44 protein-coding genes and 2 pseudogenes (1 of these 46 running past the window's edge) are annotated in these 48,018 nt (G+C 64.8%); 20 read left to right on the top strand and 26 right to left on the bottom strand.

Translation table 11 applies throughout. From position 1 onward, the window contains the following. Nucleotides 1-235: 235 nt before the first annotated feature. Nucleotides 236-372 (top strand): annotated as a pseudogene (locus AB3X96_RS24140) (IS3 family transposase); the annotation flags it as partial. On the opposite strand, the gene AB3X96_RS24135 reads toward AB3X96_RS24140, so the two are convergent. Then, nucleotides 367-1,380 carry a LysR family transcriptional regulator gene (locus AB3X96_RS24135; RefSeq protein ID WP_368591704.1) on the bottom strand — a complete coding sequence of 338 codons (1,014 nt, stop codon included), beginning with the start codon at nt 1,378-1,380 and terminating at the stop codon, nt 367-369. The pseudogene AB3X96_RS24140 and the gene AB3X96_RS24135 sit on opposite strands and share 6 nt — an antisense overlap. 199 nt (nt 1,381-1,579) lie before the next feature. Here AB3X96_RS24135 and AB3X96_RS24130 point away from each other — a divergent pair, with 199 nt between their 5' ends. The 3 genes from AB3X96_RS24130 to AB3X96_RS24120 all read left to right on the top strand — a co-directional run bounded on the left by AB3X96_RS24130 (nt 1,580) and on the right by AB3X96_RS24120 (nt 5,832). Further along, a complete protein-coding gene (locus tag AB3X96_RS24130; protein ID WP_368591703.1) occupies nt 1,580-3,799 on the top strand; it encodes an FUSC family protein in 2,220 nt (739 codons plus the stop codon). 138 nt (nt 3,800-3,937) lie between these two features. Continuing rightward, nucleotides 3,938-4,156, top strand: a complete 219-nt coding sequence (locus AB3X96_RS24125; RefSeq protein WP_368591702.1) for a hypothetical protein — start codon at nt 3,938-3,940, stop codon at nt 4,154-4,156. A gap of 176 nt (nt 4,157-4,332) precedes the next feature. Next, on the top strand, nt 4,333-5,832 hold the full coding sequence (locus tag AB3X96_RS24120) for an acetyl-CoA hydrolase/transferase family protein (RefSeq protein ID WP_368591717.1): 1,500 nt from the start codon (nt 4,333-4,335) through the stop codon (nt 5,830-5,832). Between the two features lie 112 nt (nt 5,833-5,944). Here the strand turns inward: AB3X96_RS24120 and AB3X96_RS24115 are convergent, their stop codons facing one another. The 3 genes from AB3X96_RS24115 to AB3X96_RS24105 form a co-directional block, all read right to left on the bottom strand. Next, entirely contained in the window at nt 5,945-6,199 is a 255-nt protein-coding gene (locus AB3X96_RS24115; protein ID WP_176105653.1) for a GlsB/YeaQ/YmgE family stress response membrane protein, read from the bottom strand. Nucleotides 6,200-6,361: 162 nt separating this feature from the next. Beyond that, on the bottom strand, nt 6,362-7,069 hold the full coding sequence (locus tag AB3X96_RS24110; RefSeq protein ID WP_368591701.1) for an MgtC/SapB family protein: 708 nt from the start codon (nt 7,067-7,069) through the stop codon (nt 6,362-6,364). Nucleotides 7,070-7,543: 474 nt separating this feature from the next. Next, nucleotides 7,544-8,707: a metallophosphoesterase gene (locus tag AB3X96_RS24105; RefSeq protein WP_368591700.1), complete on the bottom strand. Its 1,164-nt coding sequence runs from the start codon at nt 8,705-8,707 to the stop codon at nt 7,544-7,546. Between the two features lie 429 nt (nt 8,708-9,136). Between AB3X96_RS24105 and AB3X96_RS24100 the strand changes: the two genes are divergently transcribed. Further along, complete coding sequence (locus AB3X96_RS24100; RefSeq protein WP_368591699.1) at nt 9,137-9,484, top strand: hypothetical protein; 348 nt, start codon at nt 9,137-9,139, stop codon at nt 9,482-9,484. Between the two features lie 59 nt (nt 9,485-9,543). Here the strand turns inward: AB3X96_RS24100 and AB3X96_RS24095 are convergent. Next, a pseudogene (locus AB3X96_RS24095) lies at nt 9,544-10,014 on the bottom strand (malonic semialdehyde reductase); the annotation flags it as partial. Nucleotides 10,015-10,088: 74 nt separating this feature from the next. Between AB3X96_RS24095 and AB3X96_RS24090 the strand changes: the two are divergent. The 8 genes from AB3X96_RS24090 to AB3X96_RS24055 all read left to right on the top strand — a co-directional run bounded on the left by AB3X96_RS24090 (nt 10,089) and on the right by AB3X96_RS24055 (nt 20,049). Next, nucleotides 10,089-10,691 (top strand): alpha-ketoglutarate-dependent dioxygenase AlkB, encoded by a 603-nt coding sequence (locus AB3X96_RS24090; RefSeq protein WP_368591698.1) that lies wholly within the window; start codon nt 10,089-10,091, stop codon nt 10,689-10,691. Nucleotides 10,692-10,872: 181 nt separating this feature from the next. After that, nucleotides 10,873-11,859, top strand: coding sequence for an ABC transporter substrate-binding protein (locus tag AB3X96_RS24085; RefSeq protein WP_176105659.1), 987 nt, complete (start codon nt 10,873-10,875; stop codon nt 11,857-11,859). 254 nt (nt 11,860-12,113) lie between these two features. Beyond that, nucleotides 12,114-13,754 (top strand): sugar ABC transporter ATP-binding protein, encoded by a 1,641-nt coding sequence (locus tag AB3X96_RS24080; protein WP_368591697.1) that lies wholly within the window; start codon nt 12,114-12,116, stop codon nt 13,752-13,754. Then, complete coding sequence (locus AB3X96_RS24075; protein WP_176105661.1) at nt 13,751-14,794, top strand: ABC transporter permease; 1,044 nt, start codon at nt 13,751-13,753, stop codon at nt 14,792-14,794. Before AB3X96_RS24080 ends, AB3X96_RS24075 begins: the two co-directional genes overlap by 4 nt. Continuing rightward, on the top strand, nt 14,791-15,891 hold the full coding sequence (gene yjfF / locus AB3X96_RS24070; protein ID WP_176105662.1) for a galactofuranose ABC transporter, permease protein YjfF: 1,101 nt from the start codon (nt 14,791-14,793) through the stop codon (nt 15,889-15,891). Before AB3X96_RS24075 ends, yjfF begins: the two co-directional genes overlap by 4 nt. Nucleotides 15,892-16,061: 170 nt before the next feature. After that, nucleotides 16,062-16,220: a hypothetical protein gene (locus tag AB3X96_RS24065; RefSeq protein ID WP_368591696.1), complete on the top strand. Its 159-nt coding sequence runs from the start codon at nt 16,062-16,064 to the stop codon at nt 16,218-16,220. A 79-nt stretch (nt 16,221-16,299) separates the two neighbouring features. Further along, nucleotides 16,300-17,214 (top strand): polyphosphate kinase 2 family protein, encoded by a 915-nt coding sequence (locus tag AB3X96_RS24060; protein WP_368591716.1) that lies wholly within the window; start codon nt 16,300-16,302, stop codon nt 17,212-17,214. Nucleotides 17,215-17,292: 78 nt separating this feature from the next. Next, a complete protein-coding gene (locus AB3X96_RS24055) occupies nt 17,293-20,049 on the top strand; it encodes an HAD-IC family P-type ATPase (protein WP_368591695.1) in 2,757 nt (918 codons plus the stop codon). A gap of 20 nt (nt 20,050-20,069) precedes the next feature. On the opposite strand, the gene AB3X96_RS24050 is transcribed toward AB3X96_RS24055, so the two are convergent. The 9 genes from AB3X96_RS24050 to AB3X96_RS24010 all read right to left on the bottom strand — a co-directional run bounded on the left by AB3X96_RS24050 (nt 20,070) and on the right by AB3X96_RS24010 (nt 28,617). After that, nucleotides 20,070-20,879, bottom strand: a complete 810-nt coding sequence (locus AB3X96_RS24050; RefSeq protein WP_368591694.1) for a class I SAM-dependent methyltransferase — start codon at nt 20,877-20,879, stop codon at nt 20,070-20,072. A gap of 605 nt (nt 20,880-21,484) precedes the next feature. Further along, nucleotides 21,485-22,420, bottom strand: a complete 936-nt coding sequence (locus tag AB3X96_RS24045; protein ID WP_368591693.1) for a malonate decarboxylase subunit epsilon — start codon at nt 22,418-22,420, stop codon at nt 21,485-21,487. Next, the gene (locus AB3X96_RS24040; protein ID WP_368591715.1) at nt 22,420-23,118 is read right to left on the bottom strand and encodes a malonate decarboxylase holo-ACP synthase; all 699 of its coding nucleotides are present in this window, start codon (nt 23,116-23,118) and stop codon (nt 22,420-22,422) included. The genes AB3X96_RS24045 and AB3X96_RS24040 overlap by 1 nt, the downstream gene beginning before the upstream one ends. Further along, nucleotides 23,118-23,933 (bottom strand): biotin-independent malonate decarboxylase subunit gamma, encoded by an 816-nt coding sequence (gene mdcE, locus AB3X96_RS24035; RefSeq protein ID WP_368591692.1) that lies wholly within the window; start codon nt 23,931-23,933, stop codon nt 23,118-23,120. Before mdcE ends, AB3X96_RS24040 begins: the two co-directional genes overlap by 1 nt. Continuing rightward, entirely contained in the window at nt 23,930-24,814 is an 885-nt protein-coding gene (locus tag AB3X96_RS24030) for a biotin-independent malonate decarboxylase subunit beta (protein ID WP_368591691.1), read from the bottom strand. Before AB3X96_RS24030 ends, mdcE begins: the two co-directional genes overlap by 4 nt. Then, the gene (locus AB3X96_RS24025; RefSeq protein WP_176105670.1) at nt 24,811-25,131 is read right to left on the bottom strand and encodes a malonate decarboxylase subunit delta; all 321 of its coding nucleotides are present in this window, start codon (nt 25,129-25,131) and stop codon (nt 24,811-24,813) included. Before AB3X96_RS24025 ends, AB3X96_RS24030 begins: the two co-directional genes overlap by 4 nt. A gap of 5 nt (nt 25,132-25,136) precedes the next feature. Beyond that, the gene (locus AB3X96_RS24020) at nt 25,137-26,105 is read right to left on the bottom strand and encodes a triphosphoribosyl-dephospho-CoA synthase (protein ID WP_368591690.1); all 969 of its coding nucleotides are present in this window, start codon (nt 26,103-26,105) and stop codon (nt 25,137-25,139) included. 2 nt (nt 26,106-26,107) lie between these two features. Continuing rightward, on the bottom strand, nt 26,108-27,778 hold the full coding sequence (mdcA, locus tag AB3X96_RS24015; protein WP_368591714.1) for a malonate decarboxylase subunit alpha: 1,671 nt from the start codon (nt 27,776-27,778) through the stop codon (nt 26,108-26,110). 68 nt (nt 27,779-27,846) lie between these two features. Beyond that, the gene (locus tag AB3X96_RS24010) at nt 27,847-28,617 is read right to left on the bottom strand and encodes a GntR family transcriptional regulator (protein ID WP_368591689.1); all 771 of its coding nucleotides are present in this window, start codon (nt 28,615-28,617) and stop codon (nt 27,847-27,849) included. Nucleotides 28,618-28,823: 206 nt separating this feature from the next. On the opposite strand from AB3X96_RS24010, the gene AB3X96_RS24005 reads away from it, so the two are divergent. After that, nucleotides 28,824-30,122 (top strand): MFS transporter, encoded by a 1,299-nt coding sequence (locus AB3X96_RS24005; RefSeq protein ID WP_368591688.1) that lies wholly within the window; start codon nt 28,824-28,826, stop codon nt 30,120-30,122. A gap of 31 nt (nt 30,123-30,153) precedes the next feature. Here AB3X96_RS24005 and AB3X96_RS24000 read toward each other — a convergent pair whose 3' ends face one another. Then, nucleotides 30,154-31,086: a DMT family transporter gene (locus AB3X96_RS24000; protein ID WP_368591687.1), complete on the bottom strand. Its 933-nt coding sequence runs from the start codon at nt 31,084-31,086 to the stop codon at nt 30,154-30,156. 102 nt (nt 31,087-31,188) lie between these two features. Here AB3X96_RS24000 and AB3X96_RS23995 point away from each other — a divergent pair, with 102 nt between their 5' ends. Beyond that, the gene (locus tag AB3X96_RS23995) at nt 31,189-32,046 is read left to right on the top strand and encodes a LysR family transcriptional regulator (RefSeq protein ID WP_368591686.1); all 858 of its coding nucleotides are present in this window, start codon (nt 31,189-31,191) and stop codon (nt 32,044-32,046) included. Between the two features lie 25 nt (nt 32,047-32,071). Here the strand turns inward: AB3X96_RS23995 and AB3X96_RS23990 are convergent, their stop codons facing one another. The 6 genes from AB3X96_RS23990 to AB3X96_RS23965 all read right to left on the bottom strand — a co-directional run bounded on the left by AB3X96_RS23990 (nt 32,072) and on the right by AB3X96_RS23965 (nt 40,033). After that, nucleotides 32,072-33,127, bottom strand: a complete 1,056-nt coding sequence (locus AB3X96_RS23990) for an ABC transporter ATP-binding protein (RefSeq protein ID WP_368591685.1) — start codon at nt 33,125-33,127, stop codon at nt 32,072-32,074. Between the two features lie 56 nt (nt 33,128-33,183). Then, complete coding sequence (locus AB3X96_RS23985; RefSeq protein WP_368591684.1) at nt 33,184-34,788, bottom strand: ABC transporter permease; 1,605 nt, start codon at nt 34,786-34,788, stop codon at nt 33,184-33,186. Further along, nucleotides 34,789-35,820 carry an iron ABC transporter substrate-binding protein gene (locus AB3X96_RS23980; protein ID WP_368591683.1) on the bottom strand — a complete coding sequence of 344 codons (1,032 nt, stop codon included), beginning with the start codon at nt 35,818-35,820 and terminating at the stop codon, nt 34,789-34,791. 71 nt (nt 35,821-35,891) lie between these two features. Next, nucleotides 35,892-37,196, bottom strand: a complete 1,305-nt coding sequence (efeB, locus tag AB3X96_RS23975; RefSeq protein WP_368591682.1) for an iron uptake transporter deferrochelatase/peroxidase subunit — start codon at nt 37,194-37,196, stop codon at nt 35,892-35,894. 37 nt (nt 37,197-37,233) lie between these two features. Beyond that, nucleotides 37,234-38,328: a hypothetical protein gene (locus tag AB3X96_RS23970; RefSeq protein WP_368591713.1), complete on the bottom strand. Its 1,095-nt coding sequence runs from the start codon at nt 38,326-38,328 to the stop codon at nt 37,234-37,236. A gap of 181 nt (nt 38,329-38,509) precedes the next feature. Beyond that, complete coding sequence (locus AB3X96_RS23965) at nt 38,510-40,033, bottom strand: carbohydrate porin (RefSeq protein ID WP_368591681.1); 1,524 nt, start codon at nt 40,031-40,033, stop codon at nt 38,510-38,512. A 280-nt stretch (nt 40,034-40,313) separates the two neighbouring features. Here AB3X96_RS23965 and AB3X96_RS23960 point away from each other — a divergent pair, with 280 nt between their 5' ends. The 4 genes from AB3X96_RS23960 (at nt 40,314) to hutC (AB3X96_RS23945) (ending at nt 43,510) form a co-directional block, all read left to right on the top strand. Continuing rightward, a complete protein-coding gene (locus AB3X96_RS23960) occupies nt 40,314-40,991 on the top strand; it encodes a hypothetical protein (protein WP_176123170.1) in 678 nt (225 codons plus the stop codon). 86 nt (nt 40,992-41,077) lie between these two features. Continuing rightward, the gene (locus AB3X96_RS23955) at nt 41,078-41,914 is read left to right on the top strand and encodes an arylamine N-acetyltransferase (protein ID WP_368591680.1); all 837 of its coding nucleotides are present in this window, start codon (nt 41,078-41,080) and stop codon (nt 41,912-41,914) included. A gap of 23 nt (nt 41,915-41,937) precedes the next feature. Next, nucleotides 41,938-42,618 (top strand): isoprenylcysteine carboxylmethyltransferase family protein, encoded by a 681-nt coding sequence (locus AB3X96_RS23950; protein WP_176105683.1) that lies wholly within the window; start codon nt 41,938-41,940, stop codon nt 42,616-42,618. Nucleotides 42,619-42,730: 112 nt separating this feature from the next. Further along, a complete protein-coding gene (gene hutC / locus AB3X96_RS23945; RefSeq protein ID WP_368591679.1) occupies nt 42,731-43,510 on the top strand; it encodes a histidine utilization repressor in 780 nt (259 codons plus the stop codon). A 20-nt stretch (nt 43,511-43,530) separates the two neighbouring features. Here the strand turns inward: hutC (AB3X96_RS23945) and hutC (AB3X96_RS23940) are convergent, their stop codons facing one another. From hutC (AB3X96_RS23940) to AB3X96_RS23920, 5 genes are read right to left on the bottom strand one after another with little or no spacing between them, the layout of a single operon-like run. Further along, nucleotides 43,531-44,343, bottom strand: a complete 813-nt coding sequence (gene hutC, locus AB3X96_RS23940) for a histidine utilization repressor (protein ID WP_368591678.1) — start codon at nt 44,341-44,343, stop codon at nt 43,531-43,533. Next, a complete protein-coding gene (locus AB3X96_RS23935) occupies nt 44,340-45,227 on the bottom strand; it encodes an amino acid ABC transporter ATP-binding protein (protein ID WP_281374980.1) in 888 nt (295 codons plus the stop codon). Before AB3X96_RS23935 ends, hutC (AB3X96_RS23940) begins: the two co-directional genes overlap by 4 nt. A 14-nt stretch (nt 45,228-45,241) precedes the next feature. Next, nucleotides 45,242-45,904 (bottom strand): amino acid ABC transporter permease, encoded by a 663-nt coding sequence (locus tag AB3X96_RS23930; protein ID WP_368585298.1) that lies wholly within the window; start codon nt 45,902-45,904, stop codon nt 45,242-45,244. Nucleotides 45,905-45,932: 28 nt separating this feature from the next. Beyond that, nucleotides 45,933-46,583: an amino acid ABC transporter permease gene (locus AB3X96_RS23925; RefSeq protein WP_368591677.1), complete on the bottom strand. Its 651-nt coding sequence runs from the start codon at nt 46,581-46,583 to the stop codon at nt 45,933-45,935. A gap of 50 nt (nt 46,584-46,633) precedes the next feature. Continuing rightward, nucleotides 46,634-47,461, bottom strand: a complete 828-nt coding sequence (locus tag AB3X96_RS23920) for a transporter substrate-binding domain-containing protein (protein ID WP_176105688.1) — start codon at nt 47,459-47,461, stop codon at nt 46,634-46,636. A gap of 238 nt (nt 47,462-47,699) precedes the next feature. Between AB3X96_RS23920 and AB3X96_RS23915 the strand changes: the two genes are divergently transcribed. Beyond that, nucleotides 47,700-48,018 carry the start of an isopenicillin N synthase family dioxygenase gene (locus AB3X96_RS23915; protein ID WP_368591676.1) on the top strand. 656 nt of this gene lie beyond the right edge of the window, so 319 of the gene's 975 nt are visible here — the first part of the coding sequence; it begins with the start codon at nt 47,700-47,702; the stop codon falls past the right edge of the window.

Raw genomic sequence — 48,018 nt, 5'->3', positions numbered from 1 at the left:
TTCCCATCCCGAACAGGACCGTGAAACGACTCCACGCCGATGATAGTGCGGATTGCCCGTGTGAAAGTAGGTAATCGTCAGGCTCCCCCAAAGCCAGAAACCCCACCGCCCAGCGGTGGGGTTTTTGCGTTTACGCGGCCGAAATCAAAAGCAAGATGCTCGACCGAGGGCAAACAATACGCGTGGCCGGACGGCGTTGCCGGCCACTGGCGAAAGTAGCCCGTTTATCGACGGCAACTACGTCGCGCATATGGCCAAACCTGACGCGCCAACCGCGCTCTCGTGTATTGAACACTTCAATGAGCGCCACCCGCGTAAAGCCCTGAAATCCGCTCGCCGCGCGAGTCCAGGCGTGCTGCAGCGAGTTCATAAACCTAACGGTGTCCGCATGTCCTGAATGACAGGGACGACAACTCCACCCATCTGCACTGAGTCATCTACGCATCCCATTTGCGCCACCTCGGCAAGCAACGCTTCGTCGCGCGCAATCACCTTGGGCAGATGCGAGCGCAAGAATTCGACCCACGTGCGCGTCTTCGCATCGATGAATTTGCGCGACGGATAGAGCGCATAAACGGTCGTCTTCTGCAGCGTATATTCTGGCAACACGCGAACCAGCGTGCCATCGCGCAACCCGGAAATGGCCGCGTAGAGTGGCACCATGCCGATGCCCATTCCTTCGCGGATCGCCACGATCAGTGATTCCGCGATGTTCACATGCACGGGTCCGTCGACTTCCATCAACTCACTGCCGTTCGGGCCGTCGAGCGTCCATTCATGTGGCGGAAACGCCGGCGTATGAAGGATCAGACATTCGTGATGCGCAAGGTCAGCCGGTTCTTGCGGCGCGCCGTGCGCGCGCGCGTAAGCCGGCGATGCGCACAGGATGCTGAACGTCGTCCCCAGCGAAAACGATATGAGGTCCGAATTCGGCAGCATCGACGCGCCGATCACGGCCACATCGGCGCTGCCCTCGAACAGATCGGGCATGCGCTGTGACAGCGTCAACTCGACAGTCACTTCAGGATATAGCTCGCGATAACGCGAAATAGCCGGCAGGAGGTAGTGCTGGCCGATGCTCGCAAAGCTATGCATGCGCAGCGCGCCGGTTGGTCGCTCGTGTGCGCAACTGGCTTCTTCTTCCGCGATATCGACATCCGCGAGAATCTGCTGCGATCGCTTCAGATAGCGCTCGCCGGCGGTGGTCAACGCAAGCCGACGAGTCGATCGATTCAGCAGGCGCGTGCGCAGGTGTGCTTCAAGTTCCGAGACCGCGCGAGACATCACGCCGGTCGTTGAATTGAGCGATTGCGCGGCCGCGGTGAAGCTGCCGGCTTCAACCACGCGCACGAACACTCGCATATTTTGTAGCGTGTCCATCAAACCTTCTGTTTCATGACCAGGATCGTATTTTCCGTCAGTCCCGGGGGACTATTGTTGTCTGTTTTGGAACAGATGTTCTGCACTCGTCGTCTTAATGCGTGCAACGGGGACTCCTACAATCGGCGCCTCGCCTGTCGGTGTCAGCGATTCTGCCCGGAGGCTCTCTCAGCGACCACGTGGGGTGCACTGTTTTCAGATGAAACCCGATCATGCGATCGAACCGTCGTCGGATTTCTTCGGTCCGCGCGGTGTCATGCGGCGACGACTCGGTCGAGCCAAACTCAATCGGGTCTTGCGTGACTGGGCCAGCAGCGACGGTCTGACCTGGCTTCATCTGCTGAAGACGGTAACCGCCGGGCTGCTGGCGCTGGGCATCGCGATGCTCCTCGATTTGCAGCAGCCGCGCATTGCGATGACGACGGTCTTTGTGTTGATGCAACCGTTCAGCGGCATGGTGCTCGCGAAGAGCTTCTACCGGATTCTCGGAACGGCGGTAGGGACCGCGGCCGCGCTCGTGCTCGGCGGGCTGTTCGCCCAGCAGCCCGAACTGTACATGCTCGGCATGATCGCGTGGGTGAGCGCCTGTATTGCTGCGGCGGTCCGGTATCGGCATTTCAGATGGTACGGTTTCGTGCTCGCCGGTTACACCGCCGCGCTGATCGGCATTCCGAACGTGACGACGCCCGAGGGACTGTTCCTCGCAGCACTCGCGCGCGCGGCGGAAGTGGCGGTTGGCATCGTGTGTTCGAGCGCGGTCAGCGCATTGCTGCTGCCGCAACGCTCGAGCCTGGCGCTACGACGTAACCTTCAGATCAGGTGCGCGGATTTTACTGCCTTTGCTGCCGATGTGCTCGCACGCGGGCTCGAGCGCCATCAGTTCGAACGGCGGTTCGCGGATTTCGTCGACGAAATCGCTGGCTTCGAAGCAACGCGTACGTTCGTCGGATTCGAAGACCCGGCGATGCGCTCGCGCAGTGCGCATCTGGCGCGCCTGAATAGCGAATTCATGGATGCATGCGCGCGTCTGCATGCGCTGAATCAGTTGCTCAAACGGTTGCGCGCGAGCGGCGCAGTGTCGATACTCGCGGCCATCGGTCCATACCTCGACGAACTCGGAGCCTTGTTCGAAGCACAAGCACCAGTTGAAGCAGGCGTCGAAGCCTCGCACGCAGCAGCCGATCTGCGCCTCTTTCGGGCAAGCCTGCCACGCCGGGTACGCGAAACGAGGCGGCCCCTCGAAGCCGCGTCCGCGGAATCGCTTGCGGACTTCGACACGGCAGCCGAATTGCTGTATCGATTCGTGGGCGAATGGATGAATTATTCGCAAACCTATGCAAGCTTGTGGCGCAAATCAGAAAGTCGGCAGCAAAGCCTGCGACGCGGCTCGAGCCCAAAAAAGAGCGACTGCACGAGCAGACCGATCAGCCACACAAACCACTTCGCCGTATTGTTCACGTTTCTGCGCTCGGCTGTCGTCATCGGGATTGCCGGCGCGTTCTGGATCGCGACCAACTGGCCGAGCGGCGGCCTCGCCGTGATCGGCGCAACGCTGGTCTGTGCGTTGACGTCCACCGCGCCGAGGGCTACCAGGATGGCCATGCAGATGGCGATCGGCGCGGTGCTCGCGACGCTGACCGGCTACGTGTTCATGTGCTACGTGTATCCCAACATCGATGGTTTCCCGCTGCTTTGCGCGGCACTCGCGCCGGTGCTCGCACTCGGCGCATTCATCGCGACACGGCGCGGCGCAGCGGGGTTTGGCATCGGCTTTTCGGTGTTCTTCTGTCTGCTGGCCGGACCGGATAACGTCGCCACCTACGTGCCTGATCTGCTGATCAACAACGGCATCGCGCTGACCGCGTCGATGCTGCTCGCGGCTGTTGCATTCGCGGTGGTCTTTCCCGCCGATATGCGCTGGCTGATCGACCGGATCATGGGCGACCTGCGGGCGCAAACGGTATCGGCATGCAAGGAGGCTCTGCCGGGACTGAACCGACGTTTCCAGGCGGGCACGCACGATCTGACTTCACAACTGCGCGTGCTGCTGACGCACCGTTCGCGACGACGGCGTGACGCACTTCGCTGGATGCTCGCGACGATCGAAGTAGGTCACGCCGTCATCGATCTGCGCAACGAAGCCGCGCGCGCGGATTATGCCGACATCCTTCAGCCGCGCTGGCGCAGCGTGATCGAACACACCTGCGACGATCTCGCCCTGCTTTTCGAACGCCCCAGTCGCGGTTCGCTCGAACGCGCACTCGTCGCCGTGCGCTCGGCCACGTGGCTCGCGCAAGACATGCTGCGGACCGTGCATGCCGAGCGCGACCGGCGTCACGATCTGCAGCGCATCCTGAGCTGTCTGCACTTCATTCGTAGCGCGTTGCTCGACAAGGACGCGCCGTTCAATCGTCGCTGACCAATGCTTCGTGGATTCTTCTGCCATATGGAAAGATCTCTTCCGGGCGGCCCCGTTAATCCGCGTTGATGACGGTCATATAGTGCCGTCACTGCCTCGCAGTAGGCGTCGCAGCAGTTGTAAGCCCTGGAGAATGAGATGAAAGTCTTGAAGTTGGTCCTGATCGCCTGTTCTTTGTCTACCGCTGCCGCCGCCTATGCACAGACGGCGCCGGTCGCGCCGGAGCAGCAGGTTGCGCAAGCGGATAGCCAGCGCGCCGATAAGGGTGCCGCGCGCAAGCATGCGGAAGCGCCGAAAGCGAAAGCCGACGAATGCGTTGGCCCGATGAGCTTCTGCAACATCTTCTTCGGCAGCTGAGTCCGGCTGCTTCACGCGCAACACCTGTCGCGGACCTGTCACGCGACCCAACACCTGCTCGCGACGCCGTCCGATCGAGACGCCGCAGCGGGTGCGGCTACCGCCTATTGAGCGAAGCACACCGCAGACGTGCGCACCAGTAGACGGAGCTGGCGACTATGGAGAGACTCCCTTTCATGTACGAAGACCGAATTCGCTGCACCGCCCTGCGCGGAAAAATCACCACGGCCGCCGACGCGGCGCTTCTGATTCACGACGGCATGCGCGTTGGCACAAGCGGTTTCACGCGCGCGGGCGACGCGAAAGCGGTGCCGGTCGCGCTTGCCGAGCGTGCGCGCCAGTTGGGCGAGCCGCTGCGCATCACGCTGATGACGGGCGCCTCGCTCGGTCATGACGTCGACCGCATGCTGACCGAAGCGCACGTGCTCGCGCGCCGTTTGCCGTTTCAGGTGGACAAGACGCTGCGCGACGCAATCAATCGAGGCGAAGTGATGTTCGTCGATCAGCATCTGTCCGAGACCGTCGAGATGCTGCGCGCGAACCAGCTCGGCAAACTCGATGTCGCGATCATCGAGGCCGCCGCGATCACGGAAAGCGGCGGTATCGTGCCGACAACTTCAGTCGGCAATTCGGCGAGCTTCGCGATTCTCGCGGACAAGGTCATCGTCGAGATCAATCTTGCGCAGCCACTCGAACTCGAAGGCCTGCACGACATCTGGATTCCGGGGCGCCGGCCGCATCGCGAGCCGCTGCCGATCGTGCGCGCGCAGGATCGCGTCGGCACACCCGCGATCGAGATTCCGCCGGAGAAAATCGCGGCGATCGTGATCACTGACATGGCCGACAGCCCGTCCACCGTGCTGCCCGCGGATCGCGAAACCGCGTTGATCGCCGGCCACTTGATCGAATTTTTCCAGCACGAAGTCACGCGTGGCCGCATGCCGAAGCAGTTGCCGCCGTTGCAGGCTGGCATCGGTACGATCGCCAACGCGGTGCTGGCGGGCTTCGTCGATTCGCCTTTCGATGTGTTCGAAATCTATTCAGAAGTCTTGCAGGATTCGACGTTCGATCTGATGGACGCCGGCAAGGTCGCGTTCGCGTCCGGCGCGTCGATCACGTTGTCGGCTGCACGGCAGGCGCAGGTGTTCGGCGATATCGAACGCTATCGCGACCGGCTCGTGCTGCGTCCGCAGGAAGTCAGCAACCATCCCGAGGTGATTCGGCGGCTCGGTCTGATCGCGCTCAATACTGCGCTCGAATTCGATATCTACGGTAACGTCAATTCGACGCATGTCGGCGGCACGCACATGATGAACGGCATCGGCGGCTCGGGCGACTTTGCGCGCAATGCGTCGTGCGCGGTGTTCGCGACCAAGTCGACCGCGAAGGACGACCGCATCTCGAGCATCGTGCCGATGGTGCCGCATTGCGACCACAACGAACACGACGTCGACGTCGTCGTCACCGAGCAAGGTCTCGCCGACCTGCGCGGCCTCGCACCACGCGAACGTGCGACGCTGATCATCGAGCATTGCGTACACCCGCGCTATCGCGAACTCTTGCGCGACTACTACCGCGATGCGTTGCGTTGGGGAGGGCAGACGCCGCATTGCCTCGATCAGGCGTTTGCATGGCATACGCGGCTGCGCGATACCGGCTCGATGCTGCCGGCCTGACCCGCAACGGCCGCAGCGCCCACAATCGCCGCGATAAAAGCAGCAGAAACAGGCAACAAAAAAGCGCCAGCGGCACGAGCCCGCTGGCGCTTGATGAAATCGAATGCTGTGCTCAGGAGCCTCGTCGCACGAGCCGGATAATAAACAGCAGAATGACCGCGCCGATCACCGCGGTGATGATCGAGGCGATCCAGCCGCTGCCGATCGAGATATGCAGCACGCCCGCGAGCCAACCGCCGATGAACGCCCCGATGATCCCGACGATGATGTCGACGATCAGGCCGAAGCCGCCACCCTTGACCAATACGCCCGCGAGCCAGCCAGCAATCGCGCCGATGATGAGCCATGCAATGATGCCGTGTTCCATATTCGAGACTCCCTGGTTGAGTGTGAACAAATCACGGTGACAGAGCTTAGTCGAAGGTTATGGGACGGTCCACGTTCGGGACGCGGAATTAACACTATCTGAATCTGCTGCAAGCTAAGTGTAGACGATGCGCGCGAACAGAGGAGACTTGTGCACAGCGCTTCACTCCGGTGTCGGTTCCGCTTCCCGCGCGGTCCAACTGACCCTGGAGACGCTCTTTTCCATGCTCAGGCGGCTCGCCATCTGTTCGAGCTTCGATTGATCCTTCGGATGCATCGTCAGCGTCGCCGTCACGCGAATGCGCGCCGGCTCGTCCTCGACATCCTCGCTGGTCAGGCTCTGGAAAGACAGCGGCGCCGAGTACATCGAGTTGGAAATCGCGGTGCGAATGTGGATCTCGTCGGCTTCGCGGCAGACGATCGTCAGCACATACTCGCGAACGAGGTCGGCGTTTGAAACCGGTGTCTGGTTGATCATCCGGCTCACTTCGCGCAGTACGGTGTTGGCCAGCAGCACGACCGCGGTGCCGGCGAACGCCGGTCCGTAATGTCCCGCGCCGCTCAATACGCCGACGGCCGCCGAGCACCACAGCGTCGCCGCGGTGTTGATCCCCTGGATCGAACCCTTGTCGCGCATGATGACGCCGCCGCCGAGAAAGCCGACGCCCGACACCACATAGGCCGCAATCTGCGTAATGCCGCTGACGCCGTTGCCGGTCAGCACGCCGAGCGTGACGAACAGGCACGCGCCGCTCGCCACGAGCGTGATCGTGCGCAGGCCGGCGGTGCGCTGGCGCATCTGTCGTTCGAGGCCGATTGCGACGCCGCAAGCAAAAGCGGTCAGAAGCCGCAGGAAGAATTCGAGTGTCATCGTTCAGAAAGGTTGGCGTGCGCGCTGTCGCAGTGTGAAGCCTACGCGTGAGAACACCAGATCGTCTACCTCGTGCACGGCAAGTGCATGCGGCGGGACGAAGTACCCGCGCACACAAGTGCAGCGGCCGGAGCGTGCGGTATCGGCATGGCATCGAGCCACGCCGTGCTTTACCGACAGTACGCGAATGACAATGAAATGAGAGCGACGTGCGCCATCGAGCCCGAGGGCAGGACGGCGACAGAAAAGACTGACGCGGAAATCCTGGGGCTCAGGCGAGCGGGCAAATCGATACTCGGCTCGTACAACTGCTACTGTCCAAGATCGTGATTCCGGTTAGAAGAATTGCGCGAATTTTAGGGGGCTGCGCAAAGATCAGTCAAGCCGCGAGCGGCACGGAGTGTGCATTTAGTGTTGCCCTAGCCTTAATGCTGAAAGGCTGCAATTAATTGCTCCGGACTGCGAATGTTGAGTTCAATCGGGTTCGGCCGGTACGAGTCTCAACCGTGTGATCTCCGAAGGGGCGCCGAGTCGTTTGGGCGGTCCCCAATAGCCCGTGCCGCGACTCGTATAAACCCATAGTCCGTCCAGACGCGCGAGGCCCGCCGTAAACGGCTGCTGCAGCCGCACGAAGAAATTCCACGGAAAGAACTGACCACCGTGCGTATGACCCGACAACTGCAGCGTGAAGCCGGCCGCCGCGGCCGCTTCGGCCGAGCGCGGCTGATGCGCGAGCAGCACCCTGATCAGCACGTCCCCCGGCGCGCCGGCGAGCGCCGCGACCGGGTCGCTGCGATGCGCGGGGTCGTGATGACCCGCCGAGTAATCGGTGACGCCGGCGATCACGGCGCGCGCGCCGTCATGATCGACGATCACGTGTTCGTTCAGCAGCACCCGCAAGCCGAGCCGGCGGAATTCAGCGATCCACGAGTTCGCGTCGGAGTAGTACTCGTGATTGCCGGTCACGAGAAACGCGCCGTGCCGCGCGGCGAGCCGCGACAGCGGCTGCGTATGCCGGCTCAACTGCGGCACGCTGCCGTCGACGACATCGCCCGTCACCGCGATCAGATCCGGCTCGAGCCGGTTCACCGCGTCGACGATCGCGTCGACATAGCGGCCCTTGATCGTCGGGCCGACGTGGATATCGCTGATCTGCACGATCGTGAAGCCGTCGAGCTCGGCAGGCAGATCGTCGATCGGTACTTCGATCGTGACGACACGCGCGCGACGGCGCGCGTTGACGAGGCCGATCAGCGTCGACAGCAGCGCGAGCAGCGGCACCGCCGCCGCCGAGCCGGTGCGCCAATGCGCGATCGTGAGCGTGTTCGGCCAGATCGCGTCGATCGTCAGCAGCGACGCCAGCATCAGATCGCGCGCGAACGTCAGTACCAGCAGCGACGAGAAGAAGCCCATCGCGAGCAGGCCAACCCACGCGAGCCGGTCGCCGAGCGGCTGGCGCTTGAAGCCGCGCGCCATCATGCCGACCGGGATCAGGTAGATCGACAGCAGGAGCCACAGCACGCACAGTCCGCGGCCGGCCGAGTCGATCGGCATGTCGGGAATCAGGCGCAATCCAACGTAGATATGCAGCAGGATGCCAATCAGGATGATGCGGACAAGAAACGATGAACGTCGCATAAAGAGGATCAGGACGGGAAGGAGGCCAAAGGGCCGGCATGACAGCGACAGCGCGGCGGCGATCCGTTGGCGGGCAGTGCTTGCGTGCGCGACGGTTAGCGAACGCGGCGAATCATTCTACCGACATGTTGGGTCCCTTGCCGTGGCTGCAATATTCATGCTCCCGCACCGCACGAGACGCCCGCCGGCAGGCGCCGGGACGCGCCACGACAGCGCTTCGCCGGGGACAGGCGCATTCCGTGCTCAGCACATACTTACAAGGGCACGCGCGAAGCATTTGATGCCTATGCAAACGAATTAAATGGGCTTTGAATTGTATTCATGCGTGGAGTATGCTTGGAACCAAACAGCCTGTTGCCGGGGCAGCGCAGCGCGCTTCGGGCATGACTGGTTCTGTCGCCGGAGAAGATCGGCGGGGGGAGGCACACCATGAAGCTGCTCAAACCAGGCCACCTGTGGCATCACGCGGACGACGTGCATCATGCGCATCATGCGCATCATGTCGGACACGAGGGTAGCCATGTGATGCTGCCGCTCGTCGGCATTTCGCTGATGGCAATTGCGCTTTACATCGGCGTGCGCGGCATCGATTTCTCCGAACTCGGCAAAAGCGCGCTGTTCGACGTCGTGATGGTGTGTGTCGCGCTCGGCATCGCGGGCCTGTTCGGCGCGGTCGGCGCGTGGCTGCGCTCGAATGGCGACGAAGCCGATGAGGGCTTCTGCTTCGTCGGCGCGTTGATCGGCACCGTGGTGTTTTATATCGCGCTGCTAACCTGACGAGATTCGATTCAACGCGAGGCGCGACACCGGCCGCGTCATCCATCATCAACGCACCTTCACACTATCCGCGCCGCTTCGTCGAACGAAAAACGCGGGCTGCGAGGAAACAGCCTGGACGGATCGCCATAGCCAAGATTGATCAGGAAGTTCGACTTCACCGTCGTGCCCGCAAAGAACGCTTCGTCGACCTTGGCCTGATCGAAGCCCGACATCGGCCCGGTGTCGAGCCCGAGCGCACGCGCGGCGAGAATCAGATAGCCGCCTTGCAGCGTCGAATTGCGAAATGCCGTGTCCGCGATCAACCGCTCGTTACCGACGAACCAGCTGCGCGCATCGGCATGCGGAAACAGTTTCGGCAGCTGCTCGTAGAAGGCCATGTCCATGGCGACGATCACCGTGACGGGCGCGGCCATCGTTTTCTCGAGATTGCCGGCCGACAACGCCGGGCGCAGTTTCTCCTTGCCCTCCGGCGTCCTGACGAACACGAAGCGGCCCGGACTCGAATTGGCCGAGGTCGGGCCGAGCAGGTGAATCAGCGCGTGAGCCGTCGTGGCCATAATAGCCAAGGTACTGACTCGTCCGCTTGCATCCAGGCATTCCGATGAACACCGATCTTTTCAACGACCTGCCGACCCCCGACGTCGACTGGTATCCCGACTGGCTCGGACCGGCCGACGCCGAACGCCTGCTCGCCCGCCTGATCGACGAAGTGCAATGGCGCCAGGACATGATGGGCACGCCTGGCGGCCGTGTTGCACTGCCGCGTCTGACCGCCTGGCAGGGCGAGCCGGACGCGGTGTATGTCTACTCGGGCATCCGCAACGTGCCGCAGGCGTGGACGCCCGCCGTCGCTGAACTGAAGGCCGCCGCAGAGGCGACCAGCGGCGCGCGTTTTAACAGCGTGCTGCTAAATCGCTACCGCAGCGGCGCCGACAGCATGGGGTGGCATGCGGACCGCGAGCCCGAACTCGGCAAGCAACCGGTGATCGCGTCGGTGAGTCTCGGCGTCGCGCGCAGGTTCGATCTGCAACACAACCGCAGTGGCGTCGTGCAATCGTTCTCGCTGAAGGGCGGCAGCCTGCTCGTGATGAAGGGCGACACCCAGGCGCAGTGGCGTCATCGGGTGCCGAAGGAGCCGCGCGTGAGCGGCGAGCGCATCAATCTGACGTTTCGCTGGGTGACCCCGAGAGTCACGCCGACCTGAATCAGCGAGCGGCAATGCTCTGACCGGCGCGTTATACCAAAATTGGTATCGAGGGCGCGAATCATATGATTGGACGGTTAACGCGTCGCACAGTACGCTACATCACGATCCATGCGCCGTGAGGGCCACGAGGGCCGGGCTGACCGCTGGGTCGTCTACACAACAACGATTGGAGACTGTCATGGCGAATACACGACGTGCCGCGTGTCGCGCTCTGGGCGCGCTCGCGCTTTCCGCGAGTCTCGGAGTGCTAACGCTGGCCACGCCAGGCGCGCATGCCGAAGACAAGAAAATAACGCTCGGTTTTGCGCAAGTCGGTGCGGAAAGCGCATGGCGCACCGCGAATACCGAATCGGTGAAGTCGGCAGCGACGGAAGCCGGTATCAACCTCAAATTCTCCGACGGGCAGCAGAAGCAGGAAAACCAGATCAAGGCGATCCGCTCGTATATCGCGCAGAAGGTCGACGTAATCGCGTTCTCGCCGGTTGTCGAATCGGGCTGGGAACCGGTGCTGCTCGAAGCCAAGGCCGCGAAGATTCCGGTGATCCTGACCGACCGCAACATCGACGTAAAGGACCCGTCGCTGTACGTGACGATGATCGGCTCGGACTTCCTCGAAGAAGGACGACGCGGCGGCAAGTGGCTCGAGGAGAATTACAAGAACGATAAAGGTCCGATCAACATCGCCGAGCTGCAAGGCACGGTCGGCTCCGCGCCGGCGAATGACCGCCACTCGGGTCTGATCGAAGTGATCAAGAGCGATCCGAAGTTCAAGATCATCGCGTCGCAAAGCGGCGACTTCACGCTTGCCGGCGGCAAGCAGGTGATGGAAGCGTTCATCAAGACCTACGGCAACAAGATCAACGTTGTCTATGCTCATAACGACGACATGGCGCTCGGCGCGATCCAGGCGATGGAAGAAGCCGGCATGCATCCGGGCAAGGACGTCGTGGTGGTTTCGTTCGACGCGACCAAGGGCGGCTTCCAGGCGATGGCCGCCGGCAAGATCAACGTCGACGTCGAGTGCAGCCCGCTGCTCGGACCGCAGCTGATGACGGCGGTGAAAGACGTGGTGGCTGGCAAGCCGCTGCCGAAGCGCATCCTGACTCAGGAGACTGTCTTCCCGATGAGCGTCGCTGCGCAAACTTTGCCGTCGCGTAAGTACTGACGCGGCGCGCAACGTCGCCGCGGCATCGCTCGCGCGAGTGCCGCGGCGTGTGCGGTGTTCAGGCGCCCGGGCCGACGCGGCCCACGGCGCGAAGGAGATGTGCAGTACGGACGCATCGAACAGGTTTCTCCAGTGGTGCCTGACCGCCCGGGCTGCTTCCTTCTGCAGCGGGCGGTCTCTTTTCAGGAGCCTGCGTCCGCGGGAGCATGCCGCTGGGGCCTGCCGAACCATGCATAGCCGATCGAGCGAGGTCCATGACCCAATCCGCTACCGAACCGACTCAGCCGGACCAGCCGCAGCGCGGCACGTCGCCGGGTGCGCGAAGCCAACAGAATGACACGAGCGCGCGCGAACCGATCCTGGCGACCTCCGGCGTCAGCAAGACATTTCCGGGCGTGAAGGCGCTGCAACACGTCGACTTCCGCCTGTTTCCCGGCGAGGTCCATACGCTGATGGGCCAGAACGGCGCCGGCAAATCCACGTTGATCAACGTGCTCACCGGCGTGCTCGCACCCGATGCCGGCACGATCCGCCTCGGCGGCGAGGTGGTCGCGTTCGCGTCGCCGCAGGAAGCCGAGGCGGCCGGCGTGCGCACGCTGTACCAGGAAGTGAACCTGTGCCCGAATCTGTCGGTCGCGGAGAACATCTTCGCGGGCCGGCAGCCGCGCCGCTTCGGCGCGATCGACTGGCCTGACATCAAGCGGCGCGCGCAGGAAGCGCTCGCGCGCCTCGACGTGTCGCTCGACGTCACGCGCTCGCTCGACGCCTATCCGATCGCCGTGCAGCAGATGGTCGCGATCGCGCGAGCGTTGTCCGTCGATGCGCGCGTGCTGATTCTCGACGAGCCGACTTCGAGCCTCGACGACAGCGAAGTCGCGCAGCTTTTCAAAATCCTTCGCCATCTCAAGCAATCGGGCATCGCGATCCTGTTCGTCACGCATTTCATCGAGCAGACCTACGCGATCTCCGATCGCATCACGGTGATGCGCAACGGCGAGCGCGAAGGTGAATATCTGGCACGCGATCTGTCCGCGGATCAACTGGTCGCGAAGATGGTCGGCCACGAGCGCATGAGCGCGCGTCTGCGCGAAGCGGCGCACGAAGGTCAGGCCGCCGACGATCTGCAGGAGATCGCGCACGATCACCCGGAGCAAGCAACGGCCAAGCAGCCGTTCATCGAACTGCGCGGCGTCGGCCGTCGCGGCACGCTACAGCCGATCGATCTCGAAGTGCACGCCGGCAAGATACTCGGCCTCGCGGGACTGCTCGGCTCGGGGCGCACCGAAACCGCACGTCTGCTGTTCGGCGCGGATCGCGCGGACAGCGGCACGATCCTCGTCGAAGGGCGTCCCGTGCGGTTGCGCACGCCGCACGACGCGGTGCGCCACGGTATCGGCTATTGCGCGGAAGACCGCAAGAAGGAAGGCATCGTCGCCGAGCTGTCGATTCGTGAAAACATCATGCTCGCGTTGCAGGCGCGGCGCGGCTGGTGGCGCAAGATCAGCCGGCAACGCGCGCGCGAACTCGCCGATACGTGGATCGAGCGGCTCGGCATCAAGGCGTCCGACGCCGAGCAGCCGATCGCGCTCCTGTCCGGCGGCAACCAGCAGAAGGCGCTGCTCGCGCGCTGGCTGGCAACCGATCCGAAACTGCTGATCCTCGACGAGCCGACCCGCGGCATCGACGTCGCCGCGAAGTTCGACATCATGGACCGGCTGCTCGCGCTGTGCGCGAACGGCCTGTCCATCCTGTTCATCTCGTCGGAGATCAGCGAGGTGCTGCGCGTCAGCCATCGCGTCGCGGTGCTGCGCGATCGCCGCAAGATCGCCGAGGTGGCCGGCAAGGCATCGAACGAAGACAACATCTACCGACTCATCGCAGGGAGCGGCGAATGAAGCTATCGAACTGGTTCGCGCGCGACGGCGTCGAGCGGCCGCTGCTGTGGCCATGCGTGACGCTGCTGTTGCTGTGCGGACTGAACCTGCTGGTCAATCCGCATTTTCTCGCGCTGCGCACGCTCGACGGTCACCTGTTCGGCGCGCCGATCGACATTCTGAATCGCGCGGCGCCGCTGGTGCTGGTCGCGATCGGCATGACGCTCGTGATCGCGACGCGCGGCATCGACATCTCGGTCGGCGCGGTGGTCGCGATCGCGGGCGCCGCGGCCGCGACGATACTCGCGACTCAGGCCGTGCCGAGCGGTGCGCTGATCGTGCAGGCGCTCGTGGCCGCGCTCGTCGTCGGCATCTTGAGCGGCATGTGGAACGGGCTACTTGTCGCGTTCGTCGGCATGCAGCCGATCATCGCGACGCTGATTCTGATGGTCGCCGGCCGCGGCATCGCGCAACTGCTGACCGCCGGGCAGATCATCCCGATCGGCGCGCCCGGCTATCTGTTCGTCGGCGGCGGCTACTGGCTCGGCGTGCCGTGCTCGGTATGGATCGCGACCGTAGCCGTGCTGGCGACCGCCGCTTTGGTGGAGGGCACGGCGCTTGGCCTGTTCATTCGCGCGATCGGCGTGAACCCGGTTGCGACGCGGCTCGTCGGCTTGCGCTCGAAGGCGATCGTGTTCGCGGTGTATAGCTTCTCGGGCTTGACCGCGGCGCTGGCCGGCATCCTGATCAGCTCGAATGTGCGCAGCGCGGACGGCAACAACGCGGGCCTGCTGCTCGAACTCGACGCGATTCTCGCCGTGACGCTCGGCGGCACGTCGCTGCTCGGCGGCCGCTTCAGTTTCGCGGGCACCGTGCTCGGTGCGCTGATCATCCAGACGCTCACGTACACGACTTATTCGATCGGCGTGCCGCCGGAAGCGACGCTCGTCGTCAAGGCGGCCGTCGTGCTCGCGGTCAGCGTGATCCAGTCACCTGCGGCGCGCGCGCTCGCGGTGTCGTTCGGCGCGTCGCTCATCAAATCGCGCGGGGTGGCACGATGACGCGCTTTCTCGAAGCACTCGCCCGCGTGATCGATCCGCGCACGCTGCCGATCGCGGTGACGGTCCTGCTGTTCTGCGCGCTGTTCGGCTTTGGTTCGGTGATGTACACCGGCTTCTTCTCGTGGCAGGTGCTGCTCGATCTGCTCGTCGATAACGCGTTCCTGCTGATCGTCGCGATCGGCATGACGTTCGTGATCGTGTCGGGCGGCATCGATCTGTCGGTGGGCTCGATCGTCGCGCTGACGACGATCGTCGCAGCCGTGCTGTCCGAGCACATGCATGTGTCGGTGTGGCTGATTATTCCGATCGTGCTGTTGATGGGCACGGTGTTCGGCGCGGTGCAGGGCGCGCTGATTCACTACTTCCGCCTGCAGGCGTTCATCGTGACGCTGGCGGGGATGTTCTTCGCGCGTGGCCTGTGCTTTCTGATCACGACGCAGTCGATCACGATCACCGATCCGACGTTCAAGGCGATCTCCGCGTTCCGTCTCAATGTTGGCGTCGGTTCGGTATCGGCGAACGTGCTGATCGCGCTCGTGGCGCTGGCGGCCGCGATCTATGTCGCCCATTTCACGCGCTTCGGACGCAACGTATATGCGGTCGGCGGCAATCCGCGCTCGGCGCTGCTGATGGGGCTGCCGGTCGCGCGCACGCGGGTCGGCGTGTATGCGCTGAGCGGCTTCTGTTCGGCGCTCGGCGGCGCGGTGTTCACGTTCTATGTGCTGTCGGGTTATGGGCTGCAAGGGCAGGGTATGGAGCTGGATGCTATTGCAGCGACGGTGATCGGCGGCACGCTGCTGACCGGTGGCGTCGGTTATGTGGTCGGCTCGCTGTTTGGCGTCGGCATTCTCGGCACGATCCAGACGCTGATTACGTTCGACGGCACGCTCAGTTCGTGGTGGACGCGGATCGTGATCGGCGCGCTGCTGTGCGCGTTCTGTTTGCTGCAACGCTTGATCGAGCGGCATGCGAAGTCCGTGCGTCGGCCCGGTGGCACCAATGCGGTCACGACTACGGGGCATGGGCACGGGCATGACGAGCCGTCGACGACGGCGGCGTCATCGGATTCGCAGGTGTTGGGGCGCGCGCCGGGCTAGGGCGCGGTCTTCCAGCGCGTCATACGGCGGCGCCCCGTTCCTCGGGGCGCCGCTTTTCTATCAGTCGCTAACGACTCGATTCACTCGCGTCGCTGCCTTCGGTGCACGGCGATCGCGGCATCGTCCATGCCAGTCTGTCGTATTGGCGCAAGTGTGCCGGATTCGCGAGGATGCCGGTCCCCGACGAATCGCCCGGCCACCATTTCTCACCCGCGATGACCGCGCTCGAGGCAGCCGCCGACGGCGCTGGTGTCGTCGTCAGCTCGCCGTTTCCGTCGCGACGCCAGTGCGCAGCGACGTTGCCGATGAGCACGTTTCCGTTTGTGTGACCTATTATCAGAAAGAGTTGTGACCAGTACGACCGCGGTTGCGATGCAACTGATTGCAGATGTCGTGGGGAAACAAGCGATGGTTCGCACGGAAATACTCGACGCGCTGCGGGCATACACCGATCCGTTCCGCGTCACGAGCGGCAAAGATTTCTTCCTGAAGAATTTCGATCCCGGCGAGACGCTGGGACTCAAAATGCATAAGGGAGAGGCGCAGCAACTGCTCCAGCGCGGATCGAAATGGCTCGCGATGGAGCAGGAGATCCTCTACGCGCAGGATTCCTGGGCCGTGCTGCTGGTATTCCAGGCCATGGACGCCGCGGGAAAGGATGGGACGATCAAGCACGTGATGTCGCGCGTCAATCCGCAAGGGTGCGATGTCATCTCGTTCAAGCAGCCGTCGGATGAGGAACTCTCGCACGACTTCCTTTGGCGCTATTCGAGGAAAGTGCCTGAGCGCGGGCACATCGGTATTTTCAACCGCTCGTACTATGAAGAGGCGCTGGTGGTGCGCGTGCATCAGCATCTGCTGCGTGCGCAGAAGATTCCGCCGGTACGGGTCGGCAACAACATATGGGACGAACGGCTCGCCGACATCGCGCGCTTCGAAGACTATCTGACGCGCCAGGGCGTGGTCATAGTCAAGTTCTATCTGAACCTGTCGTACGGGGAGCAGAAGAAGCGGTTCATGGAACGCCTCGACAATCCCGACAAGAACTGGAAGTTTTCCGCATCCGACGTTCGCGAGCGTCGCTACTGGAACGACTATATGCAGGCCTATGAAGAGGCGATCCGCGCGACGGCCTCCGAAGCGGCTCCGTGGTACGTCGTGCCCGCCGACAACAAGCCTTTCACGCGCCTCATCGTCGCGGCGGCGATCGTCGAGGCCGTCGAGAAGCTCGACCTCGCATATCCGAAAGCGACGCCAGAGCAGATGAAGGATCTCGCCGCCGCGAGGGAGGAGCTCGACGCTGAAGCGGTGGACGAGACGTGACCCGATCAACCCGGGGACGATCCGGATCATTGAGAGCGGCCCCCTGACCCGAAATCACTGGAACCGGGAGACACGAGGATGAGCTCAGTTGAGAGTGCGACGCCGTGGCATGCGATACCGGCCGGTGACATCGAACGGCAGTTCAACGTCGATCCCGCGCAGGGCCTCGATGCCGCGGAAGCGGCCGGGCGGCTGGCCACCTATGGGCCGAACCGCCTGCCGCAGGGCAAGAAGAGAGGGCCGGTCGCACGCTTCCTGATGCAGTTCCACAACATTCTGATCTACGTGCTGCTCGTGGCCGGTTTCATCAAGTTCATGATGGGCCTGTGGCTCGATGGCACGGTCATTCTTGCCGTCGTGATTCTCAACTCGCTGCTCGGCTTCATTCAGGAAGGACGCGCCGAGAAGGCGCTCGATTCGATTCGCAACATGCTGTCCGCCGAGGCGCGCGTGATGCGTGGTGGAGCGGTTCGCCTGATCCCCGCCGATGAACTCGTTCCTGGCGACATCGTGCTACTGGAATCGGGCGACAAGATCCCGGCGGACATGCGTCTCGTCGACGCGAGGAATCTGCACACGGAAGAAGCGGCTCTCACGGGCGAATCCCTCCCGGCCGAGAAGAGCACCGCGCCGGTGCCCGCCAAAGCGACGGTCGGCGACCGCGAGAACATGGCGTTCTGCGGCACGATGGTCCTGTCGGGCCGGGCAACCGGTGTCGTGGTGACGACCGGCAGCCAGACGGAGCTCGGCCGGATCAACCAGATGCTCGCCGAAGTCAGCGCGCTCGAGACGCCGCTGCTGCGCCAGATCAAGAAATTCGGCTACGTCATCACGGCGGTTATCGCCGTTGTCAGCGTGCTGCTGTTCTCCTATGGGCATTGGCTCGGACACATGACGTTCGTCGAGCTGTTCCAGGCCATCGTGGGGATTGCGGTGTCGGTGATCCCGGAAGGCCTGCCGGCGCTCATCACCATCACGCTCGCCATCGGCGTGCAGCGGATGGCGCAGCGCAACGCCATCATTCGCCGCCTGCCGGCGGTCGAAACGCTGGGCGCCGTCTCGCGCATCTGCTCGGACAAGACGGGCACGCTGACCCTGATGGAGATGATGGTGACCTCCGCCGTGACGGCGGAAGCCGGCTATTCCGTTACCGGCGACGGCTACGCCAGCGAAGGACGGGTCAGCGCCGATGGCAAGCCGATCGGCGCCGCGCCGGACGTGCTGAAGCTGATGGGCCGTGTGTCGCTGTTGTGCAACGACGCCGAGCTCTTCGAGGAAGAAGGGAAATGGAAAGTGGAGGGTGACCCGACCGAGGGCGCGCTCTATCCGTTCGCTTCCAAGCTGGGCATGGACCGTCCCGCCGAGACCGCGGCCGCGCCGAGGATCAACGTGATTCCTTTCGAGTCCGAGCACAAGTTCATGGCGACGCTGAACCGCTCGGCCGACGGCGAGATGCTGCTGGTCAAGGGCGCGCCAGAGGTGATCATCGATCATTGCGACCGCCAGCAGACGGCGCAAGGCCCGGTGCCGCTCGATCGCGAGCATTTCGCAAGAGAGGGCGACCGGCTCGCCGCGCAAGGCGAGCGCGTGCTCGGGCTGGCGTGGCTGCCGGACCCGGGCCTGCGTACGGGGACTCTCGGGCCGCAGGACCTGCCGCGCACCCTCGTATTGCTCGGCCTCGTGGGTCTGATGGACCCGCCGCGCAAAGAGGCGATCGAGGCCGTGCGCGAATGCCACGGCGGGGGCATCCGCGTGACGATGATCACGGGCGACCACAAGATCACGGCGGCGGCAATCGCAAGAATGCTGGGCATCGGCGACGGCAAAACGGCCGTGTCCGGCGCCGAGATCGAAGCGATGAATGACGCGGCGCTGCAGGAATGCGTGCGCAGCGTCGACGTGTTCGCGCGCGCGAGTCCCGAGCACAAGCTGCGGCTCGTCAAGGCGATCCAGGCGAATCGGCAGATCGTCGCGATGACGGGCGACGGCGTCAACGATGCGCCCGCGCTGAAGAAGGCCGACATCGGCGTCGCGATGGGGATCAAGGGCACCGAGGTGACGAAAGAGGCGGCGGGGATGATCCTCGCCGACGACAATTTCGCGTCGATTTCCGCGGCTGTGAAGGAGGGGCGCACGGTCTACAACAACATCGAGAAGGCGATGCTGTTCATGCTGCCGACCAATATCGCGCAAGGCGCGGTGATCGCGGTGGCGATCCTGTTCGCCTTTACGCTGCCGATCACGGCGCCGCAGATCCTGTGGGTCAACATGGTGACTTCGGTCGCGCTCGGCCTGACCATTTCTTTCGAGCCGCACGAGGCCGACGTGATGCGCCGCTCGCCGCGCGCAATCGACCGGCCGATCGTCACGCGTTTCGGCATCTGGCGCATCCTGTTCGTCGGCGCGGCGCTCGTGCTCTATACGCTATCGACCTTCTTCTGGATGAAGTCGCACGGGGCGTCGGATGATCTGGCGCGCACGGCCGCGGTCAACGCGATTACGCTGGGCCAGGTGTTCTATCTGCTCAACATCCGGTATCTGCTCGATTCGTCACTGACCGTGCGCGCGCATATGGGCAATCGTCATCTGTGGTACGGGATCGCCGGGGTCGTGGTGTTGCAGCTTCTGTTCACCTACACGTTCCCGTTCCAGGCCGTTTTCCACACCGAGGCTTTGCCGTTGTCGGCGTGGGGGTGGCTCTTTGTTGGTGGCGTCCTGTTCTTCCTCGTGGTGGAGCTCGAGAAGCTCGTTTTCCGACTCACCCCCGCACTGCGAGGATTCGTGACTTCGCAACAGGAGGGCGGCGCGGCGTTGCGCAATGATCCTGCGGGGTAGGCCGCCTCAGCGGCCTACCGCTACATCTCATGAACGCGGCGGAGGATGAAAAACAGATTTGCCGAGACCGCATTGACGATCGGTATCCGCTCGAAAGGCCGGTTCAGCTTCATGCCGATATTGGCCAGTGCATTGAGCGCTCCGCCGCCCTTGATGCCTTTTGCGAACGTCGGAAAAACTTGATGATAGCCGCATTCTTCCAGTACGAATCCCGAACTGAGAAACAGGCGCTTCGCGTCGCTGAGGCTGTACAGTCGATTATGGCCCGTGTACTTCTTCATCACTCTGCAGGCGTTTTCTGTTGCCGATAAGCGGTTGGGTAAAAATGTGATTATCAGCAAACCGTTGTCTTTCAGCACGCGCCATAGCTCATCGATGCTCTTTTGTTCGCGAGCCACGTGCTCGAGTACACCGCTTCCAATCACTACATCGAATTGATTGTCTTCGTAGGGCAGCAGAAACTCATGATTGAGCGCAGCGAAAGATAACCCGGCGTACTGATGGAATTCCGCGAATTGCCCATCATTGCATAGGTCGCAGCCATAAATCTCGATGTCCCGGAAGAGCGTACGAAGCATGCACGAATCCGGGGCGTGACGGCATCCCCAGTCGAGCACTTTCATTCCACGCTTGATATACGGGGCATAAATTTCGAACGCGCGCACATGACGATCGAGACTAGCGTCGTTGGCAATGACCGATTGCACATAGTCCCGGTATTCACCATCGGCGCGATGCGCAAGGTAGTCCTCGCAAAGCTTGGCATAAGTCGTCCTGACCTGCTGCAATTCATTGCTCGGAATCGTTTCGGTGTCGATGGGTCTATGCATATCTCCCTCATATCGGTGCGAAGGCGGAGTTCTGCGCAACTCGTTTCCAGAATGCCGGCTGTTGCTACACGTGTGACATCAGATCGATAAATTCGCGGGAAGTTGATCAGTCTGAATTTGAACCTGCTGATTCAACTGCGTTGCGGTTCAGGTTTTGTGTAAGGCTCTGTGTAGCTGGACTATCGCTCGAGGGCGGTGCACGCGACATGTGTCGCAGGCAACCCGGCAATGGAACGACGGGGCAAAAAATGTCGCGATAGTGCGGGACAACTCATGGATCCCTCTTTCCGAGTGCGCGCGCATGGGAGTGCGCTCGAGAACGGGTCGACTTCTTTCAAGGATAGCAGTTGGTCCCTGCGCATTTGGCCAGGAATCTCCACGTTTCGCGCCTTATTGTGATGGTTTTGCGCCCTCGGCTCCCGGTGATGCGGTCGAGACCGGTCCGCCGGGTCGAAGTGGGCTCTGCAAGGTATGCAAATGAAATATCCGGGCGGAGAAATCGATTCGGGCGTGGCAGCGTTGCGTTAGGGCAGACACCTGGGCGAATCTCGCGTTGTTCAGCGGCCGACACATTCAGGGTCAACCGGAAGATTTATATGAAATGCTTACGCTCCACGCTCGAGGCGCCTGCGCACCGTCCCGACCAGTCTGTCGAACGGCCATGCACTGGCAGCCAGCGCGCTAGTCTCCGAAAAATGCTCCCCCACGATATCCGTCGACACCTGCCCCGGCGGTGCCTCGACCAGCACATGCGCGCCCATTTCCTGCATCACGGTGAGCGCATCGAACCAGCGCACGGTGTAGCGCATATTCGTCGCAAGATCTTCGCGGATCGCGTCGGCCGTATACAACGGCCGTCCACCGCGATTGCCGATATAGATGCCGCGCGGTGTTTCGAAACGCAACTCGCGCGAGTACGCGAGCAGTTCGTCGCTCGCATGCGCGAGCAACTCGCAATGTGAGGGCACGCTGACCGCGAGCGGGGTGGCCTTGCGCGCGCCGGCCGCAAGTGCGCGTTTGATGAACAGGTCGAGCGCATCGTTCGCGCCGGCCATTACGATCTGGCGCGGCGCATTGACGTTGCCGATATAAACGCGTTGCCGCTGCTCTTGCGCCTGCTGCGCGACGAGCGTTTCCACCTGCTGCTCGTTCAAGCCGGATACGGCCGCCAGACCATAGCCCGACGGGTAAGCGGTTTCCATCAATTCGGCGCGCCGCCGCACCATCATCAAGGCATCGCGAAACGGCACCGCGCCGCTACTGACCGCTGCCGGATATGCGCCGACCGACAGCCCCGCGCTGATTTCCGCCACCAAACCTTCATCGGCGAGCGCGCGCGTGATCGCGACGCCCGCGATCGTCAGGCCCAGTTGCACGGCGACGGTCGAGTCCAGAGCGTCGGGCGAGTCGAGCGTCAGCACGTCGACGCCGAGGGTGTCCGATGCTTCAGCGAACGTGTCCTGTACCGCGCGATGCCGCGGCAGTCGATTCAGAAAGCCTTCGCTTTGCGCACCCTGACCGGGGAAGATAAGCGCGAACATCAGGTAGCGCCATCCTGAGCGACCTCGGCCCACGGATTGGCGATCAAGCGGGGACCGCTCGCGTGGCGGGCCAGCACGCGCGCCTTGCCCGCAGCCCACTCCGCGAGCGCGACGCCGCCCGCGGGCGTTTCGAGTTGTGCATCGATGCGCACACCGATACGAGCCGAGAGCGTTTGAAGTTGCTCCAGCAAAGCACTCGCGACCTTCAACGCCAGCAGTTCGGGCACGCGGATCAACAGATCGAGATCGCTGGCTTCGTTCACGGTGGGAGCATGCGTCGCCAGTTCGAATCCCGTGCTACCAGAAGGACCCCAAGCGAATCCAGAAAGCGGACCGCTCCGGTCGCGTTGCAACGAATTCAGGGCAACGAAAGAAGGCAATGCATCACGTTCGGGACCGGGTCGCGCCTGCGCCAGGGACTCCGGCGCTACGACGCCGACGATATCGTCCGCGTGCGCCCACGTGCCGTAACGCTGCGCTCGCTCTGCGCCGCGCACGCCGATCGCGACGAAACCTTCAACGGCGAGCGCGCGTCGCACGACCGCATACGGTGCGCGTTGGAACGCAGCGCGGACCCACGCGGGTTCGTCATCGAGCGCATCGAGTCGTCGCAAGCGCAGCAGATCATGCGGCCGCCAGCGCGCGTCGCACGACGTGGCGCAAGCAGTCGGGAAGGGCGCAGCCGCACACACGCGCATCACACGGCGTCCCACTGTTCGGCAAGACGCCGCCGCACCTCGATCGACGCCGCGCGAGTCTGCCGCGCCGCAACCGATTCCAGCCGACGCGCGAGCGTCCGATCCCCGTCGCGCGCGCTGCGAATCTGTTCGACCAGCACGGTGCGCACGCGCTCGATCTGCGCCGCGTCGGGCGCATCGGCGTCGACGCCGTCGATCAGCTGATCGAGCAGCCCCAGCTTCGCGAACGAGGCCATCGAATACGACATCGGCACGATCGTCTCGCCGAGTTCGTCGAGTTCTTCGACCGTGCGGCGCGTGACGCGCGCGGCTGCTTCCTTGCCCATCGCGTGGACCATCGTGCCGGGCACGTCGAGCGCGACGATGCGGTTCGCCTGATAGCCGTGCGCGAGGAACGCGCCGGACATCGCCGGACCGACGATCAGCGCGATCACCGGATGGCCGGCGTCGCGTGCGCTCGCGTAGGCGTCGACCGCGGCCGCGCAGGCGAGGTGGATGCCGAGCATTTCCTCGCGATAGCCATACGCCTGGCTCTTCACATCGACGATCGCGACGATCGGGCGGCGTGTGCCGGCGCCTCGATCCGCCTCCATGACTTCGCGCACCGCGCGCGCGAGTTGCCAGCCCTGTTCGAGTCCGACCACGTTGCTGGTCGCGCGTGGAAAGCGATTCGCGGCATCGGGCACGACCGCGATAAAGCGCGCGGTGTCGCCGCCGAGCGGCGCATCGCTGCTCCAGACGGGCGCGGCGCTCGACGATTCGCCGGCCAGTGCGTTGAACCAGCGCGCGCCGCGCGTGAGTGTCGTGTCGCTCATGCCTGCTCCTTGTTCGATGCATCGCCCGCTTGCGGGTTGTACACATCACGCATTGTCTCGGGCGTGACGCTCGGCGGATCGATCCGCGCGAGCCGCTGCAGGAACGTGTCGACCTGCTCGCTGCGATGCGCGGCCGGCACGCCCTGCGCGAACACGGCGTGGACGGCGGCGCGCACCGCGTCGGCATCGTCATCAACCAGGGTATCGGCGAGCGCGCTCGCGACGCGCTGCTCGCCGCCGATCAGTTGCCACACGCGGCGGCGATCGCTCGCATCGAGTTCTTCGATCCCGGCTTCCTGCTCGATCACTTCGGGTCCGTTCATGCCGAGCCGTCCCTGCCTGGTCACGATCAGATACGAGCACAGCGCGGCCGCGAGCGACATGCCCCCGAAGCAGCCGACCATCCCCGCGATCACACCGACCACCGGCACGTGCCGGCGCAGCGCGACGATCGCCGCCTGAATCTCGGCGATCACCGCGAGCCCGAGGTTCGCTTCCTGCAACCGCACGCCGCCGGTCTCGAACAGCACGACCGGGCGCACGAGCTTGCCGCGCTCGCAGTCGCGCCGCGCCATCTCGAGCGCCGCGGCGATCTTGCTGCCCGACACTTCGCCGATGCTGCCGCCCTGGAACGCCGCTTCGATCGCCGCGACCACGGCCGGTTCGCCGTCGATCGTGCCGCGCGCGATCACACAGCCGTCGTCGGCCTGGCAGACGATGCCCTGCATGGGCAGCCACGGCGACGCGATGCGGTCGAACGGACCGAGCAATTCGCGGAAGCTGCCCGTGTCGAGCAGCGAACGGGCGCGCTCGCGCGCGGGCAGTTCGATGAAGCTCTCGTGCAGCAGCGGTGCGCGGTGAATGCTGGCGCTCGTGCTCATATGCTGTCTCCTTCCTCGGCCGCTTCGACCGCCTCCGCGAGCCGCAGCGCGACCACGCCCGGCGTCGCGCCGAAGTCGTTGATCTCGATGTTCGCGGCGCCGTCGTAGCGCGTGAAGAAGCGGTCGAGCACGCTCTTCCAGATGTGGCTGTAGCCGTCGACGCTGGTGCGCACGACCACGTGCGCAGCAAGCGCCGAGCCGCCTGCATCGGCGGCGGGCGACAGCAGCACTTCCAGATCGCCCGAGCCGACTACGCCGACGTGCGCGCGGGTCGTGACGGCGCGTTGCGCCGGATAGTCAAAGGTCAGATGTTCCATGAGGCTCAGCTCCGGCTGGCGTCGCGATGCGCCAGCATGTCGAGAAAGAGGGTGGCGGCGAGCAGATCGGCCGCGCCGCCAGGCGATGCGTTCAGCGCGAGCAGTTCGCGTTCGAGCGCGTCGAGCGCGACGCGGCCCGCGGCTGTCGAACTGCCGCCCGCGTCGAGCACGCGTCGTGCGCCGCGCTGCCCCGCATGCAAGCCGGCGAGGCCCGCGCGATGCAGCAGGCAGGTGTCGTCGAGCGTGCTCATGATCGCGAGCAAGGCGTCGATGCGCGCGGTATTTTCGTCGATGCCGCGTGCGCGCGCCGCGCGTAATGCGGGCAGGCCGACGTCGAGCGCGTGCGGGAAGCCGTCCTGCGCTTCGCGCCGTGCGCCGCCAACCTGATAGCGTCGACGCGCGCGTTCGCCGTGGCTATCGGACGAAGCGGCGAAGCGGTCCGGGAAGCAGGCGATCTGCGCGGCCAAAGTGCAGACGCGCGAGGAATCCAGAGGGTTCGGCGCGCCAGGTCCGTGCGTACGCATCGAGGCACTCGAAGACGTTTCGAGCGCGACGCCTGCAACGAGCAAGCCGATGATCCAGATCGCGCCGCGATGCGCGTTGCAACCGCCGGTCGCCTGCATCATGTCCAGTTCGCCCGCGCGGCCGACCTGCGCAAGTTCGGCGCGCAGCAGCGCCGACGGTTCGCCGCGACGCCGCGCGGTGCGCGCGAGCGCCGCGAACGTCGGTTCGAGCGCGTGCGCGGAGCGCCGCATGATCGCGAGATCGAGGTCGCGATGCGCGCCGCTGCCGCGCCGGTCGACGAGCGCGGGCTTCGGCGTGAGTTCGGCCTCGTCGATCAGCGCGGTGATCGCGTCGCGCGCGAGTTGCGCGTCGGAAAACGGCGCCCCCTTGGGCGATGTGCCGCACGCATCGCGCAGGACAGGAGCAGGCGGCGCGTCCAACCGTTCGACAACAGCAGCTGCGGACGCCATCGTCACCAGCTCCGGAAGCGCGCGGGCGGCGCGTACAGTCCGCCCGACCACGTGACCAGATCGTCGATGCTGCGCGCCGCGAGCAGCGAACGCTTCGCTTCGCCGCGCCGGATGCCGAGATCTTCCGGATACGCGACGATGCCGCGCCGGCGCAACTCGGCGGTTTTCTCGGCTTTTGCGCGCAGGCCGATCGGCGTGACACCGGCCACCGCCGCGATCGCCGCGCGCCGCTCGTCGATGCCTTCGGCCTTGTGCAGATGCGCGATGCCTTCCTCGGTGACCACATGGCTCACGTCGTCGCCGTAGATCATCACCGGCGCAATCGGCATGCCGTTTTTCGCGCCGACGGCGATCGCGTCGAGTTCATCGACGAAGGTCGGCTCGCCGCCTTTCTTGTACGTTTCCGCGAGTTGCACGACGAGCTTCTGGCCGCGCGACACCGCGCCGTCGCCCTTCAACAGCTTCAGCCACGCCTCGCTCGCATGACGCCGGCCGCGCGGATCGTGGCCCATGTTCGGCGCTCCGCCGAAACCGGCGAGCCGTCCGCGCGTGACCGTCGACGAATTCGCGTCCGCGTCGATCTGCAGCGTCGAGCCGATGAACAGATCGACGCCGTATTGGCCGGCCAACTGACACAGCACGCGGTTCGAGCGCAGGCTGCCGTCGTTGCCGGTGAAGAACACATCGGGGCGCGCCTCGATATACGCCTCCATACCGACCTCGCTGCCGAAGCAATGGATGCTGTCGACCCAGCCCGATTCGATCGCGGGGATCATCGTAGGGTGCGGGTTGAGTGTCCAGTTGCGGCAGATCTTGCCTTTGAGGCCGAGCGCTTCGCCGTAGGTGGGCAGCAGCAGTTCGATCGCCGCGGTATCGAAGCCGATGCCGTGATTGAGCGACGTGACGCCATACGGCTCGTAGATGCCGCGTATCACCATCATCGCGGTCAGCACCTGCAAGTCGCCGATATGACGGGGATCGCGCGTGAACAGCGGCTCGACCGCGAACGGCCGGTCCGCCTGTACGACCACGTCGACCCACGAACCCGGAATGTCGACGCGCGGCAACTCGTCGACGATCTCGTTGACCTGCACGATCACGATGCCGTGACGGAACGCGGCGGCTTCGGCGATGGTCGGCGTGTCCTCGGTGTTCGGGCCGGTGTACAGATTGCCGTGACGGTCGGCCTTGTCCGCGCACAGCAGCGCGACGTGCGGCGTCAGGTCGACGAACATGCGCGCGTACAGCTCGACATACGTATAAATCGCGCCGATTTCCAGCTGGCCGTCTTCGAGCAATTGCGCGACGCGCAGACTCTGCGGCCCCGCGAACGAGAAATCGACCTTGTGCGCGATGCCGCGCTCGAACAGCGTCAAGTGTTCAGGACGACTGATGCTGGAAATGAGCAGATGTACGTCGTGCAGCTTTTGCGGATCGACCTTCGCGAGCGAGCGCGACAGGAAGTCGGCCTGCTTCTGGTTGTCGCCTTCGAGCGCGACTCGCTCGCCGGGCTGGATCAGCGTTTCGAGCGCATCGATTATGCGGTGCGTGGGCAGCACGCCGTCTTCGAGCCACGGAGCGATGGCCGCGAGGCGGCGGTTCTTCTCGTCGCGCCGGGTCGTCCATGAGCGGGCAGTGGACCGCGATGCGGCGGCTTCGGCGGGGTGGTTCATCGGCTCGGTCATCGGCTCGGTCATCGGCTCATTCATCGGCTCATTCATCGGCTCATTCATCGGTTCAGTCAGCTCCCGGTGTGGACGCGCGGGCGTCGTCCGCGCGGCTTCGGTTGATGCGCCAGCGCTTCTTCGCGCGCGCGCTCGGTCAGGAAACGATGCAGAAGCTCGCCGGTGCCGAGCAGATGCGCGACCACCAGCGACTGCGCGGCCGCGATATCGCGGCGCTCGACGGCTTCGAGCAACGCGGCGTGCTCACTGTCGGACTCGCCCTTGTACGACGGCAAGCCGAACTTCAACCGCAGATAGCGTTCGCCGCGCCGGTGCAGCAAGCCGATCATGTCCTCCAACTGCGGCCGGCCGGCGGGCGCGTACAGACACATATGGAACGCGGCATTGCGCGTCACGTATAGCGACGGGTCCTCTTCGCGCTCGGCGGCGCTGCACAACTGCGCGGCTTCGCGCAGCGTCGCCGAGGTGTGATTCGGAATCGCGAGGCCGAGCGCGAGACTTTCGAGCGCCGAGCGGATCTCGTAGATCTCGCGCGCCTCGTTGGCGGACAAAGGCGCGACGGTCGCGCCTTTGTGGACGGCTGCGCGCGCCCAGCCCTCGCTTTCCAGCTGGCGCAGCGCCTCACGCACGGGAATCGCGCTGACGGAGAAATGCCGGGCGATCGCGTCCTGGCGCAATGGTGCGCCGGGCGCGAGCGTGCCGTCGACGATCGCCGCGCGCAGCGCCTCCGCAATCATGTGCGAGGTGCTTTCGCGGGGTGCCGCGGCCGGAAGAAACGAGCCGGGCACGGGCGCGTCCAGGGGAAAACCTTCAGTTGCGTCGGTCATAGTATCAAATATTATATATAAAAAGACGCGTATTTCAGCGCGGGCAAACCCGGAAGGGTCTTCACCCACCGTCCCGGCAGTTTCCCCGCGCCGTCCTCTGAATCAGTTGTACGAGGACATCGCCGATCAATCAACGTCGTCGATCCAACACCAAGCGCGCCCGTCGTTTTTCGTTACGTTCAACCATCGTAGGCTGGAGGAGCAAGATGAATACAGTGACCGACCGACGAGCGCTCGCGCGTCAGCGCACACCGCTCAATCGTTCGCAGATCGCAGGGTTTTGGGGCGCGTGGGCCGGCTGGACGCTCGACGGCATGGACTCGTTCATTTACGCGCTGGTGCTCACGCCAGCGCTGACGGAGTTGCTGCCGCGTTCGGGCTTCGCGGCCACGCCGTCGAATGTCGGCCTTGCGGGATCGATCCTGTTTGCGCTGTTCCTGGTCGGTTGGGGGCTGTCGTTCATCTGGGGACCGCTCGCCGATCGCTTCGGCCGCACCAAGGTGCTCGCCGCGACGATCTTCACGTTCGCAATTTTCACCGGGCTTGCCGCGACCTCGACCAATGTGTGGCAGCTCGGTATTTATCGCTTCATCGCGGGCGTCGGCATCGGTGGGGAATGGGCGCTTGCGGGCACCTACGTGGCCGAGGCGTGGCCCGAGGATCGCCGCAAGATGGGCGCCGGTTATCTGCAGACCGGCTACTACGCGGGCTTCTTTCTCGCGGCCGCGCTCAATTACACGGTCGGCGTGCATTTCGGCTGGCGCGCGATGTTCCTGACCGGCGCGGTGCCGGTCGTCGTCGCGATTCTGATTCTGCTGCGCGTGAAGGAGCCGGAGAAGTGGCAGAAGGCCGACGCCAAGACAGTGCGTGTGAAGCCGCTGCGCGAGATCATGGGGCCGGCCTACAGGCGTCGCACATGGGTCGCGTGCATTCTGCTGACCATCGCGATCACCGGACTCTGGGCGGGTGCGGTCTACGAGCCGTCCGCGGTGATCCAGCTCGCGACGCGCGCCGGCATGTCGAAGGGCGATTCAATTCGCACGGCGTCGCTGGCTACCGGCCTGCTGTCGATCGGCACGATCCTCGGCTGTCTCGCGCTGCCGCCGATGGCCGAGCGCATCGGCCGCAAGATGACGTTGGCGGTGTACTTCGCGGGAATGGCGGTGTCGATCGCGGCGAGCTTCGGCTGGGCGTTCTATCTGCCGAACGGGCTCGCGCCGTTCATCGCGTGGCTGTTCGTGCTGGGCTTTTTCGGCGGCAACTTCGCGTTGTTCAGCCTGTGGCTGCCCGAGCAGTTCGAAACCCGCGTACGCGCGACCGCGTTTGCGTTCTGCACGTCGTTTGGACGCTTCGTCGGCGCGGGCGTCAACTTTCTGCTCGGCGCGGCGGTGCTGCATATGCAGACGCTCGGTGTGCCGGTCGCGTTGACCGCGCTCGCCTTCGTGCTCGGCCTGTTCGTGATTCCGTTCGCGCCGGAGACGAAGGGGGAGACGCTGCCGCAGTGAGCACCAGGCGGGCGGCGCGCGTTGCTTCGCGTTACTTCGCGTGACTGCGCGCCCCCCCAGCCGGATGCAGCAGCGTCAGCAACGGCCAGCCGAGATTGACGCCGAGACTCGCGGCGACGATCAGCGCCATGCCGGCCAGTTGCGCCAGCGACAGCGCCCGGCCATACACGAGCGCATCCACGACGATCGCGGTCAGCGGATAAACGAACAGCAGCACCGCGATCACCGGCGTGCTGAGCTTCGGCAGCGCGCCGTAAATCAGCACGTACGACAATCCCGTGTGCAGCACGCCCATGCCGATCAGCCAGAACCACTGCATCGGCCCGATATGCGTGAGCGTCAAAGGCGCGATGAACGGCGCGATCAGCGGCAGGCAGATCACGCCGACCGCGCATTGCATGAGCGTGAGCAGATGCGGGCGCATGTCGCCGAGGCTTTTCGCGATCAGCGTGACGCTCGCGTACAGCAGCGAGCCGAGCAGCGCTTCGCTCAAGCCGATCAGGTAGCTGGTGTGGCCCTGCAGATTGCCGGCCGCGATGACGCCCGACGCGAGCACGAGCCCGACGAACGCCGTCGCGATCCAGCCGAGCCGGTCCGCGCCGAGCCGTTCGTTAAAGAGCGCCGCGCCGATCAGCACGACCCAGAACGGCTGCACATGAAACACGACGGTCGCGACCGCGATGCTGGTGCGATGAATCGCGTCGAAAAAGCCGACCCATTGCGTAACCATCAGCACGCCGGAAATCAGCGCGAGCGCGACCGTGCGGCGCGTGAACTGCGCGCGCGTGAAAAAGCCCTTCCACGCGCAATAGGCGGCGAGCGACAGAAAGCCGAACAGGCAGCGGAAGAACACGAGCGTCAGCGCATCGAGCCGCGCCTCCTCGACGAAAACGCCGATCGTGCCCATCAGCAGCCCGCCGCCCGCCAGCGTGATCGCGCCTTGTTGACGTGAGGTGAGGGACATGCGCAACGACTCCTTGAGATGATGCCTGCGAGTATTGCGCCGCTTGCGGGCTTATCACAAACGAATTAAATTGAGCAATTCCATAAGCCCGGTTGATAAATCGTGAACCCTGAATTCGACGTCGATCTGTTGCGCAGCTTCGTCGCGGTCGTGGAGGCGGGCAGCTTCACGAAGGCGGCGGCGAGCGTGCATCGCTCGCAGGCGGCGGTCAGCATGCAGATCAAGCGGCTCGAAACGATGCTCGGCACGACGCTGTTCGCCCGCAACACGCGCAACCTGTCGCTGACACGGCCCGGCAACACGCTGCTCGAATACGCGCGGCGCGCGCTCGCGTTGCAGGAGGAGGCGTGGTCGGCGATCGTGAGGCCCGAGGTGACCGGGCGCGTGGTGCTCGGCGCGCCGGACGACTATGTGTCGTCGCTGCTGTCGCCGGTGTTGCGGCGTTTCGCAACGCTGTACCCGCGCGTCGAGATGGAGATCGTCTGCGCGCAGAGCACGGCGCTTGCGCCGATGCTCGCCGACAACAAGATCGACCTCGCATTCGTCACGCGCGACCGCAAGCTGCGCGGCGAATTCGTGCGCAGCGAGCCGATGGTGTGGGTTGGGGCGTCGGTCGATACGCCGGTGTTGAAGGCGTCGCCGTTGCCGGTGGGGTTGTACGAGCCTGGCTGCGTCGCGCGCCAGCATACGCTCGCCGCGCTGGATGGCGCGCGCATCCGCTATCGCGCGGCGTTCAGCAGCGCGAGCCTGATGGGACTCGTCGCGACCGTGGATGCCGGTTTGTCGGTGATCGCGCTGACGCGTTGCAGCGTGCCGCCGCGGCTCGCGATTCTTGGCGACGCGCAAGGCCTGCCGAAAATCGCGCCGCTCGAAATTGTCGTCGCGCGCAGCGCGAAATCGGATCGGCCGACCTGCGATTATCTGGCGCAGCAGATGGTGCAGGATCTGTCGTTGCGGTAGCCGAGCGTGCCAGCCCTGGTGCCCTTCAAGCCCGCGTATAGGCGGTCACTTCACCCTCGACCGCTAGCCGCACGCGCTCGCCCGGACGCGGGCACAGATAACCGGGCACGCGTGCGCGCACCATCGTCCGCGTGGCGGACTGCAATTGCAGCGCGACGCTCGCGTCCTGCCCCTGGAAGATCACATCGGTGACGAGCGCATCGTGCGCGGCACCCGTGCGCGCGGTTTCGTCGGCGCGCAGCAGACGGATCTGCTCGGGACGCAGCATCACGTCGACCGCGCCGTTGCCGACGGGCGCGGCCAGTGCCAGTTCGCCGAGCTCGCAGCTCGCGCGATCCTGTTGCGCGACGCCCGGCAACAACACCGCCTCGCCGATGAACGACGCAAGCTCGCGCGTCACCGGACGGCGGTACAGCGCTTCGGGCGTCGCGGTCTGGATCAGCCTTCCGTTCCACAGCACCGCGACCTCATGCCCGAGCGACAACGCCTCGGCCTGATCGTGCGTGACCAGCACGGCAGTCGCGCCAGCCGCGGCCAGCGCATTCGCGACCGCCTGGCGCGTCTCGACGCGCAGCGCGGCGTCGAGCGACGAGAACGGCTCGTCGAGCATGACCAGCGTCGGCGCGGGTGCGAGTGCGCGGGCGAGCGCAACACGCTGCTGCTGACCGCCCGACAACTGCTGCGGCGCGCGCTCGCCGAAATGCGCGGGCAGACCCACCAGTTCCAGCAGTTCGGCCACGCGATGGCGCGCGCGACGCTGCGTGCGCGGCAGGCCGAACACGATGTTGTCCGCGACCGACAGATGCGGAAACAGCGCGCCTTCCTGCGGCACATAGCCGATGCGGCGTTGCTCCGACGGCACGTGCAGGTTGTCGCCGACGACACGTCGGCCGTCGATCTCGACACTGCCGCCGTCGGCGCGCTCGAAGCCGCACAAGAGCCGCAGCAGCGTGGTCTTGCCGCTGCCCGAGGGCCCCAGCAACGCGAGCAGCGTGCCGCGCTCGACCGAAAGATCGATGCCGTGCAGCACGGGATGACCGTCGAACGATTTCTGCAGTCCGCGGATACGAAGTTCGCTCATGAAATCCCGAAGAAAGTCGAACAAAAAGCAGCGATGAAAAGCCGGCGCGTGTCGGGTCAGCCGCGCTCGCCGAGCAGCGCCGAGCGGCCGAGCAGCGCGAACAGCAGCCCCGACGCGCACAGCGAGATGCCGGTCAGCAGCGCCGCATACGGCGCGGCGGCGGCGAACGCCATCGTCGACGTATCGGCCCACACCTGGGTCGCGAGCGTTTGCGTGTCGAGCGGCGACAGCAGCAGCGTCGCGTTCAGCTCGGTGACGACCGAGATGAACACCATCGCGGCGGCCGCGCCGAGCCCGGGACCCGCGAGCGGCAGCACGACGCGCACGAGCGTTTGCGTCCAGTTCAGGCCGAGCGCGCGCGCGGTTTCCTCGAGGCGCGGCTGCGCCTGCATGAACGCCGCGCGCACGCTGACCAGCGCGACCGGCATGAACAGAATCGCGTAGGCGACGATCAGCAGCGTAGCGCTTTGATAAAGCGGCTGCAGCGCATGCACCGCGAGCGACACGATCGCGAGCGCAATCACGAGCCCCGGCACGCCTTGCGCGAGAAACACGGTGCGCTCGAACAGCGTCGCGAAACGGGTCGGGTAACGCACCAGCAGAAATGCGAGCGGCACCACGAGCAACGTGGTCAGCACGGCGGCGGCGAGGCCGAAACCGAGCGAAGACATCGTCGCGTTCCACAGCAATTCGGGCGAGACATCGGCGGGCGTCACCGCCGCCGCGCCCGGCTGCGTGAGCCAGAAGCCGATCATGCCGAGCGGCACGCCGAGCGTCGCGAGCGTCAGCAGCGCAAAGCCCGCGACGACGAGCCAGCGCCACGCACCGAGCTCGTAGCGCAACACCGCGCGGCGCGTGCCGCGATCGACGCGCTCGTAGCGCGCCGCGCCGCGCACGCGAAACTCGAATGCAAGCACGACGAGGCAGATCACGATCAGCAGACACGCGAGCAGCGATGCGCCGCCGGCGTCGAAGCTGGTGCGGAATTCCGCGTAGATCTGCGTGGTGAAGGTATGAAAGCGCAGCAGCGTGAACGCGCCGAACTCCGACAGCACGCCGAGCGCGACCAGCAGCATGCCGCCGAGCAGCGCCGGACGCAGTTGCGGCAGCACGACGCGCACGAAGCTGGTCCAGCGGTTGCAGCCGAGCGCGCGGGCGCTTTCCTCGAGTGCCGGGTCCATGCCGCGCAGCGCGGCGGCGACCGGCAGATAGACGAGCGGAAAATACGCGCAGGTCAAGACGAGCAGCGCGCCGTTGAAATCCTGCAAGTCCTCGCTCAACGACACCCACGCGTAGCTCGAAATGAAAGCCGGCATCGCGAGCGGCGCGGCGCACAGCACGGCCCACGCGCGCCGCCCCGGCAGATGCGTGCGTTCGACGAACCACGCGGCGGCCGTGCCGATCACCGCGCAAACGAGAGTAGTGGTGAAGGCGATCAACACCGTATTGACGAGCAACTCGCCGACGAGCGGCCGCCAGATCAGATCGAGCGCGTCGCCGATGCCGAAGCTCGCCGCGCGCCAGAACGTAAACGCAATCGGCAGCAGCACCAGCAAAGCGCTGAGTGCCGCCGCCGCAAGCAGGCCGCGCGGCGCGCGCGTGCGTGCACGCGCCGGGGCAGGGGGGGCAGCCGGCGGACCGGCTGACAGGGCTTCGCTCATTTACAGCAGGCCTGCCCGACGCAGCAGTTTGCCCGCCTGGCTATCGTCGCCGAGCTGCTGGATCGTCAGCGTGGGCGGAGTCAGTTCGGCAAACGGTTTGAGGACCGGGTCAGGCGCGACACCCGCATGCAGCGGGTACTCGAACATCACGTGGCTATTGGCCATCAACTGCTGCGCGCGTTCGCTGACCAGGTACGCGAGAAACTTCTGTGCGCCGTCCGGGTTGTGCGCGGACTTCAGCACGCCCGCGCCCGAGACGTTGACGAGCGCGCCGGCGTCGCCGTGGCTGAAGTGGTAGATCGCGCTGCGGGTTTTCGCATCGCCGATTTCCGCATGCAGACGCGACCAGTAGTAGTTGTTGATCAGACCAGTCGCGACCGCGCCGCGATTGACCGCGGCGACCAGGCCTTCGTCGTCGTCGAAGATCTGCGAGTTGGCTTTCAGGCCCTTCAGCCACGCGAGCGTCTGCTCGTCGCCCTTCAGTGCCAGCACCGCGCTCACGAGGGGCAGGAAGTCGGCGTCGCTCGGCGCGATGCCGACCTTGCCTTTCCATTCAGGCTTCGCGAGGTCGAACACCGATTGCGGCAGTTGCGACGGCTGCAGCTTCGCCGTGTTGTACGCGAGCACGCTCTCGCGCGCGGTCACGGCGACCCATACGCCGCTCGGCGAATTGAAGCGCGCCGGCACCGCGCCGAGCGTCGCTGCGTCGACCTTCGCGAGCAGACCCTTTTCCTCCAGCAGCATCAGCTCCGGCGAGTTCTCGGTGAAGTACACGTCGGCGGGCGAGGCCGCGCCTTCCGCGACGATCTGCGCGGCGAGCGCCGGGCCTTCGCCGTTGCGGATTTTCACCGAGATGCCCGACTGCTTTTCGAAGTCCTTCGCGAGCAGATTGACGACCTGCTCGTGCTGCGCGTTGTACAGCGTGATCGATGCCGCATGGGCCGCCGACGGCATCGTCGCGAGTGCGGTGAGCGACAGCGCGGCCACGCTGCCGAGTGCGCGCAGGCGGGAGGCAAACCAGGAATGAGCCATGTTGCAGAAGTCCGTTCAGATTGTGTTTAGTGAGCGAGGCGCTGCGCGCCCGGCGTGCTTCATGTGCTTCATCACGCTTCGAACAGCCCCGCGCCGACATACGAACCCGACTTCGCCCCGGGCGGCACGACGAAGATCGCGCTGCCCACGTGGGTCGTGAACTGGTTCATCATGTCGAACTTCGCGAGGCGGTCGTTGATCGGGATGAAGCCGGTGCGCGGGTCGCTCTGATGCGCAATGAAAATCAGCCCCGCGTCGTACTCGGTTTCCTGCCGCCACGGCGGCCAGCGCTCGATATAGAAGTTCGTGCCTTCGTTGTACGAATACGAGCGCCGCAGAATCTGCGCGCCGTTGTTGCTCGCCTGATTCGACAGACGCACGTGCGAGTTCTCCGGGATCACCGGATCGCCGTCCTTGTCCTCGGCTTTCAGGTCCACCGCGTCGAACTCGTTCTTGCTGCCGATCGGCGCGCCGCTGTACTTGTGGCGGCCGAACACCTGTTCCTGGAAGCCGAGCTCGGTGTTGTCCCAGTGTTCGAGCGTGATGCGGATGCGGCGCACGACCGTGTAGGTGCCGCCTTCCATCCACGGCGCGTCGTTGGTGGCGCGGGCCCACACGAACTGGTTCATCAGCTCGGGTTTCGCGGTCGACGGATTGTTGGTGCCGTCCTTGAAGCCCATCAGATTGCGCGGCGTCTGGCCGCGCGGACCGGACAGGAAACCGGCCTGGCCCCAGCGCATCGCTGCGACGCCGTAGGCCCGGCGCGACAGTTGGCGCACCGCGTGAAACGCGACCTGCGCGTCGTTCGCGCATGCCTGGATGAACAGGTCGCCGCCGGTCTTCTCCTTGATCAACTGATCGCCGTTGAAGCGCGGCAGATCGACGAGCGCGACGGGGCGGCGCGACGCGAGCCCATAGCGGTCCTTGCCGTCCTTCGTGAAGAGGCCGGGGCCGAAGCCGAACGTGATGGTCAGACCGTTCGGGCCGAGGCCGAGCACGTCGCCGGAATCGGGGGCGGGCTGGTCGTCGCCGGCGGGCATCGCGAAGGCCGTGCCGCCTTGCGTCAGGCGCGCGGCTGCTTCGGTCCATGTGCGTAGCAGTGCGATCACGTCGTCGCGCTTGTCGGTGGTCAAATCGAGCGCGGCGACGTAGGTGTGGCTCTGCTGCGGTGTGACGATGCCGCCTTGATGCGGACCGTAGAACGGCTCGACCGCGAGCTGCGGATCGGCGTTCTGCGCGCTATGCGCGGGCGCCGTCGCGAGCGCGGCCGGCGAACTCGCGAGGCCGGCGCCCAGCGATGCACCGGCGGCGACCGCCGCGCCACCCGCTTTGAGAAAGCCGCGTCGTGACGGCCGTGGGGGTTGATCGTTTGTCATGGTCACTTCACCTTCCTGCAGCCTGCGTGGGTGCCGCTTACTTCGCGAGCACCAGCGTGTTCACGTCGTCTTCGACGTAGTAGAAGCCGTCGCCTTCGGGCGTCATCGCGATACCGAACAGGTCGCCGTTGCCGGGGGGCGATTGCGCCTTGTCGGTATCGATCCAGCGTGCGTATAGCTGCTTGCCGGTCGCCGGGTCGATTTCGACGACCTGGCCGTTCAACGCGTTGGTCACGAGCAGGTGGCCGTTGGGCGCGGTGGCCATCGCGAGCGGACGATGCAGCAGGCCGTCGGCGCTCAGCTGGCGGCCGACGCCCGCGCTGGTGTCGCGCGTGAGCGGATCGTCGATTTCGGTGATGCGGTTGCCGATTGCGTCGGACACGTACAGCAGTTTCTGATCGGCCGACAGTGCGAGCCCGGTCGGCCCGACGAGGAACACGCCCTTGTCGGCCTGCGCGCCGAAGCCGCTGCCGATCACGGTTTCCTTCTTCGCGACGGGCGGCTTGCCTTGCGGTACGTCGAGGTCGATGCGCAGCACGGTGGCCTGCTTGAACACGGGCGGATTGCCCTCCGCGCCGCCGACGCCGAAGCCCGCGTTGCTGACGAACAGCGTCGCGCTCGCGCCGTTGTCGACGACCGCCATGTTGCCCCACGGGTCGTTGATGTTCGGCGTCGAGATCGTCGAGGCGATCTTGCCTTGAGGGTCGATCACGATCAGGCAGCCGGCGCCTTTGGTGCCGGTCGTGCCGTCGTTGCTCGGCGTGCTGCCGACGATCACCCAGCCCGACTTCAGCATCGTCATTGCGGTCGATAGGCCGATGCCGCCCGGACATTCCTTCAGATCGCGCGGCACGGTCGCGAACACCGTCATCTGTCTGGTGTCCGGGTGATAGTCGACGATCGAGCTGCCGGTGCCCTGCAGGTTCGTCGAGTTGTTGAAGTTGCCGACCAGCACGTCGCCTTGCTTCACGGTGCCCGCGCTGACCGGTGCGACCACGAGCGCGTACGGGTTCTGGTCGCCGTTGTCGGGGACGGTGTTGATCAGCGTCGTGTGATGCTTGATCGTTTCAAGGAAGCCTTGCGGCTCGGCTTGCGCGGGCGCAGCCATCGTGAGGGCGGCAGCGCCGGCCATCGCGGTGAGCAGGGCGCGCGCGGCGCGCGGCGCAAACTTGCGCGTGACTGGGTTCACGATTGGGCCTCCGTGCGGGCGCACAAAGCGGGAGTGGCGGTGACGATCGAAAGCATGGGAAGTGCTGGTCCGGTTGCGTGGGGTGGCATGTGCTTGCGTGGATGAAAGCGCGCGGCGGGCGGCATCAGAAGTTGATATTGGTCCGCACGCCGACGACCAATGTATTGCGCAGCGGCTGCGTCGGGTCGTTCGGGTTCTGGCCCGCACCGGCGTTGAACGTGTATTGCGCGTCGGCCTGCACCTGCCACCACGGATTGATCTGGTACTGGTACGTCGCCTCGAGCGTGGTTTCGCTGGTGCGCACGCCGTACGGGCTGCCGTTGAATGCCAGGAAGTCCTCGTCGAGTCCGTTCACGTGACTGCCGACCTTGATGTAGGTCAGCGCGAGGCCGGCGCTGTCGTTGTCGCGGCCCTTGAACGGCGCCTTCAGCACCACGCCGAGATTGGCCGCGACTTGCACGAGATTGCGATCGCCCGGCGCGCCCATCACGCGCGCGAACACGCCGAGGCTGCGCGGTTCGTCGGGGTCGGGGCGCCACACCATCTGGTCGGCGACCGCATAGAAGCTGTAGTTGCCGCTGTGATTCGCGGCAATGCCGGTCGACGCAGGATTCGCGAGCGATAGTCCCATGTTGTCGAAACGCCGATCGGCGAATTTGTTGGTGTTGTACCAGACGCCGAGCTTGTAGGTGCCCGGCAGACCGCCGCCGCCCGTGCCGACCATTTCGCCGTCGGACGGCTGGTTGATCGCGTACTGCAGCTCGCCGATCCACAACGCGCCGTTATGCAGGTTGAAGTTCGTGCCGCTCATGTTGTTCGGGTTGTTGCCGAGCGGATCGCCCGAATACACGCCGGCCAGCGCGGTCAACGAAGGGGTGATCTGGCCGCGCACGCGCACACCCAGACCCGCGAGCGGATAGGCGGGACCGCCCGACGGCAGGTCGTACGAGGGCAGCGCGGGCCAGCCGAACATCGTGTTGAGGAACAGCGCCGCATACGTGCTCGTGATGAATTCCTGGTCGAGACTCTGCTGACCGATCTTCACGTCGACGCGTTTGTTGAGGAACGACTGCTGATACCAGAGCTCCCACAGACGCGTCGCGTTGTCGGCCTCGATGCCGCTCGCCGTGTTCAAAGTGCCGAGCTTGTTCGCGCTCAGGTTCGAGCCGTGAATCTGCAGCGCGCTGACGTTGAAGAGGCCGCCCGGCAGGCCGAATGCCTTTTGCGTATCCATCTGCAAGGTGGCGGTGGTCAGGCCGTCGTAGTCGGCGCCGCGCGCGAGACCGCCGCGCAGATTGGCCAGCACTTCGCTGGTTTCGGTCAGCGTGAAGGTCATGCCGTACCTGCCGAGCCACGGACGCAGGCCGCCCATGTCGCCGAGCATCTGCTGACGATTCCAGAAACCGGTCCACTGGTTGGTCTGCGTCGCCTGAATGTTCAGGTCGGCTTCGGGCGCTTCCGGGTTCGCATCGGGATTGGCTTCGGCCAGCGCCGCGTGGCTGGTCAACGAGGCCCACGCGAAGGCCGTGCACAGTGCGACGCGCCGCATCGAAGGCAAACGCGTACGATGAATTGCGCCGGTACCTGCCGAAGCGTCGCAAAAGGAACGCGCGTTGGCGCGCAGTCCATTGAGTTGGGCGAACTTCATCGAAATCCTTATTAGTGTTGTTTCGTCCGATGCCGAAGCAGCTGATGGCGAGATCGTACGCAGGCCATTTGCGAGAGTCAACACAAATGAGAACGATTCGCATCAAGATTACTGGCATGTAAACCCGGGATTTACGGACTGCTCGTAAAGCGCATGAAGGTGTAATTCTTTAGTAATTGAGGCGTAATGAAAGAGTATTGATGTAGTCAGACCGAACGCACGAAAGGGTGAGGTGTCGAAGTGCACGAGTAACCCCGAAGGTCAAAGTGAGGAGGTCGAAATGAGCAAGCGCATTCTTCTGGTTTCGTTGCTGGCGAGTGGCGGTCTGTTGTTGGGCGGCGCCGCGCACGCGCAGTTGAATCTGAAGCAGTTCGGTATCGGCGGGGGCGGTGACAGCTCGGCCGGTGCCGGGGCGTCGTCGGGCGGCGTGTCGCAGCTGCTGCAGAGCTATGTTGGCGCGAACCAGCAGGTGCTGAGCGGGCAGTCGAGCCTCGCGTCGGCGATGGGCATGACGAGTGCGGCCGGCCAGGCGCAGCAGGCGGCGGGGCTGCTCAGCGGTGGCACGCCGTCGGTCAGTCAGTTGACGCAGGTCGGCAGCACACAGCAGTCGCTGTCGCAGAAGCTCACCGATGCGTTCGCAAATCATGCAAGTGGCGGCGCGTCGGCGACGCCGGTCAACAAGGAAGCGTTCACCCAGGGGCTGTCGTCGCTCGGCAAGGGAGTGAGCCAGTATTCGAGCTTGCAGTCGGGGCTTGGCAGCCTTGGTCAGATGAGTCCGTCGTCGCTGCTGCAATCGGGCCTCAATCCGCAGACCGCGCAAAGCGCTTCGTATATCGCGCAGTCGGCGCCGGGGCAGTTGCAGTCGCTGATGTCGACGCTGAGCTCGGCCGTGCAGTTCGCGTCGAGCCACGGTATTACGGTGCCGTCGATCGCGACGTCGGCGTTGAAGGGCATGTAGGCGCGTTTCGCTTCGCCTCGCGCGATCGATTCAGCGCGAAAGCGCTATGATCGCGTCGAACCCGCTACTCAACTGGAATTCCGCCGATGTCCCACTCTGTCAATCTGGAAAACTACTTCACCCGCATCGGCTATCAGGGCCCGCGCGCCGCCACGCTCGAAGTGCTCCGGGCGATTCACCTGCTCCATCCCGCCGCGATCCCGTTCGAGAACCTGAACCCGCTGACTCGCCAGCCGGTCACGCTCGAGCTCGCAGCGATCGAACGCAAGCTCGTGATCCAAAAGCGCGGTGGCTACTGCTTCGAGCAGAACATTCTGTTCGCGAACGTGCTGATGCAACTCGGCTTCAAGGTCACGCCGATGCTTGCGCGCGTCATATGGGGCCGCGAGCCCGGCACGATCTCGCCGCGTACGCACATGGTGCTGCGTGTCGATATCGACGGCGACGAATGGATCGCCGACGTCGGCTTCGGCGGCGTCACGCTGACCGCGCCGCTGCGCCTGACCGCCGGCCTTGCACAACCGATTCCGCTCGGCACGTTCCGTCTCGCCAACGCGGGGCACGACACCGTCTATCTCGAGGTGCTGGCGCCGGACGAGAGCTGGTCGCGCGTCTATCACGTCGATCTGCGCGCAGTCGAGTGGGTCGACTATGAAATCTCGAACTGGTACACGTCGACGTCGCCCGATTCGAAGTTTGTGAATAACCTGCTGGCGTGCCGCGTGCTACCCGAACTGCGCCTCGCGCTATTCAACGATCAGTTGAACGAGCGCGACGCGCAAGGGCAGATCGTCAGCGAACGGCGCCTCGCGAGTGCCGCCGAACTCGCCGACTGCCTGCGCGAGCGCTTCGGCTTGAACCTGGAGGACCTCGATATCGCCGACGTGTTCGAGCGCGTGCGCACGCGTGATGCGTCCGCATAACACCAGCCCATGAGGGAGCCGCGATGGTCGCACGTCTGATCCTGCAATCGCTGGCCTGGCTGGCGTTCATGGGCGTGCTGCTGTTCGGCGCGGCCGGCACGCTCGCGTGGCCGGCCGCGTGGTGGTATCTGCTGGAGCTGGTGGTGTTGAGCCTGTGGGTCGGCTTGTGGCTCGCGCGTCATGATCCCGCGCTGCTCGCGGAGCGGCTCGCGCCGTTCGTGCAGGCGCAGCAGAGCCGCTGGGATCGTGTGTTCATGGTCGCGATTGGAGCCGCGTGGTGCGGCTGGCTGGTCCTGATGGGCTTCGACGCGATGCGGTTTCGCTGGTCCGGGCCGCTGCCGTTGTGGCTGATGGGCTTCGGCGCGCTATGCGTGTTCCTGTGCATCTTCATGTGCCGCTTCGTGTTTCGCGCGAACAGCTACGCCGCGCCGGTGGTCAAGGTTCAGGCGAGCCGCGGGCACAAGGTCGCCGACACCGGGCCTTACGCGTACGTCCGTCATCCGATGTACGCGGCCGCGCTGGTGTTCTTCGTCGGCACGCCCTTGATGCTCGGCTCGTGGTGGGGGCTTGTGGCGCTGCCCGTGATGGCGTACGGCATGGGCTGGCGCGCGGTGCGCGAGGAGCGGCTGCTGGCCGAGCAACTCGACGGCTACACGGCGTACATGGAACGTGTGCGTTACCGTTTCGTGCCGTTCATCTGGTAGCGCGTCCAGGTGGTCTCGCCGCCGTCGAAGCGGGTAAGATGGCTCCCGGCCGCCGGAGAACCGGCCACGGTGTACCTGATGTAACACCGGCGAATCACCGATGAGGTTTGGAGTGAAAACAACTACACAGGCGCGCATCGCGCCCGCCGCACAGGCCGAGCAGAACCAGGACGCCGCCGATCGCAACCGCGACACGCCGGTCAAGGCGATGCCCGCCTACGAGCAGATCAAACGCTACGTGCTCAAGCGCATCAGCGAAGGCGCATGGAAGCCGGGCGGACTGATTCCTTCCGAAACGGAGCTGGTCAAGGAGTTCGGTGTCGCGCGCATGACGGTGTCGCGCGCGCTGCGCGAGCTGACCGCCGAGCGCGTGCTCACGCGCGTGCAAGGCTCGGGCACCTTCGTCGCGCCGCAGCGATATGAATCGACGGTGCTGGAGATCCGCAATATCGCCGATGAAATCGCCGCGCGCGGTCATCGTCATTCGGCGCGCGTGCTGACGCTCGAACCGAGCGACGACGCCGATGCGCTCGAAGCGCTCGGTCTCGCGAGCGGTCCCGCGTTTCATTCGTGCATCGTGCACAGCGAGGAGGGCGAGCCGATTCAATACGAGGACCGTTTCGTCAATCCGAAAGTGTTCCCCGAATATCTGCAACAGGACTTCTCGGTCGAAACACCGAATCACTACATGGTGCGGCTCGCGCCCGTGCAGCGTGCCGAGTTTCGCATCTATGCGCAGAAGCCCGACGCCTATGTGCGGCGTCATCTGATGATGGATATCGGCGAGCCGTGTCTGCTGCTGTGGCGGCGCACGTGGGTCGGCGAGAACGTCGCGACGTCGGTGCGGCTATGGCATCCGGCGTCGCGGTTTCATCTGGCGGGGACCGTGTAGCCCGGTTGCTGAAGCACGCTTTATCCCTGCCGCTGCGACGTATCCGGCGAAAAGCGGCAACCGAGCCGGTAGCGCGAACCCGGATGCACGAAACGCGCGAACGTCACCGCGACGCCGCTCGTCCACGTGCGGCGTGTCAGCGTCAGGCACGGTTCCTCCGCGTGAATTTCGAGCAGCTCGGCTTCGGCGGGCGTCGGCAGCGCCGCGTCCACGACGTGTTCGAGATCGTGCATCGGCACGGCCGTCAGCAGATACTCGGACGGCTTCAGCGCCGAAAAATCGTGCTGCAGAAAATCCGGCGCGACGGCCGGATTCACATAGCGATCCTCGAGCTGCACCGGCAGGCCGTTCTCGCGATGCACGCAGACCACATGAAACACCGAAGCGCCCGGCGCCAGCCCCAATGCGTTCGACACCGTGACCGATGCGGTCTCGCGCTGCAATAGCACCATGTCGCAACGATATGCGTGGCCGCGCGAGCGGATCTCGTCGCCGATATGGGCGATCATCAATAGCGTGGATTGCGGCTTGTTCGGTGCGACGAAAGTGCCGACGCCCGATACGCGGGTGACGAGCCCCGCGTCGGCGAGCTCGCGCAGCGCGCGGTTGACCGTCATCCGCGATACGCCGAGCGTCCCGACGAGATCGAGTTCGGAGGGCAGACGATCGCCCGCCTGGCGTTCGCCCGAGTCGATGATCTGGCGGATGTGCTGCTTGACCTGCTCATAGCGCGCGGCGGGCGCCTCATCACTGCCGCGCGCGGTTCTGGCCGCGGCGCGGGCCGCGCTGGCGGAGAATTTGCCGTGAGGCTTGTTGCGAGCGGTGGTGCTCATAGGGGCTGGGTGTCGTCGGGGCCGCGCGTCCAGAACGCATTGCGGTCGAAATAGTTTTGCAGAAACTGCCGCAGACGCGGCTGCGCGGCATCGTGAAACACGTCGCGCGGCTTGCCCTGCACGGCAATGCGGCCTTGGTCGATGAACATGACCTTGTCGGCGACCTGCGCGGCGAAGCCCATTTCGTGCGTGACCACGGCCATCGTCATGCCGTCGCGCGCGAGCTGCTTCATCACCAGCAGCACTTCGCCGACGAGCTCCGGATCGAGCGCCGAAGTCGGTTCATCGAACAGCATGATGTGCGGCTCCATCGCGAGCGCGCGTGCAATCGCGACGCGCTGCTGCTGACCGCCCGACAGCTTCGCCGGATACGCATCGCCCTTGTGCGCGAGGCCGACTGTCTCCAGCATCGCGTTCGCGCGGCGGCGCGCTTCGTCGTTCGACAGGCGCCGCACGCGCAGAAGCGCTTCCATCACGTTGCCGAGCGCGGTCATGTGCGGCCACAGGTTGAACTGCTGGAACACCATGCCGACGTTGCGGCGCACGCGGTTGATCTCGCCATGCGACGCGCGCACGCGTTTGCCGTTGCGCTCGGTATAGCCGAGCAGTTCGCCTTCGATGCGCACGTCGCCGTGATCGTAGGTTTCGAGCGCGGCGAGGCAGCGCAGCAGCGTGCTCTTGCCCGAGCCCGACGGCCCGATGATGCAGACCACTTCCGAGCGCGCGATCTCGAGATCGATGCCGCGCAGCACCTCGACATCGCCGAAGCGTTTGCGCAGATCGCGCACTTCGATCAGCGGCGCGGCATTCGATGCGTTCGCCGTTGCGCTGGCGGACGGCGCGGATGATTGCGCGGGGGAGTGCATGTCGGCGATGGCGTTCATAGGGGGTCCCGGAATCATGCCATGAAGCGTGCGAGGCGGGCTTCGGCCCACATGCCCGCGCGCGAGGTCAGCTCGACCAGCGCGAGATAGCACACGCACAGCACCAGCAGCGTTTCGACGAAAGCGAAGGTGGCCGAGCCGATACCGGTCAGCACGAAGGTCAGTTCGGGCACCGTGACGATCGACAGCACGGCCGTTTCCTTGCTCAGCACGATGATCAGATTGGTCAGCGCGGGCACGATCAGCACCAGCATCTGCGGCGCCTGGATGCGGACGATCGCCTGCCAGCGCGTGAGCCCGAGACACGACGCCGCTTCGAGATGACCTTTGGGCACCGACTGGAAGCCGGAGCGGAACGCCTCGGCGAAATACGCACTGCCGTAGAGACCGAGGCCGACGATGCCGGCCGTCATCGGTTCGAGCGTGAGCCCGATCGACGGGCCGCCGTAGTACAGCAGAAACAGCTGCACGAGAAACGGCGTGCCGCGCAACAGTTCGATATAGACGCGCAGCGCGGCGCGCAGCCAGCGTCCGCAGAACAGTTGCAGCACCGCGATCAGGAAGCCGATCACGAGACCGATCGCGACGCCCGCGGCCCAGCTGCCGAGCGTCGTCGCGAGACCGGCGGCGATAGGCTGCAGGTTGTGCGTGATGACGGTCGGATCGAACGTTTGCATGGCGAGGTTGGCTTAAACGTGAGTCGATTCAGGCGTGCTGCAAACGGTGCTCGGCCGCATGCGCGACGAGCGCGAGCGAACCGCAGATCACGAAGTAGATGAGCCCTGCCGCGACATACGCTTCGAGCGGCCGGTAAGTGCTTGCGGCGATGTTCTGCGCGGTGCGCGTCAACTCGGCGACGCCGACCACCGAGATCAGCGAAGAAGCCTTGATCAGCAGCACCATTTCGTTGACGAGCGACGGCAGCGTCAAACGGAATGCTTGCGGCACCAGAATGCGCCGCAGCGTATCGAGCGGGGAAAGCCCGAGCATGCGCGCGGCTTCGAGATGTCCGGGCGGGATGCTTAGAAACCCGCCGCGCAGAATCTCGGCTATATACGAGGCCGAGCACAACGACACCGCGCTGATCGCGGCGACGATCGGCGACACGTTGATACCGGCGAACGGCAACAGGTAGTAGACGAGCAGCAGCTGCACGAGCATCGGCACGCCACGAAAGAAGAACACGTAGGCGCCGCCCGCGAGCCGCGCGGCGCGATGCTGCGACAGCCGCGCGGTGCATACGCCGATGCCGACGAAGAAGCCGATCACGAGCCCCGTCAGCGAAATGCCGACGGTGGCGAGCGCCGCATGCAGCAGCAGCGGCAGGCCCTGAACGAAGACGGTCGTGATGAACATGGGTCGCGGCCGGTGGAACGGGAAGGACGACGCGTGCCGCCCACGGACGCTCAATAGTTCGGCGTGGGCATCGTGGAAGGCATCTCCATCGCGACACCGAACCACTTCTTCTGCAACGCGGCGAGCCGGCCATCCTTCTGCATCTTCACGAGCGCGGCGTTGAACGCGTCGGCGAGCGGCTTGCTGTCGGCGTCTTTACGCAATGCATATGCGAAATAGACCTTCGCGCCGAACGGCGGCTGCACGACCGCGAACATCTCGGGGCGCTGCTTGGCGACATACGCGATGTTGGTCATCGAGTTCGCCACCGCGGCGATGCGGCCTGCCGCGAGGTCCGCGTAAGCCTGATTGTTGTCGACGTACTCGCGGATTTCCGGCGGCTTCGGCAGCGTGGCCGCGTAGCTCTTCAGCTGATCGAGCTGCGCGGAGCCCTTGCCCGCGCCGATCGTTTTGCCCGCGCTATCCGCCGATTGCTTGATCGACGCATCGTTCGCGCGCTTGAGCAGCGCGTCGGTCGCATCGGCGACGGGCAGCGTGTACGTGTAGCGTTCCATGCGCGCCTTCGTGACCGTCAACGGGCCGCCGACCATATCGAACTTGCCCGCTTCGAGACCGGGCAGCACGCTCGGCCACGGCAGATCGATGAAGCGCACCTTGACACCGATTTCCTTGCCGATCTCCGCGAACAGGTCTTTGTTGAAGCCGGCCTGCTGGCCGTTCTCGAGGAAGTCGAACGGTGCGAACTGCATTTCGGTGCCGACCACCAGTTCGCCGGCTTTCTTCACTTTGGCGAGCTGGTCTTCGGCGTGCGCTGCGACGCTCGCCGCGCACAGCGCCAGCACGACCAGACCACATTTCCAGCCTGCAAGGATACGCATGGGGTTCTCCGGGGGCGAATTGGTGTTGGGTGGCCGGCGTGTCGAAGTCTTGGTTGTGGACCCGCCGCGCCGACGCAGATTGCGGGCCCTGCAGGGCAGTATATACTGCGTTTCCTGCGAAAAATAAATGCTCGCGCGAGTAGAGAAAAGCCCTGATATGGAGGTACGCGAAGCAACTTGCAGCCGTGCTTTTGGCGGTATATACCACTGCAATACCGATCCTCGAAGGAGCAGTGCGATGCCCGCGACTCGCATTCCGATCATCGATGTCGCCGGCGTGCGCGCGGGTGATCAGCAGGCGCTCCGACGCGTCGCGAAAGAAATTCATGAAGCGTGTACGACGATCGGTTTTTTCTACATCGTCAATCACGGCGTACCGCAAGCGACGATCGATGCCGCCGCGCAAGCCGCGCGCACCTTCTTCGCGTTTCCGGTCGACACCAAACGACGCGCGGCCGTCAATCATCGGCATCGCGGTTTCAATGCGCTGGGCGACGCGACGATGTACCAGGCCAAGCGTCCCGACTACAAGGAGTTCTTCAGCATCGGCCTCGAAC

The organism is Paraburkholderia sp. BR13439 (assembly GCF_040948805.1).
Taxonomy (GTDB): Bacteria; Pseudomonadota; Gammaproteobacteria; order Burkholderiales; family Burkholderiaceae; genus Paraburkholderia; species Paraburkholderia youngii.
This window is presented reverse-complemented; position numbering and strand designations above follow the sequence as displayed.

What these genes read in the sequence shown, in the direction of transcription:
- AB3X96_RS24135 (WP_368591704.1), bottom strand. Translation starts at nt 1,380, where the DNA reads ATGGACACGCTACAAAATATGCGAGTGTTCGTGCGCGTGGTTGAAGCC.
- AB3X96_RS24130 (WP_368591703.1), top strand. Translation starts at nt 1,580, where the DNA reads ATGAAACCCGATCATGCGATCGAACCGTCGTCGGATTTCTTCGGTCCG.
- AB3X96_RS24125 (WP_368591702.1), top strand. Translation starts at nt 3,938, where the DNA reads ATGAAAGTCTTGAAGTTGGTCCTGATCGCCTGTTCTTTGTCTACCGCT.
- AB3X96_RS24120 (WP_368591717.1), top strand. Translation starts at nt 4,333, where the DNA reads ATGTACGAAGACCGAATTCGCTGCACCGCCCTGCGCGGAAAAATCACC.
- AB3X96_RS24115 (WP_176105653.1), bottom strand. Translation starts at nt 6,199, where the DNA reads ATGGAACACGGCATCATTGCATGGCTCATCATCGGCGCGATTGCTGGC.
- AB3X96_RS24110 (WP_368591701.1), bottom strand. Translation starts at nt 7,069, where the DNA reads ATGACACTCGAATTCTTCCTGCGGCTTCTGACCGCTTTTGCTTGCGGC.
- AB3X96_RS24105 (WP_368591700.1), bottom strand. Translation starts at nt 8,707, where the DNA reads ATGCGACGTTCATCGTTTCTTGTCCGCATCATCCTGATTGGCATCCTG.
- AB3X96_RS24100 (WP_368591699.1), top strand. Translation starts at nt 9,137, where the DNA reads ATGAAGCTGCTCAAACCAGGCCACCTGTGGCATCACGCGGACGACGTG.
- AB3X96_RS24090 (WP_368591698.1), top strand. Translation starts at nt 10,089, where the DNA reads ATGAACACCGATCTTTTCAACGACCTGCCGACCCCCGACGTCGACTGG.
- AB3X96_RS24085 (WP_176105659.1), top strand. Translation starts at nt 10,873, where the DNA reads ATGGCGAATACACGACGTGCCGCGTGTCGCGCTCTGGGCGCGCTCGCG.
- AB3X96_RS24080 (WP_368591697.1), top strand. Translation starts at nt 12,114, where the DNA reads ATGACCCAATCCGCTACCGAACCGACTCAGCCGGACCAGCCGCAGCGC.
- AB3X96_RS24075 (WP_176105661.1), top strand. Translation starts at nt 13,751, where the DNA reads ATGAAGCTATCGAACTGGTTCGCGCGCGACGGCGTCGAGCGGCCGCTG.
- yjfF (WP_176105662.1), top strand. Translation starts at nt 14,791, where the DNA reads ATGACGCGCTTTCTCGAAGCACTCGCCCGCGTGATCGATCCGCGCACG.
- AB3X96_RS24065 (WP_368591696.1), top strand. Translation starts at nt 16,062, where the DNA reads ATGCCGGTCCCCGACGAATCGCCCGGCCACCATTTCTCACCCGCGATG.
- AB3X96_RS24060 (WP_368591716.1), top strand. Translation starts at nt 16,300, where the DNA reads ATGGTTCGCACGGAAATACTCGACGCGCTGCGGGCATACACCGATCCG.
- AB3X96_RS24055 (WP_368591695.1), top strand. Translation starts at nt 17,293, where the DNA reads ATGAGCTCAGTTGAGAGTGCGACGCCGTGGCATGCGATACCGGCCGGT.
- AB3X96_RS24050 (WP_368591694.1), bottom strand. Translation starts at nt 20,879, where the DNA reads ATGCATAGACCCATCGACACCGAAACGATTCCGAGCAATGAATTGCAG.
- AB3X96_RS24045 (WP_368591693.1), bottom strand. Translation starts at nt 22,420, where the DNA reads ATGTTCGCGCTTATCTTCCCCGGTCAGGGTGCGCAAAGCGAAGGCTTT.
- AB3X96_RS24040 (WP_368591715.1), bottom strand. Translation starts at nt 23,118, where the DNA reads ATGCGCGTGTGTGCGGCTGCGCCCTTCCCGACTGCTTGCGCCACGTCG.
- mdcE (WP_368591692.1), bottom strand. Translation starts at nt 23,933, where the DNA reads ATGAGCGACACGACACTCACGCGCGGCGCGCGCTGGTTCAACGCACTG.
- AB3X96_RS24030 (WP_368591691.1), bottom strand. Translation starts at nt 24,814, where the DNA reads ATGAGCACGAGCGCCAGCATTCACCGCGCACCGCTGCTGCACGAGAGC.
- AB3X96_RS24025 (WP_176105670.1), bottom strand. Translation starts at nt 25,131, where the DNA reads ATGGAACATCTGACCTTTGACTATCCGGCGCAACGCGCCGTCACGACC.
- AB3X96_RS24020 (WP_368591690.1), bottom strand. Translation starts at nt 26,105, where the DNA reads ATGGCGTCCGCAGCTGCTGTTGTCGAACGGTTGGACGCGCCGCCTGCT.
- mdcA (WP_368591714.1), bottom strand. Translation starts at nt 27,778, where the DNA reads ATGAACCACCCCGCCGAAGCCGCCGCATCGCGGTCCACTGCCCGCTCA.
- AB3X96_RS24010 (WP_368591689.1), bottom strand. Translation starts at nt 28,617, where the DNA reads ATGACCGACGCAACTGAAGGTTTTCCCCTGGACGCGCCCGTGCCCGGC.
- AB3X96_RS24005 (WP_368591688.1), top strand. Translation starts at nt 28,824, where the DNA reads ATGAATACAGTGACCGACCGACGAGCGCTCGCGCGTCAGCGCACACCG.
- AB3X96_RS24000 (WP_368591687.1), bottom strand. Translation starts at nt 31,086, where the DNA reads ATGTCCCTCACCTCACGTCAACAAGGCGCGATCACGCTGGCGGGCGGC.
- AB3X96_RS23990 (WP_368591685.1), bottom strand. Translation starts at nt 33,127, where the DNA reads ATGAGCGAACTTCGTATCCGCGGACTGCAGAAATCGTTCGACGGTCAT.
- AB3X96_RS23985 (WP_368591684.1), bottom strand. Translation starts at nt 34,788, where the DNA reads ATGAGCGAAGCCCTGTCAGCCGGTCCGCCGGCTGCCCCCCCTGCCCCG.
- AB3X96_RS23980 (WP_368591683.1), bottom strand. Translation starts at nt 35,820, where the DNA reads ATGGCTCATTCCTGGTTTGCCTCCCGCCTGCGCGCACTCGGCAGCGTG.
- efeB (WP_368591682.1), bottom strand. Translation starts at nt 37,196, where the DNA reads ATGACAAACGATCAACCCCCACGGCCGTCACGACGCGGCTTTCTCAAA.
- AB3X96_RS23970 (WP_368591713.1), bottom strand. Translation starts at nt 38,328, where the DNA reads ATGGCCGGCGCTGCCGCCCTCACGATGGCTGCGCCCGCGCAAGCCGAG.
- AB3X96_RS23965 (WP_368591681.1), bottom strand. Translation starts at nt 40,033, where the DNA reads ATGAAGTTCGCCCAACTCAATGGACTGCGCGCCAACGCGCGTTCCTTT.
- AB3X96_RS23960 (WP_176123170.1), top strand. Translation starts at nt 40,314, where the DNA reads ATGAGCAAGCGCATTCTTCTGGTTTCGTTGCTGGCGAGTGGCGGTCTG.
- AB3X96_RS23955 (WP_368591680.1), top strand. Translation starts at nt 41,078, where the DNA reads ATGTCCCACTCTGTCAATCTGGAAAACTACTTCACCCGCATCGGCTAT.
- AB3X96_RS23950 (WP_176105683.1), top strand. Translation starts at nt 41,938, where the DNA reads ATGGTCGCACGTCTGATCCTGCAATCGCTGGCCTGGCTGGCGTTCATG.
- hutC (WP_368591678.1), bottom strand. Translation starts at nt 44,343, where the DNA reads ATGAGCACCACCGCTCGCAACAAGCCTCACGGCAAATTCTCCGCCAGC.
- AB3X96_RS23935 (WP_281374980.1), bottom strand. Translation starts at nt 45,227, where the DNA reads ATGAACGCCATCGCCGACATGCACTCCCCCGCGCAATCATCCGCGCCG.
- AB3X96_RS23930 (WP_368585298.1), bottom strand. Translation starts at nt 45,904, where the DNA reads ATGCAAACGTTCGATCCGACCGTCATCACGCACAACCTGCAGCCTATC.
- AB3X96_RS23925 (WP_368591677.1), bottom strand. Translation starts at nt 46,583, where the DNA reads ATGTTCATCACGACCGTCTTCGTTCAGGGCCTGCCGCTGCTGCTGCAT.
- AB3X96_RS23920 (WP_176105688.1), bottom strand. Translation starts at nt 47,461, where the DNA reads ATGCGTATCCTTGCAGGCTGGAAATGTGGTCTGGTCGTGCTGGCGCTG.